Origin of the sequence: Bacillus sp. FJAT-27001 (assembly GCF_019039175.1) — a bacterium.
Lineage (GTDB): Bacteria > Bacillota > Bacilli > Bacillales > Bacillaceae > Bacillus > Bacillus velezensis.
In genome coordinates, this window is sequence record NZ_JAHOAA010000004.1 from 96981 (window position 1) to 139409 (window position 42429).

Below are 42429 nucleotides of genomic sequence, written 5' to 3' on the forward strand. Positions count from 1 at the left end.
CCCGTTCTATCATCATCATCATCATCATCGGGACAGCCAATATATCTGACCATTCGGGAAAAGCACTCTTGGAACAGCAAGAGTGCTCTTCTCATGTTCTTGCAGCTGTGTTACGATTGGAGCAAAATCATCAAGTACATAGGACTTTTCTGTAAATCATGAGCAAGTTGTTTATAAACTGAAAAGCATGATCTGTAAAAATCTCTTTATCGGGAGGTTTTCCATGTGAGAAGTGAAGGCGAAATGATGAAATTGATTCTTGATATTGCGATGAAGGACGAGAGAATCCGTCTTGTCACTTTAGAGGGATCAAGAACCAATAAAAATGTACCGAGAGACAAATTTCAAGACTATGATATTTCTTATTTTGTGACCGATATGGACTCTTTCACATCTGACGAAAGCTGGCTGGATCAGTTTGGCGAAAGAATGATGATGCAAAAACCTGAAGATATGGAACTTTTCCCTCCGGAACTCGGAGACTGGTTCTCCTATCTAATGCTTTTTAAAGATCATCATAAAATCGACTTAACTTTGATCCCTCTGAGTCAAACAGAGGCTTATTTTACACAGAGTGATGGTTTGGCGGAAATATTATTAGACAAGGATGACCGAATCAACAGTAAGATTATTGCGAGTGATGAACAATATCATATAAAGAAACCGACCCCCAGAGAGTTTGATGATTGCTGCAATGAATTTTGGATGGTTTCAACCTATGTTATTAAAGGATTAATGCGTAAAGAAATACTGTTTGCGCTGGATCATATGAATGACATTTTAAGGCCTAATGTTTTGCGTATGATTGCGTGGAATATCGGGATAGAGAATCAGTTTTCATTAAGTGTAGGGAAGAATTATAAGTATATTCAACATTACATGAATGCGAAAGATTGGGAAATTCTGCTGAATACTTATGTCGGCAATACTTATGAAGGCGTGTGGAAGGCATTGTTTGACTGCCAGGGTCTCTTTAGAGCATATTCAAAGTCAGTGGCTGTTTTATTGAGATATGAATATCCTGAATATGATCAACAAATTACGGAATATACATTGAAACATTATCAGCGCTTTCAATCAGATTTTTCATTATGATTTTTTTACTTCAAATTCCAGATGAGTTACATTGAGTCCGTTTTTAACGGGCTTTTTTATTTTCTTACAGGGCATAAATGCCGATACGGATTCATACCTATTAAGGTCATGTGTTTAGGAAAGGAGGATCGTAATGAAAGAAAATCAGCCGTTTACACCGGTCAAATCCTATAAACCCTTCCACAGCCGGTTTGATCCCTGCCCGCCGATCGGGAGAAAATACTTCAGAACGCCGCCGCATCTTTATATGCGGTTTCAGCCGTATCACTTAGAGCAGTTTTCTCCGATGGAGGCATTGAGAAAAGGGACCCTTTGGAAGGATCTTTACGATTTCTATGATAATCCTTATCGGGGGGGAATCGAATATGGCGAAAAAGATTGATGATGAATATTATCGGCTGCTGGAGCAAATTCAGGCGGCGGACTTTGTCTTGGTGGAGCTGACGCTTTATCTGGATACGCATCCCCATGACCGTCTCGCGCTTCAGCAGTTTCATGAATATTCCCGGTACTCAAGACAGCTTAGAAAGCGGTTTGAGCCTGAGTACGGACCGCTTCTGCAATTCGGCGTGAGTCAGGTCGGCGCTCAATGGGACTGGGGCCGCGGTCCTTGGCCATGGCAAGTATAAGGAGGGATCTGTAAATGTGGGTATATGAAAAAAAGCTGCAGTATCCGGTTAAAGTCAGTACATGCAACCCGATGCTGGCTAAGTTTCTCATTGAACAATACGGCGGGGCGGACGGCGAATTGGCCGCAGCGCTCCGGTACTTAAACCAGCGCTACACGATTCCTGACAAGGTGATCGGCCTGCTGACGGATATCGGCACGGAGGAGTTTGCGCATTTAGAAATGATTGCGACGATGATTTATAAGCTGACAAAAGATGCGACCCCGGAGCAGCTGCGTGATGCAGGGCTCAGTGATCATTACGTCAACCATGACAGCGCGCTGTTTTATCACAATGCGGCCGGAGTTCCGTTCACAGCGTCTTACATACAGGCGAAGGGAGATCCGATCGCTGATTTATATGAGGATATTGCGGCTGAAGAAAAGGCGAGAGCGACGTATCAATGGATTATTGATATTTCCGATGATCCTGACCTGAATGATTCACTCCGTTTTCTGCGTGAGCGTGAAATCGTCCACTCTATGCGTTTCAGGGAAGCGGTTGAGATTTTAAAAGAAGAACGTGATAAGAAGAAAATTTTTTAAACGGCCCTCAAACACGACGGCTGTTTTTTTCCTTTCTGCGTTTGGTCTATAATGAAGGTGTCGAATATTCTGATTACAGGAGGATTTTATGACACCTTTTACGATTACGGAGGAGAAGGCGGGGGCATTCCGGGTCACCTCCGCCCGGAAAGATGATGCAAAAGAGGTCATGGATCTGCTCGTGCAAGCGGCAGAATGGCTTCGCGATAAAGGGTCGAACCAGTGGAGCGGCCTTCTGCAAGGGGAAGATACCCACAATATGCGGGAGGCGATCGCCCAAGGGTATGTTTTTTTATTCAGGCAGAATGAAGAGCTGGCCGGCGTCGTCATGCTGCTTCCCGAAGCAAGCGGGTGGGACAGACGTCTTTGGGGCGATGAAGGACATGAGGAGTCCGTATATCTCCACCGGCTGGCGATTAACAGGCGGTTTGCAGGGGCGGGGCTCGGCCGGACAATCATGACTTGGGCGGAAACGGGTGTGTCTTGTCCGGGAAAAACGAAAATCCGGCTCGATTGCGTGTCCGAAAACAAGGCGCTTCAGTCGTTTTACAGCGGAATGGGGTACGAATCAAAAGGACCCGCGCCGGGTTATCATTTGTTTGAAAAAAAGGTGAGCAAATAAAAAGCTACTCATGACGGAGGTGCAAAAGACATGGGGTTTTTTTTTCTGATCTGTCTGGCCGCATTTTGTCTTAACTTTGCCGTATCGGCTGTGCTCCGCAAGAAATGGCCGAAAAAGATGTGGCCTGAGTGCCTTTTGGCGGTGCTGGGCCTGACTGCTTTCGGTACGGTTGTTTACAGCATTTTCGGTGTCGGCGGCTGGGAAGGAATGGGCTTGGGGCTTGCCGCGATGTTTGCGGGTTCCGGAGCGGCTGCCGGTTATGCCGCTGAGGTGTGCTTACGGGTCGTCAGATCGAATCAAAAACAGTAAGCAGAAGTGAAAAAACGCGGCCTCGGCTGCGTTTTTTTGTGTGTTGCCGGCCGCTGTATAGAAAACAGGCGAATGTCCATAATGGTAATGACTTTTAAGAAGAAGGTGCGAATATGGGACATTTACTTACAGTGGCTTGGGAGTTAGTATGCGGTTTGGGTATTTTATTTGTGATTTTAAAATTGCTTGGAAAAACTCAATTCTCGCAAATTACGCCGTTTGATTTTATTTCCGCGCTCATCCTCGGCGAACTGGTCGGAAATGCGGTGTATGATAAAGGCGTCAGGATTTTTGAAATCATTTTTGCCTCTCTGTTATGGGGGGTTTTAATTTATCTCATCGAACTGATTACGCAGAAAGTAAAAAGCTCCAGAAAGCTGTTGGAAGGCGAGCCGAGTATTATCATACATAAAGGAAAACTGAAATATGATGTGCTGAAAAAGAATAAGCTGGACATTAATCAATTGCAAAGCCTTCTCAGACAGGCGAATTGCTTTTCCATACAGGAAGCGGAGTACGCGATTTTAGAAACAAACGGGATGGTCAGTGTCCTGCCGAAATTTCAATATGACACGACGAAAAACGGCGACATGCAAATAAAGCCGAAGCAGGTCTCTTTGCCGGTCACGCTGATTATTGACGGCGAAGTGCTGTATGAAAATCTGAAAGAAGCCGGGCTGGAAGAAAAGCAGCTGAATCAGGAGCTGAAAAAGCTGAACATCAAAAAAACGGAGGATGTGCTGTATGCGGAATGGAAGCCCGATAAACCGCTGTTTGTCCTGCCGTATGAGGAGAAAAAATAAAAAGAGCATTGCCCTGGGGCAAATGCTCTTTATTATTTTTCATGTACGCCTGTTTTAACGGCTCTGACATGATACATACCGACATCCGTCCCAAGCATATAATCAGGTTTCGGCTTGCCTTGGTTTGCTTTGTGGGCCGCGATGTGGTCTTCGCTTTTTTCCCATTGTTTCCAATGGTCTTCTGACTCCCAGCGGATTAACACGACGACTTCTTCATCACCGCGGCGGACTTTTTTTTCCAGGACCGTTACGTCTATCAAACCTTCCTGCTTTTCAATCACGCCTTCTGAACTGAAGCGTTCGATTACTTTGTCGGCATGTCCTTCTTTTACGGTCATTTTTCTGATTTGCACGAACATCTGGCAACTCTCCAATCCTTTTCACGCTTTATCCAACATTTTAAATGAAAATGATTCTCACAGTCAATTGAGATGCCTGACGGCTTACGATTTCAGGAGAAAGACATGACCATCCTCATCTTTAAATTGCACGAAGCTGCCCCATTCCATTTGTTTCGGTTCATCTAAAAAGGTGATGCCGTTCTTTTTCATCTGTTCGTATGCGGCAAAGACATCTTCACACTCAAATACGATAGAAGCCTTCATATGCTCGGCCCCTTTCATCATTGATTTCGGATAAATCACCAAATGAGTGGCGGCTCCTTTGGGCGCTACCTCAAGCCAGAAGGCGCCCGGTCCCATCGGATGCTCGGCGACGGTTTCAAACCCCGCTTTTTCCGTCCAGAATGTTTTCGCTTTTTGCTGATCATCAGTGTATACGGCAACTGTCGCGATTTTTTTGATCATCATACTGACCTCCTGTTTCATTTCTTTTATAGTGTATCCTCCTGCCGAAAAAAGCAATCAAAAGCTTTAATGTGCAGGCTTTTTTTAATTTCTCTAGTACGATCGGCGATTCCGATTTATAATTTAGACAAAAGTACATATTCTTGAAAGAGGAGACGGCAGTGAACAAAGACCAATTACTTCATGATTATATTATTACACATTCGGCAGAGCTGACGGAAAAATGGCTCAAGCTGAGACGGAAGCTGAGAGGGCGTTTTTATTCTGCGGATCAATTAAGTGAGGAAATGAAACGGCTGCTGATCGAGCAGCATACCTTTACAAACACGGTCATCGCAAGCGCTTTTTTGGAAGATCCGGCCGTTTTTCAGCATAACAAAGAAAAATGGGCCGCACAGGTAGCGAAAAGCAGAGTGGAGCAAGACGCGGAGGTTCATGAGGTCGTTGAGGCGATCGGCAATTCAAGAACCGTCTTTTGGGAGGCGGTCACCCGTTTTATGGATGAGCATCAGGACATCGTAACAAACGAGGATGCCCGCCGCTGGAATCACCTTGTCAACGGCTCGTTTGATCAGCTGATGACGGATTTTACTGAACAGTTTCAGAAATTAATGATCGCGAGGCTGTCATCTCAGCAGGAGCTTATTTCCGAATTGAGCTGTCCGGTTATTTTGATCGCGGATACGATCGGCACTCTGCCGCTCATCGGATCGATTGATACGAGACGGGCACGCGTGATTTTGGAGTCGGTGCCGGAAAACTGTGTCGCCAAACGGATCACAAACCTTGTGATTGATCTGTCCGGTGTGCCCATTGTCGATACGATGGTGGCGCAGCAATTGTATATGCTGTCGAAAACGTTATTTCTCCTCGGCATCAGAACCGTGTTTTCCGGCATTCGGCCTGATGTGGCACAGACTTCTATCCAATTGGGGCTTGATTTTTCAGAGTATCAAACTTACGGCTCCCTGGAGCAGGCGCTCGCCAGCATGGGTGTCACATGTGTGATCGAGGAAGCAAAAGCATAGAAAAAAGGGTGCTCCGTCCAGAGGCGGGGCGCTTTTTTTGTCAGCGGAAAACAATGTAAATATGTCGGAACTTGAAGATTGCGTTCTTAAAAACAGCTATATGACGCCTTGGGAGTCGATTTCGGGATGACACGGTTTAAATCAAAGCGAAGGAAGTGACAGTTTTCGCAAAGAAAACATATCCAAAAATTGTGTAAATGTTATTGATTTCTGAATGAAAACATAATAGTATAATTATATATTTCTTATCAGAATAGTATGAATTAAAACACTCATTGTCAAAAGACGAACGGCTAGACATAAAGGGGGAGCATGATGACGTCCAAAGGAAACGTAGATCCGCATGTGATCGAAAAGATTATCAGCGCGCTGGAAACGCTCGATTTCGGGACAGTTCAGATTACGGTTCATAATTCCCAAGTGACACAAATTGATAAGGTGGAGAAATATCGATTTTCCCTGAAGAGCAAAGAAGTAAAACAATCTTAAAAAACAGCCAATGACAGGAGGCGGTACATATGAAGCATTCAACTGTTCCTTTCCGGGAGAGCCGGTATCTGCACCTGCCCGAAGTGCGCTTTCTGCATTGGTGCACGAAGCAATACGGCATTAACAAAGGCGTGCTCAATACAATTGACGGCTGGTTTTATGATGCGGGCGTCATTCCGATTCCCGTCAGGCGTCTTTATGTGCTGGCATTTCTCGATTTCGCGAAAACGCCGGGGCAGAAGGGGAATATCCGATTCGGGCACGGCGGATTGACGAAAAAACTGCATGATTTCATGGATATGCAGGAGTGCGCAGCAAAACGTCAGGCCTGACATCCTTAAAATCTTCTTAAAATCATGCAAATTTCTCCCATTTTATTTATAATAGACCTATCAAGATCATTTTTTTGGGAGGACTTTTGACATGCAAACTGCTGCTTATGAGAGCAAACAATCTATTATGCAGCGCATTATAACGGTATTTGTGTTTACACTGTTAGTTGCGACAATCGGCCTGTATACGGGCCAGTTCATTCCGCCGGCATTGATGCTGCCGCTGTCGGTCTTAGAGGTCGTCATGATCATCGCCGCGTTTTGGCTGCGCCGAAAAAAAGCCGTCGGATATGTGTTTGTCTTTTCATTCGCTTTCATTTCCGGAATGACGCTGTTTCCGATCATCAGCCATTATGCGTCCGCAGCGGGGGCCTATGTCGTATTGGAGGCATTCGGTTCTTCGTTTGTGATTTTTGCGGTGCTCGGCACGATCGGCGCTAAGACGAAAAAGGACTTGTCGTTTTTATGGTCCTTCTTGCTTGTCGCTGTCATCGCGCTTCTCGCAGTGGGGATCTTTAATATTTTCAGCCCGCTGAATTCCGCCGCCATGATGGCGTATTCCGTCATCGGGACGATTGTGTTTTCAATGTACATCTTATACGATCTGAACCAGATCAAGCACCGGGACATCACGGCTGACCTGATTCCTTTGATGGCATTGACGCTTTATATCGACTTTATTAACCTGTTTATCAACCTGCTACGGTTTTTCGGAATTTTAAACAGTGATGATTAACCGCGCGAAAAAGGCGCCCTGCTGAGAGGGGCGCCTTTTTATGTTCTGCCGCCGGAAAACAGCAGAAGCTTATCAAATAATACTTCAAGCATTTTTGTCAATTCCGCTTTTTGTTCAGCGGTGAAGCTTTCCATGACTCCTGAAATGTTGGAGAAGTGGCCGGGAAGAAACAGCATCAGCTTTTCTTTTCCTTCTTTTGTGAGTTCGATGCTGATTTTTCGTCTGTCGCCGGTATGCCGGCTGCGGTTTACAAAGCCGTCCCGTGCGAGTCCGTCGATCAATCCGGTGATGGTCGCTTTGGTGACGTTGGATTTTTTCGCCAGCTCTGTCGGACTCAGGCTGTGTCCGGGTGCGTCAAACAGAAACATTAAAATTTTGAATTTCCCTTCGGACAATCCGTGACTTGAGAAATAATGCTCCATGACCTGATTCATTTTTTTAGACATATCAAATAACGTCAAAAATGTTTTCAATGATTCAGCATCCATATCGGCGTAAATCTCAGCGCGTCCGGCAATCTGCGAGTAATCCGGCAAATGTCTCAACTCCATTTTTGTAAGCCTCCGTACCATTTTAGTGATTCAAAGTATAAGCTTGCCGGATTCAAAAGGCAACTTATAAAGATTGACAGTTTTTCAGCCTATATAGTAAGGTGGCTAATAGTTAATAAGTGATAAATAAATAGAGAAGGCGGTATCGTGATGAACCATGAAGTGAAAAAGATCATCATAGCGGGCGGAGGGATCGGCGGCCTGTCCGCAGCGATTTCTCTCGGCAGAGCGGGTTTTGAAGTGACCCTTTGCGAGGCGGCGTCCGGCATGCGAAAAAGCGGAGCGGGCATTCTCCAGCCTCAAAATGCGCTGCGGGTGCTTCGGGAAATCGGTGTGTATGATGAATGCTGTCAACACGGCTTTCAAACGGAATGGCTGAAGCAGCATGATGAAAACGGAACGCTGCAGTTTAAAGTGAGTGAGGCGTTTTTAGATGATTCATTGCCGGGGCGGAATAATATATTGCGGCAAACGTTAAACGATATCCTCAAAAAGCATGCTGAAGCGGCGGGGGTCACGATTCTGCTCGGTAAAAAAGTCGTGTCTTACGAAGAAACGGCAGATGAAATAACGGTGCATTGTGCAGACGGAACCATGATGACGGCTGACATTCTCGCCGGCTTTGACGGCATCCGCTCCGCTGTCCGCGATCAAATGCTGCAAAGAGAAGTGAAAACAGAGTATCTCGGCATGGGAGCGCACAGATTTTACATTTCTTTTCCCGAGCCGATATTTCATGATTCGACACTGATGTATAAAAAAGGGCAGACGCAGGTCGGAGTCGTGCCGCTCTCTGAAAAAACAGGATACGTATTTATCATCCGGCCGTATGACGCTGACTTCAGGGATGACGAGGACACGCGTTTTGAACGGGTGAAAGACTTGCTGCGCGGAATTCCGGGAGTGAAGTTTGTGACAGAGAATATGTCAAAGGAATATCCCGTTTTGTTTCATAAGATTGAGCAGATGGCGGTCAAAGAACCGTGGCACAGAGGCCGCGTCGTTCTGGGCGGGGATGCCGTCCATGCAGGAGCGCCGACATTGGCGCAGGGAGCGGCGATGGCGATTGAAGACGCGATTGTGCTTAGTGAAGAACTGCAAAAACACGAAAACCATGAAACTGCATGTCAAGCATACTTCGAAAGACGGGCGGAGCGGGCATTACAGGTGCAGAATCTCTCATCTGAAATCGTCCGCCGCGAGATAAAGGGAACGCCCGGCGTCCAAGACATCATCAGTGAATGCTATCGATTGCTCAAAGAGCCTTATTAAATAAAGAAAGTCCAGAACATGGCGTCTGGACTTTTGTCAGTCTTGTTCAGATTTATTCCGTATCCGTTCAATCACCTCATGCAGCCCCTCAGGCTTGTGAAACTCCACCGGCGAACTGCCTTTTTCAAACGAGATCGTCTCCGCCTCAATGAGCGCGACATAGCGCCCGTTCACTTTTGCGAGATGGATGGATTCGCCGAAATCAGCCAGTAATCCTTTAATCTCTGTTTCTCCGACTTTCATTTTCAGCTCGGCTTCCGGCGTGTGTTCAATGATCTGCGCGGATGCCTCGATGACTTGATGGGTGTCGAGGCGCTCCTGAATTTCCCGCTTTTCACTCGCTTCCCAAATTTCAATGTCGTGCTCAAACTGCTGAAGCTCTTCGCTGTTTTCTTCAAAAGTTTCATACACGTGTTCCTGCACCATGTTCATGACTTGGTTTTTCATGATTTCCGGCATCGATTCGCCGTATTCGACAAATTTGAGAAAATCTTCGAAATAACGGGCGTGCGAGGCCTGGTGGATTTTCAGCTCATGCTCTTCCGTCATGCCTTCTTCCGGCATATACGGATATTGAATGCTTTTCATGTTTTTTGTCGTGATGGCCATTTCGACCTTTTTAATGAGAGACGAGGCGTCTGAGATGCGGGCGACCTTCGGCTCGAAATCGCATTTCATCATAAAGACGAATTTGTCTTCAAAATACTTGCGCGGAACGGCCGATGCCACGATAAAAACACCGCCGCGCACAGCGCTCGTGTCAAGGTAAGTGCGGACGAACTGCTCGCTTGCTTCGATAAATGCTTCCTTCGTATCCGCAAGTCTGGCGCGGTTGAAAAGGTTGTAATTCGGATTTGAATCAAGCTCATGGCCCGGCTCCGTGATAAAATGGCCGATTTTTGTTGGGACTTGCTCGGATTGCGGATGCCGTTCGGCTTTCCGTTTGACGATTTTCTTCAATTCCCCGTCAAGAAAATCCTTCAGCTCGCTTTCTTCAAATTCTTCCGTGTCAAGGGTCTGGAAATGTTTGAACTGTTTGTTTGCCTGTTCATCTTTTCCTTCCACTTGAATGACATAAAACGATAAAAACTTGATTTCAAAATCCATATGTGAACTCACCTTATTTCTGTATTTGACAAGCCTCTCCAGTATAGAAAAAACCGTTATCGATCGTCAATCCGATGATTGATCCGTGACGGCGGATAATCGGCCGGTGAAAAGGGCAATGTAGTTGGAAGGAACGCATCAATGTGTTAGAAAGGGTGTTATTCATGAAGGAAACAGGTCCGATTCCGCAGCCGAAGACATTCGGCCCGCTCGGCAATCTTCCTTTGCTTGATAAAGACAAGCCTACAATGTCGCTGATCAAACTGGCAAACGAGCAGGGGCCTATTTTTCAGCTGCATACCCCGGCGGGCGCCATTATCGTCGTGTCCGGCCATGAACTGGTGAAAGAGGTTTGTGATGAAGAACGGTTCGATAAAAGCATTGAAGGAGCTTTGGAGAAAGTCCGGGCGTTTTCCGGTGACGGGCTGTTTACAAGCTGGACGCATGAGCCTAACTGGCGAAAGGCGCATAATATTCTGATGCCGACCTTCAGCCAGCGCGCGATGAAAGATTATCATTCGATGATGACTGATATCGCGGTGCAGCTGATTCAAAAATGGGCTAGGCTCAACCCGGATGAGGCCGTTGATGTGCCTGCTGATATGACCCGCCTGACGCTCGATACGATCGGGCTTTGCGGCTTTAACTATCGGTTTAACAGCTATTATAGGGAAACGCCTCATCCGTTTATCAACAGCATGGTGCGCGCCCTTGATGAAGCGATGCACCAAATGCAGCGCCTTGATGTTCAGGATAAGCTTATGATCAGGACGAAGCGCCAATTTCATCATGACATTCAGGCGATGTTTTCGTTAGTAGACAGTATTATCGCAGAGCGCCGGTCAGGCGGCCGGGATGAAAAGGATCTGCTGGCCAGAATGCTGAATGTGGAAGACCCGGAAACGGGCGAAAAACTTGATGATGAAAATATCCGGTTTCAAATCATCACGTTTTTAATTGCCGGCCATGAAACGACAAGCGGCCTGCTTTCCTTTGCCATCTACTTTCTGCTGAAACATCCCCGTGTTTTGGAAAAAGCCTATGAAGAAGCCGATCGGGTTTTGACCGATCCCGTTCCTTCATATAAACAAGTGCTGGATCTGACTTATATCCGAATGATTTTGCAGGAGTCATTGCGTTTATGGCCGACCGCGCCTGCGTTCAGCCTTTATGCGAAAGAGGATACGGTGATCGGCGGGAAATATCCGATCACGCCGAAAGACAGAATTTCCGTCTTAATTCCCCAGCTTCACCGTGATAAAGACGCGTGGGGAGACAATGCGGAGGAATTTTATCCGGAGCGGTTTGAACATCCTGATCAAGTGCCTCACCATGCGTATAAGCCGTTCGGAAACGGTCAGAGGGCGTGTATCGGTATGCAGTTCGCCCTGCATGAAGCAACTCTTGTTCTGGGGATGATTCTGCAGCATTTTACCTTTATCGATCACACCGATTATGAGCTCGATATTAAACAGACACTGACGATCAAGCCCGGCGACTTTCATATCCGGGTGCGGCCGAGAAACAAAGAAGCCGTTGCGGCTGCTCTCCCGGCGGCTGAAAAAGCGGCGGAAGACGTCGAAAAAGAAAAACGGGAAACAAAAGGCGCATCCATTATCGGGCTTGATAACCGACCGCTTCTGATTCTGTACGGATCAGATACGGGAACCGCAGAAGGCGTGGCGCGGGAGCTTGCCGATACTGCCGGGATGCACGGCGTCCGGACTGAAACGGCGCCTTTAAATGACCGGATCGGAAAACTGCCGAAAGAAGGAGCTCTCTTGATCATTACGTCCTCTTATAACGGAAAGCCTCCGAGCAACGCGGGACAATTCGTTCAATGGCTTGAAGAAGTCAAACCCGGGGAACTGGAAGGCGTCCGATATGCCGTCTTCGGCTGCGGTGATCATAACTGGGCGGCGACATATCAGGCTGTACCGAGGCTTATTGATGAGAAGCTTGCCGAAAAAGGGGCGGAACGCTTTTCCTCCCGAGGCGAGGGGGACGTCAGCGGCGATTTTGAAGGAAAGCTTGATGAATGGAAAAAAAGCATGTGGACGGACGCCATGAAGGCATTCGGTCTCAAGCTGAATGAAAATGCCGAAAAAGAGCGAAGTGCGCTGGGCCTTCAATTTGTCAGCGGGCTTGGCGGGTCTCCTTTGGCACAGACGTATGAAGCGGTTTACGCATCCGTTGCGGAAAACAGGGAACTTCAGGCGCCGGAAAGCGGCCGGAGCACAAGGCATATCGAAATCACTCTGCCGAAAGAGGCTGCCTATCATGAAGGGGATCATCTCGGCGTGCTGCCGGTAAACAGCAAAGAGCAGGTCAGCCGTGTTCTCCGCCGGTTCAATCTGAACGGGAATGATCAAGTGCTGCTGACAGCCAGCGGACAGAGCGCGGCTCATCTCCCGCTCGATCGGCCGGTCAGGCTGCATGATCTTCTGAGCAGCTGTGTCGAATTGCAGGAAGCGGCATCAAGGGCTCAAATCCGGGAAATGGCCGCTTATACGGTCTGCCCGCCGCACAAACGGGAATTGGAAGATTTTCTTGAGGAGGGCGTCTATCAGGAGCAAATCTTAACATCGCGCGTCTCGATGCTCGATCTCCTTGAAAAATATGAAGCGTGTGAACTTCCGTTTGAGCGATTTCTGGAGCTTTTGCGCCCGTTGAAGCCGCGGTATTATTCGATTTCAAGTTCGCCCCGGAAACATCCCGGGCAGGCTTCAATTACCGTCGGCGTCGTTCGCGGCCCCGCCCGGAGCGGTTTGGGTGAGTATCGCGGAGTCGCTTCGAATTATTTAGCGGACCGCGGCCCTGAGGATGGTATCGTGATGTTTGTCCGCACTCCGGAAACACGATTCCGGCTGCCGGAAGATCCGGAAAAACCGATTATTATGGTCGGTCCCGGCACAGGAGTCGCCCCGTTCCGCGGATTTCTGCAGGCCCGGGCGGCGTTAAAAAAAGAAGGAAAAGAGCTGGGGGAGGCTCATCTGTATTTCGGATGCAGAAACGATCATGATTTTATTTACCGTGACGAGCTTGAAGCTTATGAAAAAGACGGAATCGTGACGCTTCATACGGCTTTCTCCCGCAAAGAAGGCGTACCGAAAACGTATGTGCAGCACTTAATGGCGAAAGACGCCGGCGCTTTAATTTCCATCCTCGGCCGGGGAGGGCACCTCTACGTATGCGGCGACGGCAGCAAAATGGCGCCCGATGTAGAGGCAACGCTGCAAAAAGCGTATCAGTCGGTCCACGAAACAGACGAACGGCAAGCGCAAGAATGGCTTTTGGACCTCCAGACAAAAGGCATTTACGCAAAAGATGTTTGGGCGGGGATTTGAGCGATTTGATGAAAAGGACTGGATGACTCCAGTCCTTTTTTTACATCAGCCAAAAAAACCTTCAAGTTTTTCAGCCCCTTTGCATACAATAACTTCAGCCCGCCTGTTGGGCGGCTTCCTTTGATATTCATTTTTCGTTTTTAGAAGTTTGTGTTATTCTTATATTTGGTATCTCCTATTTTCAGACCGGGTCTGATACGGTACCTTTTAATGCCAGAAAAAAATGTGAAACGAAGAACGGATATCCTGCGTCTAATGGCTGGCGGGATAAGATGTTCAATGGGCATGACACGAATGATAAATATATCGTTTTTTTTAAATGGTGTGTTTATGGGGCTGTGTGATGCTTTCGTTTTGCTCGGAAAGCAGGAATTGAAGCAAAAAGTAAGAATACAGATTTAAAGTGTTTAGGAAAGTAGAGGTTGCCATGAAGAAATTATTTTCTTACAGACTTAGTTTTTTTGTACTGGCTATTATTTTGTTTTGGGCCAAAACGTATTTAGCCTATCATGCTGAATTCAACCTTGGGGTGAAGGGTCCGACGCAGCAGTTTCTGCTTGTGATCAATCCGTTCTCAAGCGCCATTTTCTTTTTAGGACTGGCATTGTTTGCGAAAGGCCGCAAATCAGCGATTATCATGGTGATTATTGATTTCATCATGACGTTTATTTTGTATGCAAATATCCTATTCTATCGATTCTTCGATGATTTCTTGACATTCCCTAACTTAAAGCAATCCGGTAATGTGGGAAATATGGGAGACGGCATCTTCAGCATTATGTCCGGCCATGATATTTTATACTTTGTTGATATTATTATTTTAATCGCGCTTCTGGTGTGGAGACGTGAGCTGAAGGAATTCAAGCTGAAAAAACGGTATACGTCATTAATTATCGTGACGGGTATTGTTTTGTTCTTCGTGAACCTGGCGATTGCCGAAGAGGACCGCCCGGAGCTGCTGACAAGAACGTTTGACCGCAATTACATTGTAAAATACTTAGGCCTTTATAATTACACGATTTATGACGGCGTACAGACGGCGCAGACGGAATCACAGCGGGCATATGCCAGCAGCGATGACCTGACGAGCGTTGAAAACTACACATCGTCGCATTATGCGAAGCCGAACGCCGAGTATTTCGGCAAGGCCAAAGGCAAAAACATTATTAAGATTCACTTGGAAAGTTTCCAATCGTTTTTGATCAACTACAAACTTGACGGAAAAGAAGTCACGCCGTTCCTGAATAAACTCGCCCGCGGCGGAGAGGACATGACGTACTTTGATAACTTTTTCCACCAAACGGGCCAAGGTAAAACATCTGACGCCGAGCTGATGATGGATAACAGCCTGTTCGGACTGCCTGAAGGGTCAGCCTTCGTGACAAAAGGGGAAAACACGTATCAATCGCTTCCTGCCATCCTTGACCAAAGTGAGGGCTATACAAGCGCCGTTTTACACGGTGACTACAAATCATTCTGGAACCGTGACCAGATTTACAAACATATCGGCTACGATAAATTCTTTGACGCCAGCACATACGATATGTCTGATGACAACCTTGTCAATATGGGACTGAAGGATAAACCATTCTTCAAAGAATCCATTCCGAAGCTTCAATCGCTGAAACAGCCGTTCTACGCGCATTTGCTCACGCTGACGAACCATTATCCGTTTACGCTTGATGAAAAAGACGCAACGATCGAAAAAGCGAAAACGGGCGACGCGACTGTAGATGACTATTTCCAGACGGCGCGTTATCTCGACGAGGCGCTTGAACAGTTCTTTAAAGATCTGAAGTCATCCGGTTTATATGACAACTCGGTGATTATGCTTTACGGAGACCATTACGGAATCTCTGAAAACCATAACCGCGCGATGAAAGAAATTCTCGGCAAAGAAATTACGCCTTATCAAAACGCGCAGAATCAGCGTGTGCCGCTTATGCTTCGCATCCCCGGCAAAAAAGGCGGGGTGAACCATACGTACGGCGGTGAAATGGACGTTGTGCCGACGATCCTTCACTTGGAAGGCATCGATTCTAAGAAATATATTAATTTCGGCACCGATCTCTTCTCGAAAGACCATGATGATACGGTGACGTTCCGTAACGGAGATTACGTCACGCCGAAATATACTTCCATCTCCAATGTCGTATACGATACGAAGACAGGAAAAGAACTGAAAGGCAATCAGGAAACGAAAAACCTGAAAGCCAGAGTCACAGAGCAGCTGAAGCTGTCTGACAGCGTGATGTACAAAGACTTGCTCAGATTCCACAAATTGAGCGACTTTACGCCGGTTGATCCGTCTAAATATCATTACGGCAAAGAAAAGCTGAATCAGGATAATAAATAATAGAAAGAGCCTTACGGAATTTCCGTAAGGCTCTTTTTTTGTGTGTATCTTCACCAATCTGAAAAAAGAGAGAGCTTTTGGTCACAAAGGGCGCCAATCTCTCATATCTTACAGTAGATTTTGAAACCGGTGATAGAGAATCGGACAAATTATCGGGTTGGTTTCTCTTATACGGGCGGTTTCGAATCCAATATTCACAGAGAAGAGGGGTAGAGATGAAAGCAGTCATTCTCTGCGGCGGAAAAGGAACGAGAATGAGCGAAATCACCAATGAACGTCCCAAACCGCTCGCCATGATAGGCGGCAAACCGATTCTATGGCATATTATGAAACTCTATCAATACTATGGCGTGAACGAATTTATCCTGCTTCTTGGTTTCAAAGGAGAGATGATTAAGGAATATTTCTTAGATTATGACTGGAAGAATCACAGCATGACGCTGGACAGCTCTACCGGAGAAGTGCGGATATTGGGAAAATCCGAGCCGTGGAAAATCACTTTTTTAGACACGGGGGAACACACGCAGACAGCGGGGCGGCTTTTACAGGCGAAGGACATTATCGGTGATGAAACCTTTCTTATGACGTACGGGGACGGACTGGCGAACATCAACCTGTTTCATCTGATCAGCTATCATCAATCAAAAGGGGCTGCGGTGACCGTCACCGGTATAGAAAAGACCTCGCAATTCGGAACGCTGACGGTTGAAGACGGTATGGCGAAAAGCTTTTCTGAAAAAACCTCAAGTGACGGCATCATCAACGGCGGATTTTTCATGCTCAGCCCGAAGGTATTTGATTATCTGCCGAAAGACAGGGATGTCATGTTTGAAGAAGAACCGCTGAAAGAGCTGGCGAAAGACGGCGAATTGGCGGTATATCGGCATTACGGTTTCTGGACGGCGATCGATACGTATAAAAACCTGCTGGAAATCAACAAGATGTGGGACCGGGGACAACATGTATGGAAGGTATGGTGATCAAGTTTGAGTTTCTGGAAAAATAAAAATGTGTTTGTGACGGGATGCACAGGTCTTTTAGGAAGCTGCTTGGTGAAGGAACTGATCGATCAGGGGGCCAATGTGACGGGACTTGTCCGTGACACTGTGCCCAAGTCGAACCTGTATCAGGGAGAACAAGTGAAGCAAATGAATATCGTGCAGGGCGCGCTTGAAGATCTGGATGTGATTGAGCGGGCGCTGGGCGAATATGAAATTGACACGGTCTTTCATTTAGCCGCTCAGGCGATCGTCGGCGTCGCAAACCGCAATCCGATTTCCACATTTGAAGCCAATATTCTTGGCACATGGAACATCCTTGAAGCGTGCCGCAGGCATCCGCTCATCAAGCGGGTGATCGTCGCGTCCAGTGATAAAGCGTACGGCGACCAGCCGACACTGCCGTACGATGAAAACATGCCTCTTCAGGGCAAACATCCGTATGACGTATCAAAAAGCTGTGCCGATTTGTTAAGCCACACATATTTTAATACGTACGGACTTCCGGTCTGTATTACGCGCTGCGGCAACTTGTACGGCGGCGGAGATTTGAACTTCAACCGGATTATTCCGCAGACGATTCAGCTCGTGCTGAACGGTGAAGCGCCGGAAATCCGCAGCGACGGCACATTTATCCGTGATTATTTTTACATCGAGGATGCGGTCGAGGCATACCTTTTGCTGGCGGAAAAGATGGAGGAGCTCAATCTTGCGGGAGAAGCGTTCAACTTCAGCAATGAGATTCAGCTGACGGTGCTGGAGCTTGTAGAAAAAATTCTTAAGGCCATGGACAGTGACCTCAAGCCGAAAGTGCTCAACCAGGGAAGCCATGAAATCAAGCACCAATATTTATCGGCGGAAAAGGCGAGGAAGCTTCTGAATTGGACACCCGCACATACCATTGATGAAGGATTGGAAAAAACGATCAAATGGTATAAAGCCTTTTTTCAAAAGTAACAGAAACAGAGGTGAGAGAAAGACGTGACAAGCGCATATTGCACAGTTTTATCAAAAGGAAGGCTGTATCAGGCTATCGCTTTGTTCGGCTCATTGAAAGCGGTTCAGGCGGACGCCCCCATTTTTACTTTGTGTATGGACCAAGACACCTATGACGTGCTTCAGGCAATGCGGCAGGATAATGTCACCTTGATTCAGGTGTCCGCACTGGAAAATGAGGAGCTCCTTGAACTGAAGCGGACGAGGGATCAGAGCGAATACTGCTGGACGGTGAAGCCGGTATTTCTCGAATTCGTGCTGGACGGACATCCGGAATTAGAGCGTGTCACGTACATTGATGCCGATTTGTTTTTCTTCGCTGATCCGCGCGCGATTTTTGACAATCAGCCGGATTGTTCGGTGCTTCTGTCACGGGGCGATATCGTCATTCCCTCATTTGGAAAACAGGAAATCGACATGCTGCAGCGTCTTTTAGGCCGGTATAATTCCGGTTTTCTCAGCTTCAAAACCGACAGTGCCGGCACAGATTGTCTCAGATGGTGGAAAGAACGCTGCCTGGAAGAATGCAAAAATGCGCCGGGCGAAGGAAAATTCGGAGATCAAGGCTACTTGGATTACATGTCCGGCCTGTTCCCGAATGTGTGTGACATCACCACGCCCGGCGTGAATATCGGCCATTGGAATTACGGCCGCCACACGTTTTCATGGAAGGACGGGCGTCTTGTGCTCGAAGACGGAAGTCCGCTGATTTTCTATCATTTCAGCGGATACCGGATCGTTACAGCCGGCGACATTCGGCAGATTCATGAGACGGACCGGACCGACCTGCCGTTTGTCCATCAGCTTTATCAGGACATTCTGAAGCGGGTGATCGGGACGGTCAGCGCCGTCTGCCCGGAGTTCAGCGGCTTTGCATCTGAGGATGATAACAAATAAATGATCATATACAGGAAGTGAACGAAAAGTGAAGGCAAGCGTCATTGTTCCCGCATATAATTCCAAGGAGCGGCTTTATAACAGCCTGCTGTCCCTGAATGAACAGGAATGCACAGAGCCGTTCGAAGTGATTGTGGCTGACAACGGTTCGGAAGACGGAACCTTATCCATGCTTGAATCATTCAGCGCGAATTTTCCGCTGATTTTTGTGAGAATTAAAGAAAACAGAGGGATCGCTTACGGACGGAATCAGGCGGTCCGCAATGCCAGAGGCGATATTTTGATCTTCCATGACAGCGACATGCTTGCCGAGAAGGATTTGGTGGCGAAGCATATCAAGGCTCATGAGAACCGGGACGATCTTGTCGTATGCGGTATGTTCTGGAAGCGGATTTACAGCTTTTATTATGACCGTTTTGAAAAAGAGCATAAAGAGAAACTCGCCGAACTGTATGAAGAGCTGCCGGGCGATAAAGAGCCGCTCCTTGATGAAAGTGATATCAGAGACGGAAGTTTTCTTGACCAATGCTTTGATTTAGATACCGACTTTATCCGTGTGCTGAAAAGTATTTTGGAAAAATACGGAGATGATTTGAACGGCTACCGTCTGCCGTGGCGTTTTTTCATTACGAACAATTCGTCAGTCAAGAGACAGCACGTGGCAGATCTCGGGCTGTTTGATGAAGGCATTGTCAGATACGGCTTTGAAGATTATGATCTCGGCATCAGGCTTCATCAGTCGGGAATGAGATTTCAGCTGCGGCGCGATATCATGAGCGTCCATCAGGAGCATCCGAGCAACTGCGCTTCCGTTGATGATATCAGGGCGAATATCGCGTACATGTGCGACAAGTACAATGACATTCATTCGCTTGACGTGCACCTCGCGTTTAACGGCCCGTTTGACGCGGAGTTAACCAACAGCATGATGGCAGACATCGAAGTGCTGCTTGATTATGAGAAATATGAAAGCCTGCTGCACATTTTTCTCGAGCTGCTGCACGCGGTTAAAGACCGCAACCTCGACCCGGACTGGAAGACGAAAAGCCCGCGGATCACGGCGAACAGCTTCAATCTGCCGGAGGTCGGAAAGCTTTTGGCAAAAGCGGAAAAAAAGCTGGGCGTCACGCACTTTGCAAGGGCGTTCAAAGCGCTGGCTGCTGATTTACTGCATGTGGATCTTAAATAAATTGGATGTGATATGGTGAGTAAATATCATTTTTCAACCATTGTTTCCAGAACGCATATCTTTAAACTGATGCCGATGATTCATTCTCTCCATGAGCATTGCCGGGATTTTCATCTGTATGTGCTGTGTGTCGATCAGAAAGCGTACGAACTGCTTCAGCAGGTGCCGTGGGAACATATCACGGCGGTTCAGCTCCATGAAATGGAGGACCCGGAGCTGCTTGAAGCAAAGGGCGGCCGGACGTTTCATGAATATTGCTGGACGCTGAAGCCGGCATTTCTGTTCCATGTGATGACGGAGTATGATGAAGCTGAATATTTTGCCCACTTGGACACCGATCTCTTTTTCTTCTCAGATGCGGGCGAGCTGTTTGCGGAAAAGCCGGATGCTTCCCTTTTTCTGACGGATCACCGCAATTCAGAACGGTTTGCGTCTTATTACAAGCTGACAGGGCAGTACAACACCGGGTTTGTCGGCGCGCGGAATACCGGGGAAGCGTATCGGGCGGTCTGGCAGTGGAGGCAGGATTGCATCTCCTATTGTACGGTGGAGATGAATGAAGAAAAAAAGACATACGGTGATCAAAGGTATGTTGAAAAGTGGCCCGCGCAGTTTGAAGACGTTCATGTCACGGAGTCGATCGGCGCGAATGCGGCGCTGTGGAATATTGAGCAATATGACGTCAGCCTGCGCGGCGGGGCTGTATATGTCAATGACACCCCGCTGATTTTTTATCATTTTTCAGGCTTTACGCTCGTCACGGAGAACGAATTCAATCTGTGCTGGTACTATCACATTGATGACGAGGCGACAGTCAATATGATTTACGTGCCGTACATCAAAAACGTAAAAAAATGGATTGATGAAATTCAAAAAGCGTTTCCTGATTTCAGAGACGGGTTTATTCCGAAGTATGCGGTTCCTGACACTCATTTTTATACGGTTGAAACATAAAATCCCTGCCTTTTCGGCAGGGATTGTTTTTATGAATGCCATTCTTTTAATGTTTTGTCGCTCGGCAGGACAAAGGCGAGCAGACCTAAAACGGGCAGAAAGGCGACGGCTGTCATGGTCGGCGTCAATCCCGCTGAATCAATAAGAGCTCCGAGCGCAACGGCTCCGATCGCGCCCATTCCGAAGGCGAGCCCGACCGTAAGCCCTGACATCGTTCCGATTTTGCCTGGAACAAGCTCCTGCGCGTAGACAACAGTCACGGAGAAGCTGGACATCAGAACAACACCGATCAGCGCCAGTACGCCATAGGCGATGACAGGTCCCGCAAACGGAAGGAAAATCGTCAATGGAGCCGATGCTATCATCGAAACGATGATGACGTTCCGCTTTCCGAAACGGTCTGCAAGCGGCCCGCCGAGAAACGTTCCGACAGCTCCGAAAAATAAAAAGACGAAGATGTAGCTCTGTGCCTGCTGAATGCTGACATGATAGGCATTCATCGCATAGAACGTATAAAAGTTGCCGATCGCGCTCACATACCAGGAGCGCGCGAAAATTAAGAAGATAATCATGATAAGGGCGAGAATAATCGGTTTTGTAATCACGGTCTGCACAGCGGAGGCCGGTGATTTTTTACTTACGGCCCGCAAATGAATAAGGCGGCCTTTATACCATTTGGCGATATAAATGAGAAACAGAACAGCGATTGCGGCGACTAGCGTAAACCAGACAGAGCCGAATTGACCGAGCGGAACGAGAATCAGCGCGGTAATCAAGGGCGCCATCGCCTGGCCGGTATTCCCTCCGACTTGGTAAATCGATTGCGCCAAGCCGCGCTTTTCGCCGGCGGCCATGTAGGCGACACGCGATCCTTCAGGATGAAAGACGGCGGAGCCAAGGCCGATAAAAAAGACACAGCATAAAATCGTCAGAAAAGACGGGGCGAACGCGAGACCTAAAATGCCGAGCATGCTTGCGGTGAGTCCGAGCGGCAAGGCATACGGCATCGGGCGTTTATCCGTATACCAGCCGATGACGGGCTGCATCACGGAAGACACCATATTCAGCGTAAAGGCGATAATTCCGAGCTGCGTAAATGTAAGATTCATGGAACGTTCCAAAATCGGAAACATCGCCGGAATCACCGCTTGCAGTGAATCGTTCAGCAGATGACAGATCCCGATAATGAACAAAATAGAATACATGGTTGTCTCGGGACGATGGACAGGTTTTTCTTTAAGCGGGGCGGCAATTGCCAAAGTGATTCTCCTCCTTTTTATGTAAACGAAGCATACACCATATTATTCATAAGGTGAATGAATTATCAAGTGCAAAAAAGGCTCTTCTTTCTCAAACAGAAAAAAGAGCCTCCCTTTTTATTTATTTAACAAACTGTGTTTTCTCGAATACATCATATAAACGACGATCCCGGCGGCGATCCAGATGACAAAGGCGAGCCATGTCACGCCCGGCAGGCTGCTTGCGAGATACAGGCATAAGCATGCGCTGATGATCGGCACAAAAGGCACGAAAGGAACACGGAAGGAAGATTTGATCTCCGGATGTTTCTTTCTTAAAACGATGACGGCGATCGCAATGACCGTAAAGGCCGCCAAGGTTCCCATGTTGACGAGATGAGCCAGGGTTCCCAGATCAATAAAACCCGCGATCCCGGCGGCAACGATCCCCGTCACCCATGTGTTTTGAAACGGTGTTTTAAAACGCGGGTGAACCTTGGAAAACATGCGGGGCAAAAGGCCGTCTCTGCTCATCGCAAATGTAAGGCGCACCTGAGCGTAAAGCAGAGCGAGCATGACCGTTGTAATCCCGATAATCGCGCCGACGGAAATAATGCCTGCTATCTTGTTCTGGCCGACAAATTGGAGCGCGAAAGATACCGGATCCCCGACATTCAGCTTGGTGTACGAAAGCATTCCCGTCAGGACGAGCGATACCGTAATGTAAAGGACGGTGCAGATGGCGAGCGCGCCGATGATTCCGACCGGCATTGATTTCTGCGGGTTTTTCACTTCTTCCGACGCGTTTGACACGGCATCAAATCCGAGATACGCGAAGAAAACGGTCGCGGCGCTCGTGATGACGCCTTTCATTCCGAACGGCATAAACGGCGACCAGTTTTCCGGTTTCACGTAGCCGAAACCGACGATGATAAACAGCAGAATGATCGCAATTTTCATCAATACAATGACATTGTTAAAGCGGGTGCTTTCTTTCACGCCCCTTGAAACAATCGCGGTAATGACCAAAATAATGATAACGGCCGGCAGGTTGAACACGGCACCCGTTTTGCTGCCGGGTGCGGCGGTCAGCGCCTCCGGAAGATGCAGCCCGAAGCCCGCAAGAAGCGACTGGAAATAGGATGACCAGCCGGTTGCGACGGCGGCGAGCGCGATGACATATTCAAGCATTAAGTCCCATCCGATTAAAAACGCGAGACACTCCCCGAGAGTGACATATGAATACGTATATACGCTGCCTGAAATCGGAATGGATGAAGAAAATTCCGCATAACAAAACGCGGCGAGCGCGCAGGCAAGGCCCGCGAGCACAAACGACAGAATCAAAGCCGGTCCTGCGCCTGTCGCGGCCACAGTCCCGGTAATCACAAAAATCCCCGTGCCGACAACACAGCCGATTCCGAGCAAAACCAAGTCAAAAGCGCTTAACGAGCGGGACAGGCTGGTCTGTTTGCTCTGGGCCTTTAAGTCGGCCAGCGGCTTTTTCCGAAATAGTAAAGACATATGGGTCCTCCTGAAAATTCATAATATTCTTATCATTATATACACTGACGTTTGTATTATATTGTCGAAATTTCTCGCAGTCAATTAAAGAATTTTCCACTTTAAAAGGACAAAGCTAAAAAGCGTCGATGCACGGAAGGAACGGGAATTTTATTGTGAAATAGTTCAATTTTCTCACCTTAAGACCGATACAAAAGATGACTCATCAACTAATTTCAAGTTTCGGTGAAAGGGAGATGTTTTACATGTTTCAATATGAAGAACTAAATAAGCAGTTTATCGGCGGCCGATGGAGGGATGGGAGCAGCCGGAACGTATTGGAAAACAGAAATCCTTATACTCAAAAAGTCATCACCTCATTCCAAAAAGCGACGTCTGATGACGTGGATGCGGCATATCGGGCCGCGGCTCTTGCGAAACAAGAATGGGACAAAGTAAACCCTTTTAAAAAGCGGGCCATTTTGGAAAAAGCCGTTTCTTTCATTGAAGAGCACGAAGAAGCGATTATTTACTTAATCATGGAGGAGCTTGGCGGAACACGGCTGAAGGCTGAGTTTGAAATCGGACTTGTCAAAAATATGATAAAAGAAGCCGCAACATTTCCGGTGCGGATGGAAGGGAAAATTCTCCCGTCCACGATTGACGGAAAAGAAAACAGGCTGTACAGAATACCCGCCGGAGTCGTGGGAGTGATCAGCCCGTTTAATTTCCCGTTTTTCCTTTCGATGAAATCTGTTGCGCCGGCACTCGGCGCGGGGAACGGCGTCGTGCTGAAGCCTCATGAAGAAACGCCGATCTGCGGCGGAACGCTTATCGCGAAAATTTTTGAAGCGGCCGGCGTACCGGACGGGCTGCTCAATGTTATCGTGACGGATATCGGGGAGATCGGCGACAGCTTTGTTGAGCATCCCGTGCCGCGGATTATCTCATTTACAGGCTCAACCGGAGTGGGCAGCTATATCGGACAGCTTGCGGTCAAACACTTTAAAAAACCGCTGTTGGAGCTTGGCGGAAACAGCGCGCTGATCGTGCTTGAGGATGCTGATCTTGAATACGCCGTCAATGCGGCCGTATTCAGCCGGTTTACGCATCAAGGCCAGATCTGTATGTCGGCGAACCGCGTGCTCGTTCACACATCTGTATATGACAAATTTACAGAGCTTTACGAAGCGAAAGTGTCATCGCTGAAAGTCGGCGATCCGATGGACCCTGATACGGTTATCGGTCCTTTAATCAATGAGAGACAGGCGGAAGGTCTGAGACGGTCTGTCGAAAAAGCGATAGAAGAGGGAGCGGTTCCGGTGCTGTCCGGCCGATTCAGCGGAACGGTCGCTGAGCCCGTCATTTTAAAAGATGTGAAGCCTGAGATGAGCATTGCGAAGGAGGAGCTGTTCGGACCGGCCGTCTGCATCATGCCGTTTGAAACGGAGGATGAAGCGGTAAGCATCGCAAACGCGACACCGTTCGGTTTAAGCGGAGCCGTGCATACGGCAAACGTTGAGCGCGGCGTTGAGTTTGCTAAGCGGATCGAAACCGGCATGATTCACGTCAACGATACGACCATTAATGATGAACCGAACGTCGCGTTCGGCGGCGAGAAGCAATCAGGTCTCGGCAGGCTGAACGGCGAATGGAGCCTAGAAGAATTCACCACGCTGAAATGGATTTCGGTTCAGCATGAAAAACGGCAATTCCCATATTAAGAAGGAGTGAAAGAAATGAGTATACAGACGGAGCAGCAAACGCACAGCCTGCTTGACGCATTTGTCAAAGTTGCGCCTTTTTTAAACAGCCTGATCCAAGATGACATCACCATCGGAATTTATGATACAGAAAAATTAATCGTGAATATTCCGGCTAAAACGTTTTCTCTTAACGTAAAGCCGGGAGACCCGCTGCAAAAAGGGGACATCATTACAGACGCGATCCGCATGAATCAGAAGAAGACAAGCATGGTGCCGAAAGAGCTCTTCGGATTTCCGCTGATCGCCAGAGCGATTCCGCTTCATGATGAAAACGGAAAAGTCATCGGCGGCGTCGGTCTCGGCACGAGCCTTGAAAAATCAGCCAAGCTTCATGATGTCGCTGAAAGCCTGTCCGCCGTCGTGGAACAGACCGCTTCGGCCATCGCGGATATCTCAGAATCCATCAGCGGTTTCTCAGCACAGATGACCGGAATTTCCGCTCAGGCGAAACAAGTCAGTGAAAGCGCGGGAGAAATCGCCGACATTTCCGTCACTGTCAAGGGCATCTCGGATCAAAGCAATCTGCTCGGTTTGAATGCGGCCATTGAAGCCGCGAGAGCAGGAGAATCCGGCAAGGGCTTTTCCGTGGTGGCGGATGAGATCCGCAAGCTTGCCACTCATTCAAAAGACAACGTCGGCCAAATTGACCAGATTACGAAAAAAATCCACAGCCTGCTGAAAGGGCTGGAGGACTCTATTGAATCCATCAACCAGAACACAAACGGCCAAGCGGCGGCGGTTGAACAAATTTCTGCCACGATGCAGGAAATTTCGGGAAGCGCCCAGCATTTAGCGAAAATGGCTGAAAACGTACTCGGAGAGTCATAAAAAAAGGGAGCTTACGGGCTCCTTTTTTGTTTTCCTTTTATCAATCGGAAACTGCACTTACACGTTTGATCCGTCATGCTAAAGGGGTACACATACGAATACATCACCCATGATAAAGGAGAGTCTTGTATGTCTGATGCAAATCTGCACAACCCGCTGACGAAATATGATCATGATGAATTTCCAAAACAATATCAAGAACCGCCCGGTTTGCAAAAAGAGATGAAGCCTGTACCGGACTGCGGTGAAACAAGCTATAAAGGAGCCGGCAAGCTGAAGGGAAGAAAAGCCCTCGTCACCGGCGGCGATTCAGGTATCGGCCGGGCCGCCGCGATTGCTTATGCCCGGGAAGGGGCGGATGTGGCGATTAACTATCTGCCTGAGGAACAGCCGGATGCCGAAGAAGTGAAAGCGTTAATTGAAAAAGAGGGAAGAAAAGCCGTTCTGCTGCCGGGAGATTTAAGCGATGAAGCGTTTTGCGGAGAATTGGCAGAAAAAGCGTATCAAGAGCTTGGCGGTCTTGACACGCTCGCTCTTGTCGCCGGCAAACAGCAGGCAGTGGATGATATCAGCGATCTTGCCACAGAACAAATCTATCAAACATTTGAAGTCAACGTATTCTCGCTGTATTGGCTCGTCAAAGCCGCGCTTCCGTATCTGCCGGAAGGCGCGTCTATTATCACGACAACGTCCGTAGAAGGGTATAATCCAAGCCCGATGCTGTTGGATTATGCCGCGACGAAACATGCCATTATCGGTTTTACCGTCGGCTTAGGAAAGCAGCTGGCGAATAAAGGAATCAGAGTCAACTCGGTAGCGCCGGGGCCGATCTGGACGCCTCTGCAGATTTCGGGAGGACAGCCCGGTGAAAACATTCCGAAATTCGGCAAGGAAACACCGGCCGTTCCATTAAAGCGTGCCGGCCAGCCTGCGGAGCTAGCAGGGATTTATGTCTTTTTGGCCTCAGAAGAATCGAGCTATGTGACATCCCAAATTTACAGTGTAAGCGGAGGAATTCCGACAGCGTAATCAATAAGGAGCTGCCCTTCATACGGGGCAGCTCTTTTTTTCGATGTTATGTGCCGAGCACGTTTTGATTATACAGGACACTCGGATGTGACGGATGATAGGAGGCGGCTTTGTCGTTATGAATCTTCGCTTTTTCTCTGTCGCCGAGCTGCCAGTGGCAGACGCAGAGCTGCAGATGGGGATACCAGGTGGAATATTCGAGCTGGGTAAAGCCTGCATCACTGCTTTTGGCGGATAGGGCGAGCTCATACCAAAACACGCCCTGCCGGTATTGCCGTTTCTCCGCAAAATAGTCGCCGAGCCTGCAGCAGAACTCCGGTCGCGGACAATCGATCAGAAATGATTTTAAGAGAGACGTCATGGCGGCCTCTTCATGGCCGACCGCCCTGTAGCAATCGGATAGATATTGGCATGTTCTGATCTCGTCTTCGATCCAGCACTGTTTTGTGGAAAGAAAATGGTGATAATACGTGATGGCGCGCTGATACTGGCCGTGATCCTTTAATTCATTCGCGAAGTAAAACAAATCGCGCGGTGTCATCGTTTCACTGTTTTCCGCCATTTTCTCATAAATCTTCAAGTTGCGGTCTGAGGGAGGCGAGTGCTTTTTCGCGGATTTCCGGTGTGTGACGGCAATATCGGTTTCTATGATGTTTCCGTATACTTCAAGATACTCATGCACGGCTCCGATCCAGCGGAATCCTTTTTCACGCTTAACGAGACGGTTGCGGCGGTATCTGAAGCTGACCTCTCCCCGAGCATCAAAGCCGACGTGATAATACATGGATACCGCGTCCACCTCTTTTGAAAGCGACGCCTTCAGTTCAATCAGCTTTTCACGGTCCTTTTCCGTCAATATATCGTCGGCGTCCAGCCACAGAATATAATCCATTTCCGCTTTCGAAAACACAAAGTTACGAGCGGCCGCAAAGTGATCGATCCATTCAAAATCATAAATCTTATCCGTATAACGGGCCGCGATTTCTTTCGTCCGGTCGGTCGAGCCCGTATCAGCAATCACAATTTCATCCGCAATGTCTTTGACGGAATCAAGACAGCCCGCAAGCACTTCCTCTTCATTTTTCACGATAACGCACAAACTGACGCTGATCATGTCATCACCTCTTCACCTCCAGTGTATAAAAGGAGAGGCGGAAACATTCTTCGGACAAAATGATCTCTTCCAAGAAATTTGTCTGTCCTTTTACTAGTTTTATTCCAGCGCCTGATTTAAAATGAACACATGAACTTACGTGAGGATTGATAGGAACCATGAGCATCATAAAAGCGGAAAACCTTTATAAAACATACGGAGATAAGACATTATTCGACCATATCTCCTTTCATATTGAAGAGAATGAAAGAATCGGTTTAATCGGCCCGAACGGAACGGGGAAGTCTACGCTTCTGAAAACCATTGCCGGCCTTGAATCAACGGAGGAAGGCGAGATTACGGCTTCAGGAAACGTGCATATTGAGTTTTTGCATCAGGACCCTGAGCTTCCGGCCGGACAAACCGTACTTGAGCATATTTATTCCGGCGGATCAGCCGTCATGAGAACGATGAGAGAATACGAAAAAGCGCTTCAGGCGCTGAATGAAGAACCGGAAAATGACCAGCGCCAGAAACAGCTGCTTGATGCGCAGGCCCGAATGGACGCGAATGATGCGTGGGAGGCGAATACGTTAGCCAAAACGGTTTTAACCAAACTTGGCGTCACCGATCTGATGAAGGATGTCAGTGAGCTGTCCGGCGGCCAGAGAAAGCGCGTCGCGATTGCGAAAAACGTCATCCAGCCGGCAGACCTGCTCATTTTGGATGAACCGACAAACCACTTGGACAATGAAACGATTGAATGGCTGGAAGGCTACTTATCGCAATATCCGGGCGCCGTTATGCTTGTCACGCACGACAGATATTTTCTGAACAGGGTGACGAACAGAATTTACGAGCTTGAGAGAGGCAGCCTTTATACGTATAAAGGAAACTATGAAGTATTCCTGGAAAAACGGGCCGAACGGGAAGTGCTGGCGGAGCAGAAAGAAACAAAACGTCAAAACCTCCTGCGCCGCGAATTGGCGTGGCTCAGAAGAGGGGCGAAAGCGCGCTCGACGAAACAAAAAGCGAGAGTGGACAGAGCGGAGGCGCTCAAAGAGCAAAAAGGGCCGGCAGTCTCCGGATCACTCGATTTCGCGATCGGCTCCCACCGTCTCGGAAAACAGGTGATCGAAGCCGATAACGTCACCATTACCTATAACGGCCAAGCGCTGATCAGCCAGTTTAATGAGCTTGTCATCCCGGGGGAACGAATCGGCATCATCGGGCCGAACGGAATCGGGAAAACGACACTTTTAAACAGCCTCGCCGGCAGAATTCAGCCTGACAGCGGCAATATCATCATCGGGCAGACGGTCCGGATCGGCTACTACACCCAGGACCACAGCGAAATGAACGGTGATATGAAAGTCATTGAATATATAAAAGAGACGGCTGAAATCGTCAAAACGGCGGAAGGCGATGTCATCACCGCGGAACAAATGCTTGAGCGTTTTCTGTTCCCGCGTCCGATGCAGCAGACGTATATCAGAAAGCTGTCGGGCGGGGAAAAGCGCCGTCTGTACTTGCTGAATGTACTGATGCAGGAACCGAATGTGCTGTTTTTAGATGAGCCGACCAATGATCTGGACACGGAAACATTAAGCGTGCTCGAAGATTATATCGAACAGTTCCCAGGCGTCGTCATCACCGTATCCCATGACCGCTATTTCCTTGACCGCGTCATTGACCGCCTGATCGTATTTGAAGGACAAGGTGTCATTTCCCGTTTCCAAGGTTCGTACAGTGAATACATGGAACACGCAAAAGCGAAGAAGACGGCGGTAAAACAGCCGGCCGAAGAGAAAAAGGCGGAGGAAGAGCCGAAGAAAAAGCGCAAAAAGCTTTCATATAAGGATCAGATCGAATGGGACGGCATCGAAGACAAAATCGCCGGCCTTGAAGGAAAGCATCAGCGTCTGGAAGCGGAAATCGCTGATGCGGGAAGTGATTTCGGAAAGATTCAAGAACTGATGGCCGAACAGGCAAAAACGGCTGAAGAGCTTGAAGCGGCGATGGAGCGCTGGACCGAATTGTCACTGATAATTGAAGAACTTGAGAATTAAGAAAAGCCGGTACGGCCCCCGAGAAAGATGGCGGGTCATTCCGGCTTTTTTATCTTACACAGATGTCTCCCGGCGCTTTAAAGACAAACGTTTTGTCCAAGCAAAGTTTATCAGCATAAAAAGTTAACGTTTACGTTAAGGTTCAAATGGTGTATAATAGAAACAGATACGACAAGAGGGGGATTCACCTTGGAATGGATGAAGATTGATCAAGTTGCCAAGCGAAGCGGATTGACAAAACGAACCATTCGTTTTTACGAGGAGATTGGTTTGATTCCTGCTCCTAAACGGACAGAAGGCGGCGTCCGGCTTTACTCTGAAGATGATATGGAGGAGCTCGAAAAAGTAACCAGCACAAAAGAAGTGCTCGGTTTTTCCCTTCAGGAGCTTCAGCAGTTTATGGAGATGAGCCGTCAGCTGGAATTAAACAAAGAGGGGTACTTGTTGTCACTGGATCCAAAGGAACGGAAAGAAAAGCTGGAAGAGATTCAGCACGCTTTGAACCACCAGCTTGAGATGATTGATGAGAAGATCAGCACATTTCAGCATTTTAAAACGCGCCTTAACGGAATGAAAGAAAAAGCTGACCGCGCCATTCAATCAATCGAATGATTTTGCTGTAAACGCTATGGATATAGCGTTTCTTTTAATGGATGAAACAGGAGGTCTGGTCAAATGGATACATCATCACAACAGAAAACAGGCTTATTCAGCCAGCCGAAAGCCGTTTGGGCGGTTGCGTTTGCCTGTGTTATTTCCTTTATGGGAATCGGTCTTGTCGATCCGATTCTTCCGGCGATCGCCGCACAATTACATGCTTCACCTAGTGAAGTATCTCTATTATTTACAAGTTATTTGCTCGTTACCGGTTTTATGATGTTTTTCTCCGGCGCGATTTCCAGCCGGATCGGCGCAAAATGGACGCTGCTTCTCGGACTTATTTTTATCATCGTGTTTGCCGCTCTCGGCGGAAGCTCAAGTTCAATCGCTCAGCTTGTCGGCTATCGCGGCGGCTGGGGGCTTGGGAATGCTCTCTTTATTTCAACCGCGCTTGCCGTCATCGTCGGGGTATCGGTCGGCGGCAGCGCCAAAGCCATTATTTTGTATGAGGCCGCGCTTGGACTGGGAATTTCTGTCGGGCCGCTTGCAGGCGGAGAGCTTGGCAGCATCTCATGGCGCGCTCCGTTCTTCGGAGTGTCTGTCCTTATGTTCATAGCGCTTTGCGCGATTTCACTCATGCTGCCGAAGCTGCCGAAACCGGCGAAACGCGTCGGTGTGTTTGATGCGATGAAGGCGCTCAAATATAAAGGCCTTTTGACAATGGCAGTATCTGCTTTCTTATACAACTTTGGATTTTTTATTTTGCTTGCTTATTCTCCGTTCGTGCTGGATTTAGATGAACACGGCCTTGGATACGTCTTCTTCGGCTGGGGGTTATTGCTGGCAATTACGTCAGTCTTTACGGCGCCGCTCGTGCACAAAGCGCTGGGAACAGTGGGTTCGCTCGTCGTTCTCTTTATCGCCTTTGCGGTCATTCTCATCGTCATGGGGATCTGGACTGACCATCAGACGTTGATCATTACGTGTATCGTTGTCGCCGGTGCTGTTCTCGGTATGGTGAATACGATCATGACAACCGCTGTGATGGGTTCTGCGCCGGTTGAACGTTCAATCGCGTCTTCAGCCTACAGCTCAGTCCGTTTTATCGGCGGTGCGCTCGCTCCGTGGATTGCGGGGATGCTGTCAGAACACTTCACCGCAAGCACTCCATATACAGTAGGCGGGATCGTCGTTTTTGTCGGCATGCTTGTCCTTCTCATGGGACGCAAACATCTCGCCGGAATAAAAGCCGGACATTAAGAAAAAAAGGAACTTCCGCACAGGCGGGAGTTCCTTTTTGTGTTTACAGCACTTTCGTCGTCCAAGATTCACAATTCCATGTTTCCGTCGCGATATCCATGTAGAACTCGGGTTCGTGGGAAATCAGCAGAATGGAGCCTTTGTATTCTTTCAGCGCGCGTTTCAGCTCTTCTTTCGCATCGACATCCAGGTGGTTTGTCGGTTCGTCAAGCACGAGCAGGTTTGTTTCTGAATTGATCAGTTTGCACAGTCTGACCTTCGCTTTTTCTCCTCCGCTGAGAACGGAGACGCGGCTTTCAATGTGTTTGGTCGTCAGTCCGCATTTGGCGAGGGCGGCGCGGATTTCGTACTGGGTAAAGGAAGGAAATTCGCTCCACACTTCTTCGATGCACGTATTGTTATTGGTTTCTTTCACTTCCTGCTCGAAATAGCCCGTGTATTGATGCTCGCCCCGTTCCACCGTGCCTTCCAGCGGCTGGATTTCACCGAGCAGGCTTTTTAACAGCGTCGTCTTCCCGATGCCGTTTGCGCCGTACAGGGCGACTTTCTGCCCGCGCTCCATTCTGAGATTGAGCGGGCGTGACAGCGGAGTATCGTAGCCGATGACTAAGTCCTTCGTTTCAAAAATGAGCTTGCCTGACGTTCTCGCAGGCTTGAAATGGAATTCCGGTTTCGGTTTTTCGGCCGCCAGTTCGATCATATCCATCTTATCAAGCTTTTTCTGGCGGGACATCGCCATATTTCTCGTGCTGACCCGCGCTTTGTTGCGGGCGACGAAATCTTTCAGTTCAGCCACTTCCTGCTGCTGTTTTTTATAGGCGGCTTCGAGCTGCTGTTTTTTCACTTCGTAGACTTCCATAAACTGATGGTAGTCACCGACATAACGCGTCAGCTCCTGGTTTTCCACATGATAAATCAAATTGATCACGCTGTTTAAAAACGGAATGTCGTGAGAAATCAAGATGAACGCATTTTCATATTCCTGCAAATAGCGTTTCAGCCATTCAATATGCTGTTCATCAAGGTAGTTGGTCGGTTCGTCCAACAGAAGGATTTCCGGTTTTTCCAAAAGCAGTTTGGCGAGCAGCACTTTCGTCCGCTGTCCGCCGCTTAAATCAGTGACGTCGCGGTCAAGTCCGACATCCTGCAGGCCGAGGCCGCGGGCGATTTCTTCAACTTTGCTGTCAATCACATAGAAATCATTATTAGTCAGGGCGTCCTGAATGACACCGACATCTTCAAGCAGCTGCTCAAGCTCATCAGGGTCCGCTTCGCCCATTTTGTTGTAAATCTCATTCATTTCCTCTTCCATCGCAAATAAGTAATGGAATGCATCTTTCAGCACGTCGCGGATCGTTTTTCCTTTTTCAAGCACGGTATGCTGATCGAGGTAGCCGACACGCACGTTTTTCGCCCATTCAACCTTACCCTCATCAGGCTCAAGCTTTCCGGTAATAATATTCATAAACGTTGATTTACCTTCGCCGTTTGCTCCGATTAAGCCGACGTGCTCCCCTTTTAAAAGACGGAACGATACATTGTTAAAAAGCGCACGATCACCGAAGCCGTGGCTTAACTCTTTTACGGATAAAATACTCATCATTACACCTCTATCGTTATCAGACACGCTTTTTTTATCATGTGTCTTTCTCATTTATGATTATAAAGGAGGAGACCGTTTGTTAAAAGGCTTGGAAGGAAAAAGAAAATTGCGTTTGGCGCGTGCATTTGAGATACTATGGAGTAGATTTTAAGAATTGAGGAGAACGACATGACCCAAACATGGCCATTTTTACAGCATACACAACCATTTATCGCCGAAAACTGGGAGGCGTCAGGTTTTCAGGAGCCGACCGTCATTCAGGAAAAAGCCGCTCAGGTGATTATGGAAGGGAAAGACGTCATCGCCGAATCCCCGACGGGAACGGGAAAAACATTGGCGTACACGCTTCCGGTTCTGGAGCGGATCAACCCGGAACAGAAACATCCGCAAGTGATCATTTTAGCGCCGTCCCGCGAACTTGTGATGCAGATTTTTCAAGTGATTCAGGAGTGGATAAAAGGCTCTGATCTTCGCGCTTTGTCTTTGATCGGCGGAGCAAACGTGAAAAAGCAGGTGGAAAAGCTCAAAAATAAACCGCATATCATTGCGGGCACACCGGGCAGGGTGCTCGAATTGATTCAGGCGAAAAAGCTGAAAATGCATGAAGTCAAGACGATCGTTCTTGATGAAGCGGATCAGCTCGTGACACAGGAACACCGCGAAACGATGAAAAAAATCATTAAAACGACGCTGAAAGACCGACAGCTTTTAAGCTTTTCCGCTACGCTGCAGCCGGAAACAGAACAGGTGCTGAATACCATCGCACACGAACCGGCCGTTTTGAAAGTGGAGCGGAATACGGCGGAAAAAGCGCGCGTCACGCATCAATATCTCGTCTGCGATCAGCGGGATAAAGTGAAGCTATTACAAAAGCTGTCACGGCTGAACGGCATGCAGGCGCTCGTGTTCGTCAGAGATATCGGAAATTTAAGCGTCTATGCGGAAAAACTCGCCTATCACCACGTGGATCTCGGCATTCTGCACGGAGAAGCGAAAAAAATGGAGCGGGCAAAGATATTATCAGCGTTTGAACGGGGAGAATTTCCGCTGCTTCTGGCGACTGACATTGCGGCGCGCGGACTCGATATCGATGATCTTCCGTACGTCATTCACGCGGACATCCCGAATGAAGACGGGTACATTCACAGATCAGGCCGGACGGGGCGGGCCGGTAAAGAAGGAACCGTACTCAGCCTTGTCACGCCGATGGAAGAATCCAAATTGAAAAAAATGGCCAAATCACTCGGAATTGCGCTGAAAGAGGCCGTTTATTCAGGCGGAAAATTATCTGAGAAATAAGAAACGGAGGGCGGGAAGCCCTTCGTTTTTTGTTGTAAAATAATAGAAAAGGTTCAGGCGGGGGCGGGAAGATGGTTTCAATAGACAGATTTCAAATATTGAAGGAACGTGAGCTGAAAATACTTGAACACTGGTTTAAGAACGATAATATCAGACGGAGAATGGATGCGATGCTGCCATTAGACGCGTGGTATGCACGATTGAATAAAGATGAAGACGATACTGTCATTATGGCATATGACGGGGAGTGTCCGGCAGGCATGGTCTCTATGGAGTTTGTGGAGGAGCGGGCGTATATCGGATTGATCGTCAATCCTTTGTACCAGCTTCAAGGGTACGGAAAACAGATGTTGCAAAAACTGCTGACTGACCCTGGGTTTACCAGCGTGCGGGAATGGGCGGCAAACATCGAAAAAGACAATCAAATCAGTTTAGCCTGCTTTCAAGCAGCGGGATTCACTTTGGAAGATACGGAGCCTGATGAAGACGGCTTTCTTACTTTGATTCTTCGCGGCTGATCCCAAATAAACAGAAAAGGAGGGGACAAAGCCCTCCTTTTTTTTATCATCATGTTAACTTAGATCACTGACTTTGATGATCTGTTTGCCTTTGTTTTCTCCTTTAAACAGGCCGAGGAACGCGTCAGGAATATGGCTGAATCCTTCCGTAATCGTTTCTTCATAATGAAGCTTTCCATCCTTAAGCCATTCGGCCAATTGTTTCGCACCTTCGGAAAAGCGGTCAGCATAATCACTGACGATGAATCCCTGCATCAGCGCTTTTGTTTTGATCAGCTTCGGCTGGACGCGGGGGCCCATGTCTTCTTCTTCACTTTCGGTATTGTACGATGAGATCGCTCCGCATACCGGAATGCGGGCGAATTCATTCAGCAGGTTTATCACCGCATCTGAAATCGGTCCGCCGACATTGTCAAAATAGACATCGACGCCGTCAGGACATGCCTGTTCCAGCGCTTTTTGAATATCATCCGCCGTTTTGTAATTAATGGCTTCATCAAATTGAAGCTCCTCTTTCAAATACGCGATTTTTTCATCAGATCCGGCGATGCCGACAACCCGCGCGCCTTTGATTTTGGCAATCTGTCCGACTGTTGAGCCGACGGCGCCCGCCGCGCCTGAAACGACGACGGTTTCGCCTTTTTTCGGACGGCCGATATCGAGCAGCCCGAAGTAAGCGGTCAGTCCGGTCATCCCTAAAATGCCGAGATACGCCTGGGCGGGTGCGATATCCGTATCCAACTTGCGGAGGGCGGACTCATTGACGGCTGAATATTCCTGCCATGCGAGATTTCCGATCACAACATCTCCTTTTTTCAGCTTATCGCCGTCTGTCAGAACCTCGGCAATCACTCCGCCTGTTATGGCTTCATCTAAAGCGAACGGCTCTACATATGATTTTGTATCTTGCATCCGTCCGCGCATGTACGGATCAACGGACACATAACTTGTTTTCACAAGCACTTCGCCGTCTTTCGGTTCGGGCACGGCAATCGTTTCAAAGCGGAAATCGTCATGGGCGGGAACGCCTTTGGGGCGTCTTGCCAATTGAATTTGCTGCTGATGATTCGGCATACTGAATCCTCCTTCAAGATAAGTGGTTGTTCCAAATGTAACACGAACCATTTCCCGATTACAAAATCAAACCGTCAGCGGCCATAAAAAAAGAAGGGCCAGGGCCCTTCTTTCCTTATATGCATATTTAATAGAATAACCGGTACACATCGGTGTTTTTCTCATGTTCCAAATATTCATAGGCATTTGTTTTTGAAGAATGAAGCATGTCAGCGGTAATCACGGGCTGAAGCGCGGTCAGATAAGAATTCAGCCTATTTTCAATTTCTGTCGGCAGAACGGATTCGATATCACCGATATTGATAATGATAGAGAAAACGAAATCGATATTAATATGAAAAGTATCTTCAGCAAAGGCCGTAAGCTCTTTTATTCCATCCGGGCAGCGGGTATGCCGGCGGAATACCTGCTTCACTAAATCACTGACAACCCAAGCGTTAAATCGCTGTTCCGGTGAAAAGTAATGAATAGGAACCACCTCCCTGCTTAATCGGCTCATGAAGATTTTTATTTTTCTGATAAAAGTTGCTTTTTCTACTGTAACATGTCCCGCCAGAAAATATCCACCGACAATCTGCCCGTTTTCCCACTGAACTCTCTTTCTTTTGTTTGATCCTTGATTGATCGGGTAAACATCCAATATACAAAACAAAAGGGAGGACTTATCAATGAAACCGGTAGTAAGAGAATATACAAATGATCAAAAACTGATGCAGGACGTAAAAGAGCTTCAGCAATTGGGTGTCGCAAAAGAAGACGTATATGTGCTTTCTCATGATGACGACAGAACGGACCGCCTGGCCGATAATACTGATGTCAATACCATCGGAGCGAAAGAAACGGGCATTAAACACGCAGTCGGCAATATGTTTAATAAAAAAGGCGACGAGCTCCGCAACAAAATTCACGAAATCGGCTTTTCGGAAGAGGAAGCATCACAATTTGAAAAGCGCTTAGATGAAGGAAAAGTTCTTCTGTTTGTCACGGATAACGAAAAAGTAAAATCATGGGCGTAAGCTGAACAGATCCCAAGGGGTTTTCGGTCCCTTGGGATTTTTTTGCGGTTTCCGCAATAAAACCGAAAGGCACATTCTGTACATTTTCGGTGCTGTTTCTCAACTGATTTGATACAATTAAATTGTAATAAATTGGAACAAAGAATCAGGAGGAGCACAATTCATGAAAAAAATGTTATTTATGCTGGCGGTTTGTTTATGTATGATCCCTGCGGACGTCTATGCCGCTGATCTGGGACGGCAGACGTTAGGAACAAATGACGGCTGGGGAGCCGCTTCCGGCGGGACAACCGGCGGCGCGAAAGCCTATTCATCGAATGTATACACCGTATCAAACAGACAGCAGCTCGTTTCTGCATTAGGGGGAAGCGCCAACAGCACACCGAAGATTATTTACATACAAGGCACAATCAATATGAATACGGACGACCGCAATAAAACTCTCGGCTTTGATGATTATAAAGATCCGGCATATGATCCGAACGCCTATCTGAAGGCGTACGACCCGGACAAATGGGGAAAAAAAGCGCCGTCAGGCACCCAGGAAGACGCCAGACAGCGATCGCAAAAAAACCAGAAGGCACGGGTCGTGGTTGACATTCCTTCAAATACGACGATCATCGGCTCGGGTTCAAATGCCAAAGTGACAGGCGGGAATTTTAATATTAAGAACGGCGTCGACAATGTCATCATCCGCAACATTGAATTTCAAGACGCTTACGACTATTTTCCGCAATGGGACCCGACGGACGGCAGCAGCGGCAACTGGAACTCGGAATATGACAATATCACCATTAACGGCGCGACGCACATCTGGATCGATCATTGCACCTTTAATGACGGATCGAATCCCGACAGCAGTTTTCCCTACTATTACGGGAGAAAATATCAGCACCATGACGGCCAGACGGATATAGCCAACGGGGCGAATTATATTACATTGTCCTATAATAAATATCATGACCATGACAAAGGCTCTGTCATCGGAAACAGCGACAGCAAGACGTCGGATGAAGGAAAACTGAAGGTGACCATTCACCATAACTATTACCAGAACATCGTCCAGCGCGCACCGCGGGTCCGGTACGGGCAGGTTCATATTTATAATAATTTTTACGCAGGCTCTAAAAGTGCCGCATACCCGTTCAGCTATGCGTGGGGCGCGGGCCACGCGTCAAAAATATATGCCCAGAATAATGTCTTTGAAGTGCCGGGACTGGCTGCTGATAAAGTCATCAGCGTCTTCAGCGGCGGAAAAGCGCTTCATGAAGACGGCACTCTTTTAAACGGCTCCTCCATTAATGCGTCAGCCGCCAACGGATTAAGTCAGTCCGTCGGCTGGACACCGTCATTGCACGGTTCCATCGGCTCATCATCAAATGTAAAATCAGATGTTATATCTAAAGCCGGGTCGGGCATATTAAAATAATAAACAAGAAACACAAAGGAAAATATTCCTTTGTGTTTTTTAATTAACAAAAACGTTTATTAACTTAGTTAAGTAGTAAAATGGGATAGGGGATGGAAGACAACAAAATAGGAGGAGACCTGTAATGGCTTCAGAAAAAGACGCAAAAAAACAGCAGGCAGTAAAAATCATTCCTTTGCTTATTACTGTTGCTGTGGGATTAATCATTTGGTTTATTCCCGCGCCGTCCGGACTTGAACCTAAAGCATGGCATTTGTTCGCTATTTTTGTCGCAACAATTATCGGCTTTATCTCCAAGCCCTTGCCAATGGGCGCAATTGCAATTTTTGCATTGGCAGTCACCGCGTTAACGGGAACGCTATCTATTGAAAATACGTTAAGCGGATTTGGAAACAAGACAATCTGGCTGATTGTCATCGCCTTTTTTATTTCCCGGGGGTTCATCAAAACCGGGCTCGGCGCCAGGATTTCTTACGTATTCGTACAACGGTTCGGGAAGAAAACACTCGGCCTTTCTTATTCACTGCTTTTCAGTGATTTAATTTTATCACCTGCCATTCCGAGCAACACGGCACGGGCGGGCGGCATTATTTTTCCTATTATCAGATCATTATCCGAAACTTTCGGATCAACGCCGGCAGACGGAACAGAGCGGAAAATCGGCGCTTTCTTATTAAAAACCGGTTTTCAAGGAAACTTGATTACGTCTGCGATGTTTTTGACGGCAATGGCGGCGAACCCGCTGATCGCCAAGCTGGCCCACGATGTCGCAGGGGTGGACATCACATGGACAAGCTGGGCAATCGCAGCCATTGTACCGGGATTGGCGAGCTTAATCATTACGCCGCTGGTCATTTATAAGCTGTATCCGCCGGAAATTAAAGAAACACCGGATGCGGCTAAAATCGCAACGGAAAAATTGAAAGAAATGGGTCCGTTTAAAAAATCCGAACTCTCCATGGTCATCGTCTTTTTATTGGTGCTTGCGCTGTGGATTTTCGGAGGAAGCTTAAATATTGACGCAACGACGACGGCCCTGATCGGATTATCCGTTTTGCTTTTGTCACAGGTATTAACATGGGAGGACATCAAAAAGGAACAAGGTGCATGGGATACGCTGACTTGGTTCGCGGCGCTTGTGATGCTGGCGAATTTCCTGAATGAGCTCGGCATGGTGTCTTGGTTCAGCAATATGATGAAATCTTCTGTTTCCGGTTTTTCATGGATTGTGGCATTTATGATTCTGATTGTCGTGTATTATTACACGCATTACTTCTTTGCGAGCGCAACCGCGCATATCAGCGCCATGTATGCGGCATTTCTCGCCGTCATCGTGGCTGCAGGCGCTCCGCCGCTGTTGGCGGCGCTCAGCTTGGCGTTTTTCAGCAACCTTTTCGGTTCGACAACGCATTACGGCTCAGGAGCGGCTCCGGTCTTTTTCGGAGCGGGTTATATATCGCAAAGCAAATGGTGGTCCATCGGCTTTATCCTGTCAATCGTCCATATTGTGACATGGCTTGTGATCGGCGGATTATGGTGGAAAGTATTAGGGTTATGGTAAGAAGAAGGCAGATGCGATCTGCCTTCTTTTTTTTGAACTAAGAGATTGATGGGACGTTTCACAATGTATAAACCGCCTGAGTACCATAAGGTTGAGGTGATTTTATGAGTGCGAAACGAAATAATCCGTTCACTGGGCAAAGCTCTCACTATAAATGTATGAGCCGTCATGTGAAGAGCTGGTATACAGAGCATTCGCGTAGATATAATGAAAAAATTTCTGATGGCTGTTCTCACATAGAAAGTGATAAAACTCCCTCCTTTTCAGAAAAGAATCCTGCGCTGTGCTCTCCTAATAGTGTACAAGGACCTCCGGGGAAGAGAGGGCCGGCAGGGCTTCCGGGCTCTCAAGGCCCCCCCGGTCCTCCGGGTCCGCCCGGCGGCATACCGATTCTGGCTTTTCAACAAGCTGCTGATGCCGCCGTCATTCCTTTGGATGGATCACCGGCAAATATTCTGTCCGGCACAGTTATAGCAGCAGCTTCTCAATTGATAAAAGTAGATTCTACGGTACAGCTCAACATCAGTCATGAGCCTTTATCCCCGGATTTTTCACTGAAGCTGATTTTGTCGCTGAAAAGAGACGGAATAACAGTCAGTTCAGAGACGCTTGAATTGAATTTGTTTTACTCAGGCGGGCAGTCTCTCATTATTCCGCTGACATTCGTAGACCAGGCGCCGTATGCCGGGGCCATCACGTATGATGTGGTATTAACGGTTGCCGGTTCTGTTAATGTAACAGGTGTTAATGTGACAAACCGTGCCATCAATATGATCGGATAGTACATTTAAATAGGGGATAAACAGAAATCTCGCGAATTGAGTTTCCATAATAGATAAAACTGCATATGCTATGTTGATTTGTACTAGCAAAAATGATGAAAGGAGGGTATAGATTGGCGATTCAAAATCTCATAAACAATGGAAGTTTCGAATCCGGAGACTTAACAGGCTGGAGCGGAGTGAGTGCTTCGGTTGTGTCTGCATTTGCTCATACGGGAGCATTCTCCGCCCAATTTGCAGGCGGAATTACGAGTGCCTCCTTGTCACAAACTGTTCCTGTCTCTCCGCAGCAATCATTTCAGCTTTTCATTTCTCTCGGCAAAATTGGCACAATTGCAAACCCTGAAATCAATCTGAGAGTTTTATATTTAGATGCTTCAAACGCAGTGGTAGGAACCGGATTAAACATAAACGTCACAATAGGAAACATGCCTAATACTATATTTGATACATGGACTGAAGTCTATCAAACAACAACTACTGCGCCGGCTGCAGCTGTTCAGGCACAAATTTTAATCAGTAAAACAGCCGGGTCAAGTAATACTCCGGTTGTATTAATTGACGATGTCGCATTTGTTGAAGTAACAGGAATCACGGGAACTACGGGTCCAACCGGAGCCACTGGAGCGACGGGGTCAACTGGGGCGACGGGAATCACGGG

The 42429-nt window shown here is 47.8% G+C and carries 41 protein-coding genes and 1 pseudogene; 32 read left to right on the top strand and 10 right to left on the bottom strand.

Annotated features, from left to right (window positions below; genetic code table 11):
* Positions 1-225: 225 nt before the first annotated feature.
* The 7 genes from ant(6) (at position 226) to BGM27_RS14660 (ending at position 4042) form a co-directional block, all read left to right on the top strand.
* Entirely contained in the window at positions 226-1095 is an 870-nt protein-coding gene (gene ant(6) / locus BGM27_RS14630; RefSeq protein ID WP_007408932.1) for an aminoglycoside 6-adenylyltransferase, read from the top strand.
* Between the two features lie 133 nt (positions 1096-1228).
* Positions 1229-1477 carry a spore coat-associated protein CotJA gene (gene cotJA / locus BGM27_RS14635; protein WP_007408933.1) on the top strand — a complete coding sequence of 83 codons (249 nt, stop codon included), beginning with the start codon at positions 1229-1231 and terminating at the stop codon, positions 1475-1477.
* Entirely contained in the window at positions 1461-1724 is a 264-nt protein-coding gene (gene cotJB, locus BGM27_RS14640) for a spore coat protein CotJB (protein ID WP_007408934.1), read from the top strand. The genes cotJA and cotJB overlap by 17 nt, the downstream gene beginning before the upstream one ends.
* A 14-nt stretch (positions 1725-1738) precedes the next feature.
* Positions 1739-2308 (top strand): spore coat protein CotJC, encoded by a 570-nt coding sequence (gene cotJC, locus BGM27_RS14645; protein WP_003155700.1) that lies wholly within the window; start codon positions 1739-1741, stop codon positions 2306-2308.
* Positions 2309-2396: 88 nt separating this feature from the next.
* Positions 2397-2930 carry a GNAT family N-acetyltransferase gene (locus BGM27_RS14650; RefSeq protein WP_007408935.1) on the top strand — a complete coding sequence of 178 codons (534 nt, stop codon included), beginning with the start codon at positions 2397-2399 and terminating at the stop codon, positions 2928-2930.
* 30 nt (positions 2931-2960) lie between these two features.
* Entirely contained in the window at positions 2961-3239 is a 279-nt protein-coding gene (locus BGM27_RS14655; protein WP_007408936.1) for a YesK-like family protein, read from the top strand.
* A gap of 113 nt (positions 3240-3352) precedes the next feature.
* The gene (locus BGM27_RS14660) at positions 3353-4042 is read left to right on the top strand and encodes a YetF domain-containing protein (RefSeq protein WP_020953931.1); all 690 of its coding nucleotides are present in this window, start codon (positions 3353-3355) and stop codon (positions 4040-4042) included.
* Between the two features lie 32 nt (positions 4043-4074).
* Here the strand turns inward: BGM27_RS14660 and hmoA are convergent, their stop codons facing one another.
* On the bottom strand, positions 4075-4401 hold the full coding sequence (gene hmoA / locus BGM27_RS14665) for a heme-degrading oxygenase HmoA (RefSeq protein WP_003155696.1): 327 nt from the start codon (positions 4399-4401) through the stop codon (positions 4075-4077).
* 84 nt (positions 4402-4485) lie between these two features.
* The gene (locus BGM27_RS14670; RefSeq protein ID WP_007408938.1) at positions 4486-4848 is read right to left on the bottom strand and encodes a VOC family protein; all 363 of its coding nucleotides are present in this window, start codon (positions 4846-4848) and stop codon (positions 4486-4488) included.
* A gap of 161 nt (positions 4849-5009) precedes the next feature.
* Here BGM27_RS14670 and BGM27_RS14675 point away from each other — a divergent pair, with 161 nt between their 5' ends.
* From BGM27_RS14675 to BGM27_RS14690, 4 genes are all read left to right on the top strand, one after another.
* The gene (locus BGM27_RS14675; protein WP_007408939.1) at positions 5010-5876 is read left to right on the top strand and encodes an STAS domain-containing protein; all 867 of its coding nucleotides are present in this window, start codon (positions 5010-5012) and stop codon (positions 5874-5876) included.
* Positions 5877-6191: 315 nt separating this feature from the next.
* Positions 6192-6365 (top strand): YezD family protein, encoded by a 174-nt coding sequence (locus BGM27_RS14680; RefSeq protein ID WP_003155693.1) that lies wholly within the window; start codon positions 6192-6194, stop codon positions 6363-6365.
* Between the two features lie 29 nt (positions 6366-6394).
* Positions 6395-6697 (top strand): FMN riboswitch-binding regulator RibR, encoded by a 303-nt coding sequence (gene ribR, locus BGM27_RS14685; protein WP_007408940.1) that lies wholly within the window; start codon positions 6395-6397, stop codon positions 6695-6697.
* A gap of 91 nt (positions 6698-6788) precedes the next feature.
* Positions 6789-7433, top strand: a complete 645-nt coding sequence (locus tag BGM27_RS14690; protein WP_007408941.1) for a Bax inhibitor-1/YccA family protein — start codon at positions 6789-6791, stop codon at positions 7431-7433.
* 38 nt (positions 7434-7471) lie between these two features.
* On the opposite strand, the gene BGM27_RS14695 is transcribed toward BGM27_RS14690, so the two are convergent.
* Complete coding sequence (locus BGM27_RS14695) at positions 7472-7984, bottom strand: MarR family winged helix-turn-helix transcriptional regulator (RefSeq protein WP_007408942.1); 513 nt, start codon at positions 7982-7984, stop codon at positions 7472-7474.
* 150 nt (positions 7985-8134) lie between these two features.
* Between BGM27_RS14695 and BGM27_RS14700 the strand changes: the two genes are divergently transcribed.
* Entirely contained in the window at positions 8135-9256 is a 1122-nt protein-coding gene (locus BGM27_RS14700) for an FAD-dependent oxidoreductase (RefSeq protein WP_007408943.1), read from the top strand.
* A 36-nt stretch (positions 9257-9292) separates the two neighbouring features.
* Here the strand turns inward: BGM27_RS14700 and BGM27_RS14705 are convergent, their stop codons facing one another.
* The gene (locus BGM27_RS14705; RefSeq protein ID WP_007408944.1) at positions 9293-10363 is read right to left on the bottom strand and encodes a DUF3900 domain-containing protein; all 1071 of its coding nucleotides are present in this window, start codon (positions 10361-10363) and stop codon (positions 9293-9295) included.
* A gap of 164 nt (positions 10364-10527) precedes the next feature.
* Here BGM27_RS14705 and BGM27_RS14710 point away from each other — a divergent pair, with 164 nt between their 5' ends.
* The 7 genes from BGM27_RS14710 (at position 10528) to BGM27_RS14740 (ending at position 21100) form a co-directional block, all read left to right on the top strand.
* A complete protein-coding gene (locus BGM27_RS14710; RefSeq protein ID WP_041482288.1) occupies positions 10528-13710 on the top strand; it encodes a bifunctional cytochrome P450/NADPH--P450 reductase in 3183 nt (1060 codons plus the stop codon).
* Between the two features lie 427 nt (positions 13711-14137).
* Positions 14138-16066: a lipoteichoic acid synthase gene (gene ltaS / locus BGM27_RS14715; RefSeq protein WP_003155677.1), complete on the top strand. Its 1929-nt coding sequence runs from the start codon at positions 14138-14140 to the stop codon at positions 16064-16066.
* Between the two features lie 215 nt (positions 16067-16281).
* Complete coding sequence (locus BGM27_RS14720; protein WP_007408947.1) at positions 16282-17046, top strand: glucose-1-phosphate cytidylyltransferase; 765 nt, start codon at positions 16282-16284, stop codon at positions 17044-17046.
* A 6-nt stretch (positions 17047-17052) separates the two neighbouring features.
* Entirely contained in the window at positions 17053-18021 is a 969-nt protein-coding gene (locus BGM27_RS14725) for a GDP-mannose 4,6-dehydratase (RefSeq protein WP_020953934.1), read from the top strand.
* A 24-nt stretch (positions 18022-18045) separates the two neighbouring features.
* Positions 18046-18957: a putative nucleotide-diphospho-sugar transferase gene (locus BGM27_RS14730; RefSeq protein ID WP_007408949.1), complete on the top strand. Its 912-nt coding sequence runs from the start codon at positions 18046-18048 to the stop codon at positions 18955-18957.
* A 28-nt stretch (positions 18958-18985) separates the two neighbouring features.
* Entirely contained in the window at positions 18986-20146 is a 1161-nt protein-coding gene (locus BGM27_RS14735; protein ID WP_007408950.1) for a glycosyltransferase family 2 protein, read from the top strand.
* 15 nt (positions 20147-20161) lie between these two features.
* Complete coding sequence (locus BGM27_RS14740; protein ID WP_007408951.1) at positions 20162-21100, top strand: putative nucleotide-diphospho-sugar transferase; 939 nt, start codon at positions 20162-20164, stop codon at positions 21098-21100.
* A 29-nt stretch (positions 21101-21129) separates the two neighbouring features.
* Here the strand turns inward: BGM27_RS14740 and BGM27_RS14745 are convergent, their stop codons facing one another.
* Both BGM27_RS14745 and bcaP read right to left on the bottom strand, forming a co-directional pair.
* Complete coding sequence (locus BGM27_RS14745; protein ID WP_007408952.1) at positions 21130-22359, bottom strand: MFS transporter; 1230 nt, start codon at positions 22357-22359, stop codon at positions 21130-21132.
* A 117-nt stretch (positions 22360-22476) separates the two neighbouring features.
* Positions 22477-23862 carry a branched-chain amino acid transporter BcaP gene (bcaP, locus tag BGM27_RS14750; protein WP_007408953.1) on the bottom strand — a complete coding sequence of 462 codons (1386 nt, stop codon included), beginning with the start codon at positions 23860-23862 and terminating at the stop codon, positions 22477-22479.
* Positions 23863-24107: 245 nt separating this feature from the next.
* On the opposite strand from bcaP, the gene yfmT reads away from it, so the two are divergent.
* From yfmT to BGM27_RS14765, 3 genes and pseudogenes are all read left to right on the top strand, one after another.
* On the top strand, positions 24108-25565 hold the full coding sequence (yfmT, locus tag BGM27_RS14755) for a benzaldehyde dehydrogenase (protein ID WP_007408954.1): 1458 nt from the start codon (positions 24108-24110) through the stop codon (positions 25563-25565).
* A gap of 504 nt (positions 25566-26069) precedes the next feature.
* Positions 26070-26435: pseudogene (locus BGM27_RS20895) on the top strand (methyl-accepting chemotaxis protein); the annotation flags it as partial.
* A 129-nt stretch (positions 26436-26564) separates the two neighbouring features.
* Positions 26565-27464 (top strand): SDR family oxidoreductase, encoded by a 900-nt coding sequence (locus tag BGM27_RS14765; protein WP_007408956.1) that lies wholly within the window; start codon positions 26565-26567, stop codon positions 27462-27464.
* A 46-nt stretch (positions 27465-27510) separates the two neighbouring features.
* Here the strand turns inward: BGM27_RS14765 and BGM27_RS14770 are convergent, their stop codons facing one another.
* The gene (locus tag BGM27_RS14770; RefSeq protein WP_020953937.1) at positions 27511-28578 is read right to left on the bottom strand and encodes a tetratricopeptide repeat-containing glycosyltransferase family 2 protein; all 1068 of its coding nucleotides are present in this window, start codon (positions 28576-28578) and stop codon (positions 27511-27513) included.
* A gap of 158 nt (positions 28579-28736) precedes the next feature.
* Between BGM27_RS14770 and BGM27_RS14775 the strand changes: the two genes are divergently transcribed.
* The 3 genes from BGM27_RS14775 (at position 28737) to BGM27_RS14785 (ending at position 32486) form a co-directional block, all read left to right on the top strand.
* Positions 28737-30626 carry an ABC-F family ATP-binding cassette domain-containing protein gene (locus tag BGM27_RS14775; RefSeq protein ID WP_007408958.1) on the top strand — a complete coding sequence of 630 codons (1890 nt, stop codon included), beginning with the start codon at positions 28737-28739 and terminating at the stop codon, positions 30624-30626.
* A gap of 189 nt (positions 30627-30815) precedes the next feature.
* A complete protein-coding gene (locus tag BGM27_RS14780) occupies positions 30816-31238 on the top strand; it encodes a MerR family transcriptional regulator (RefSeq protein ID WP_003155658.1) in 423 nt (140 codons plus the stop codon).
* A 63-nt stretch (positions 31239-31301) separates the two neighbouring features.
* Positions 31302-32486, top strand: a complete 1185-nt coding sequence (locus BGM27_RS14785; RefSeq protein ID WP_007408959.1) for an MFS transporter — start codon at positions 31302-31304, stop codon at positions 32484-32486.
* Between the two features lie 43 nt (positions 32487-32529).
* On the opposite strand, the gene BGM27_RS14790 is transcribed toward BGM27_RS14785, so the two are convergent.
* On the bottom strand, positions 32530-34086 hold the full coding sequence (locus BGM27_RS14790) for an ABC-F family ATP-binding cassette domain-containing protein (protein ID WP_007408960.1): 1557 nt from the start codon (positions 34084-34086) through the stop codon (positions 32530-32532).
* 171 nt (positions 34087-34257) lie between these two features.
* Between BGM27_RS14790 and BGM27_RS14795 the strand changes: the two genes are divergently transcribed.
* Positions 34258-35388: a DEAD/DEAH box helicase gene (locus BGM27_RS14795; RefSeq protein ID WP_007408961.1), complete on the top strand. Its 1131-nt coding sequence runs from the start codon at positions 34258-34260 to the stop codon at positions 35386-35388.
* Positions 35389-35459: 71 nt separating this feature from the next.
* Positions 35460-35906 (top strand): GNAT family N-acetyltransferase, encoded by a 447-nt coding sequence (locus BGM27_RS14800; protein ID WP_007408962.1) that lies wholly within the window; start codon positions 35460-35462, stop codon positions 35904-35906.
* A 54-nt stretch (positions 35907-35960) separates the two neighbouring features.
* On the opposite strand, the gene BGM27_RS14805 is transcribed toward BGM27_RS14800, so the two are convergent.
* Positions 35961-36980, bottom strand: a complete 1020-nt coding sequence (locus BGM27_RS14805; RefSeq protein WP_007408963.1) for an NADP-dependent oxidoreductase — start codon at positions 36978-36980, stop codon at positions 35961-35963.
* A gap of 127 nt (positions 36981-37107) precedes the next feature.
* Entirely contained in the window at positions 37108-37458 is a 351-nt protein-coding gene (locus BGM27_RS14810) for a DUF3212 family protein (RefSeq protein ID WP_050551736.1), read from the bottom strand.
* Between the two features lie 190 nt (positions 37459-37648).
* Between BGM27_RS14810 and BGM27_RS14815 the strand changes: the two genes are divergently transcribed.
* The 5 genes from BGM27_RS14815 to BGM27_RS14835 form a co-directional block, all read left to right on the top strand.
* Complete coding sequence (locus BGM27_RS14815; RefSeq protein WP_003155650.1) at positions 37649-37996, top strand: YflT domain-containing protein; 348 nt, start codon at positions 37649-37651, stop codon at positions 37994-37996.
* Between the two features lie 163 nt (positions 37997-38159).
* Positions 38160-39425, top strand: coding sequence for a pectate lyase (locus BGM27_RS14820; protein WP_007408965.1), 1266 nt, complete (start codon positions 38160-38162; stop codon positions 39423-39425).
* A gap of 124 nt (positions 39426-39549) precedes the next feature.
* Positions 39550-40986 (top strand): anion permease, encoded by a 1437-nt coding sequence (locus BGM27_RS14825; protein WP_007408966.1) that lies wholly within the window; start codon positions 39550-39552, stop codon positions 40984-40986.
* Between the two features lie 488 nt (positions 40987-41474).
* A complete protein-coding gene (locus BGM27_RS20580; RefSeq protein ID WP_223254693.1) occupies positions 41475-41768 on the top strand; it encodes a hypothetical protein in 294 nt (97 codons plus the stop codon).
* Between the two features lie 113 nt (positions 41769-41881).
* Positions 41882-42429: NTTRR-F1 domain (locus BGM27_RS14835; RefSeq protein WP_217031283.1), on the top strand; the 548-nt coding region annotated here is incomplete at its 3' end.

Coding starts and splice junctions, on each gene's coding strand:
- cotJA (WP_007408933.1), top strand. CDS start 1,229: ATGAAAGAAAATCAGCCGTTTACACCGGTCAAATCCTATAAACCCTTC.
- cotJB (WP_007408934.1), top strand. CDS start 1,461: ATGGCGAAAAAGATTGATGATGAATATTATCGGCTGCTGGAGCAAATT.
- cotJC (WP_003155700.1), top strand. CDS start 1,739: ATGTGGGTATATGAAAAAAAGCTGCAGTATCCGGTTAAAGTCAGTACA.
- BGM27_RS14650 (WP_007408935.1), top strand. CDS start 2,397: ATGACACCTTTTACGATTACGGAGGAGAAGGCGGGGGCATTCCGGGTC.
- BGM27_RS14655 (WP_007408936.1), top strand. CDS start 2,961: ATGGGGTTTTTTTTTCTGATCTGTCTGGCCGCATTTTGTCTTAACTTT.
- BGM27_RS14660 (WP_020953931.1), top strand. CDS start 3,353: ATGGGACATTTACTTACAGTGGCTTGGGAGTTAGTATGCGGTTTGGGT.
- hmoA (WP_003155696.1), bottom strand. CDS start 4,401: ATGTTCGTGCAAATCAGAAAAATGACCGTAAAAGAAGGACATGCCGAC.
- BGM27_RS14670 (WP_007408938.1), bottom strand. CDS start 4,848: ATGATCAAAAAAATCGCGACAGTTGCCGTATACACTGATGATCAGCAA.
- BGM27_RS14680 (WP_003155693.1), top strand. CDS start 6,192: ATGACGTCCAAAGGAAACGTAGATCCGCATGTGATCGAAAAGATTATC.
- ribR (WP_007408940.1), top strand. CDS start 6,395: ATGAAGCATTCAACTGTTCCTTTCCGGGAGAGCCGGTATCTGCACCTG.
- BGM27_RS14690 (WP_007408941.1), top strand. CDS start 6,789: ATGCAAACTGCTGCTTATGAGAGCAAACAATCTATTATGCAGCGCATT.
- BGM27_RS14695 (WP_007408942.1), bottom strand. CDS start 7,984: ATGGAGTTGAGACATTTGCCGGATTACTCGCAGATTGCCGGACGCGCT.
- BGM27_RS14700 (WP_007408943.1), top strand. CDS start 8,135: ATGAACCATGAAGTGAAAAAGATCATCATAGCGGGCGGAGGGATCGGC.
- BGM27_RS14705 (WP_007408944.1), bottom strand. CDS start 10,363: ATGGATTTTGAAATCAAGTTTTTATCGTTTTATGTCATTCAAGTGGAA.
- BGM27_RS14710 (WP_041482288.1), top strand. CDS start 10,528: ATGAAGGAAACAGGTCCGATTCCGCAGCCGAAGACATTCGGCCCGCTC.
- ltaS (WP_003155677.1), top strand. CDS start 14,138: ATGAAGAAATTATTTTCTTACAGACTTAGTTTTTTTGTACTGGCTATT.
- BGM27_RS14720 (WP_007408947.1), top strand. CDS start 16,282: ATGAAAGCAGTCATTCTCTGCGGCGGAAAAGGAACGAGAATGAGCGAA.
- bcaP (WP_007408953.1), bottom strand. CDS start 23,862: ATGTCTTTACTATTTCGGAAAAAGCCGCTGGCCGACTTAAAGGCCCAG.
- yfmT (WP_007408954.1), top strand. CDS start 24,108: ATGTTTCAATATGAAGAACTAAATAAGCAGTTTATCGGCGGCCGATGG.
- BGM27_RS14765 (WP_007408956.1), top strand. CDS start 26,565: ATGTCTGATGCAAATCTGCACAACCCGCTGACGAAATATGATCATGAT.
- BGM27_RS14770 (WP_020953937.1), bottom strand. CDS start 28,578: ATGATCAGCGTCAGTTTGTGCGTTATCGTGAAAAATGAAGAGGAAGTG.
- BGM27_RS14775 (WP_007408958.1), top strand. CDS start 28,737: ATGAGCATCATAAAAGCGGAAAACCTTTATAAAACATACGGAGATAAG.
- BGM27_RS14785 (WP_007408959.1), top strand. CDS start 31,302: ATGGATACATCATCACAACAGAAAACAGGCTTATTCAGCCAGCCGAAA.
- BGM27_RS14790 (WP_007408960.1), bottom strand. CDS start 34,086: ATGAGTATTTTATCCGTAAAAGAGTTAAGCCACGGCTTCGGTGATCGT.
- BGM27_RS14795 (WP_007408961.1), top strand. CDS start 34,258: ATGACCCAAACATGGCCATTTTTACAGCATACACAACCATTTATCGCC.
- BGM27_RS14800 (WP_007408962.1), top strand. CDS start 35,460: ATGGTTTCAATAGACAGATTTCAAATATTGAAGGAACGTGAGCTGAAA.
- BGM27_RS14805 (WP_007408963.1), bottom strand. CDS start 36,980: ATGCCGAATCATCAGCAGCAAATTCAATTGGCAAGACGCCCCAAAGGC.
- BGM27_RS14815 (WP_003155650.1), top strand. CDS start 37,649: ATGAAACCGGTAGTAAGAGAATATACAAATGATCAAAAACTGATGCAG.
- BGM27_RS14820 (WP_007408965.1), top strand. CDS start 38,160: ATGAAAAAAATGTTATTTATGCTGGCGGTTTGTTTATGTATGATCCCT.
- BGM27_RS14825 (WP_007408966.1), top strand. CDS start 39,550: ATGGCTTCAGAAAAAGACGCAAAAAAACAGCAGGCAGTAAAAATCATT.